Raw genomic sequence first — 57,671 nt, forward strand, 5'->3', positions numbered from 1 at the left:
ATTTTGGCGGATTATCTACGGCGAAAAGGCAGTGAGGTGATGAATATGTTGATTGCGGAATACAGTTATGAGAAAGATATTCAGGTGAAGCAGGAGGAAGCATTTCAGGTTGGGGAACGGATTGGAGAAACCAGGGGTGAAAAAAGGGGCAAAAGGATCGGTAAAAGAATCGGCAAAAAAGAAGGAATTATCTTATCCAGTAAGGTTTTTCAGGCAGTAAAAGAGAATCCGGATTTTACAGACAAGCAGATTGCAAGTAAGGTTGCCTGCACTGTTGAAAATGTAAAAGATGTACGGAAGATGTTTTCCATATAATATTTCAGAGATATACTGATATGCCCGCTGCAAAGAACAGATTCTTTACAGCGGGTATATTTTTTTTATGCCAGATATCCGTAACACGAAAATATCTGGATTTTCTCCTGTACTTCCCCTCAGCCATGTGCTACAATAGGAAAAAGCAGATTTTCTAAAGTTTCTTATATCGGAACGTCTGGTTTCGATATATCTGAGAACGTGACATTTCTATACATGGGCCTCTGTGTCCTGCCTTTCAGAAAATTCGTGCTTTGATCCACATAAAGCGGGAGGTTTTCTGAATTTGGCACCGGAAAATCTCCTGACAACAATTGAATATGAGGAGGTTTTCTATGAAACAAAAGAGAACGAGTAAGAAAAAAGTAAGCAGTACAAATGTGGCTGTTGCTTCTGCAGAACAGCTGAAAAGTGTTATTACAGTAGCCGATGCGGAAAAGGAGAACCGGGAGCACAAGGACAGTGTGTTTGTTGACTTGTTCTATGAGGATGAGACTGCGGAAAAGAATCTTCTGAGTCTCTACAACGCATTGCACGATACGCATTACCGGAATGTAAAGAATATCCGCAAAATCCGAGTCGAGAATGTCCTTTATAAAAACTTCAAGAATGATATTTCTTTTGAGTTGGATCAGAAGGTGATCGTATTCGGCGAACACCAATCAACTGTCAATAAAAACATGCCCATCCGGTGTCTCATGTATGCGGGCAGGGCTTATGAGCAGCTGGTTGATAGTGAGGATAGGTATCGGACTGCATTGGTGAAGATCCCTGCTCCGGAATTTTATACGTTTTACAATGGGAAAGCAGAGTTTCCTCTGGAACAGGAACTGTTCCTGTCCGATTCCTTCCTTGATTCCAATGGAAAAGCTTCATTGGAATTAATGGTTAAGGTCATCAATATCAATTCCAATAAGGCACATAGTATTCTTGACAAATGTGAGGTGTTAAAGGAGTACAGTCTGTTTATTGACACGGTTCGGAAGTATTCGAAGGAAGAGGATTCTATAAAGAAAGCGGTCCAGGAATGTATGGAACGCGGGATTCTGGCGGATTATCTACGGCGAAAAGGCAGTGAGGTGATGAATATGTTGATTGCGGAATATAGTTATGAGAAAGATATTCAGGTGAAACAGGAGGAAGCATTTCAGATTGGAGAATCCAGGGGCAAAAAAGAAGGAATCCTTTTATCCAGTAAAATCTTCCAGACTTTAAAAGAAAATCCTGATTATACGAACAGGCAGATTGCAGATATGGTTGCCTGTACTGTCAAGGATGTAAGGTCTGTTCGGAAGATGTTTTCCATATAGTATTTCAGAGATGTGAGGTGTTAAAGGAGTACAGTCTGTTTATTGACACGGTTCGGAAGTATTCGAAGGAAGAGGATTCTATAAAGAAAGCGGTCCAGGAATGTATGGAACGCGGGATTTTGGCGGATTATCTACGGCGAAAAGGCAGTGAGGTGATGAATATGTTGATTGCGGAATACAGTTATGAGAAAGATATTCAGGTGAAGCAGGAGGAAGCTCTGCAGCTTGGAGAAAAGAAAGGAATCATTTTGTCCAGCAAGGTCTTTCAGGCAGTAAAAGAGAATCCGGATTTTACAGACGAGCAGATTGCGGGCAAGGTTGCCTGTACTGTTGAAAATGTAAAGGATGTACGAAAGATGTTTTCCATATAATATTCAGAGATATGCTGATATGCCCGCTGCAGAGGACGGGTCCTCTGCAGCGGGGGAAGTGTCAGAATCTCTGGCACTTCCTATGATCCCGCAGCTTGAAATGATTAACAGTCTTTGAACAGCTTCCTCACTGCTGCCTCGTCATAATCCCGGATCCGCTTCAGGGGGATCCCGGCGGCTTTGAATGCCCGGTCTTTGAAGAGGTCCTTCTCCTTTGCTTTTTCCGTATCATGGGAGCTGTCGTCTAATTCCAGGGCAAAATACACCTGGAAATCATCATCGCAGATCACAAAATCCACATGCTTCTGTGAGATTTTTGCAAAATACCTCATATAATGCTTTTTGTCTGTGACCTCCATCAGATCCTTCAGCCCGATCTTGGGGCAGATCAGCAGTCCTTTTTTGTATGCTTCTTCCCGCAGGAGCAGATAAAACTTGTGCTCCCGCTTCGTAAGGAGCGGCCTTGCCCTGTAGGGGTAGGACTTTTTTTCGAAGTACCGGATCAGAAAGATGATAAACGCGGCGGTCAAAAGCACAACAGACAGGCACAGTCCCAGATTCAGATGTACTTGTTCCATCTCTTATCCCTTCTTTTGTATCCGTTTTTCAGTTCGTATCTTCTTCATAGATGAATATCTCCTCAATACGCATCCCAAAATATCGCGCGATCTTAAATGCAAGCTGAATGGAGGGGTTGTATCTTCCGTTTTCCAGGGATCCGATCGTCTGACGCGACACCTGTAATGCGGCAGCAAGCTCTTCCTGCTTGATACCCTGCGATTTCCGCAATTTTTCTAAGTGGTTTTTCATAATATTCGTTTACTTTCCATTTATATTTCCGGGATTCCGTGACCTACGGAACCTCTGTCGCTCAGTATCATTTCCATACCTACTTTTTGGGGCTTCAAGCCGCATTTTTCGTAGAACCGCATCGCCGTCTCATTGCAGGACCACACATTCAGCGTTACATTGTAGCAGCCCTGTGTTTTGGCAAATTCGAGCACATGCTCGTAGAGTTTTTTTCCGATATGCTGTCCTCGGATCGATTCGTCTACACAGAGGTCGTCAATGTACAGTGTCTTGATATCCGTCAGAATGTTGTCATTCAAATGCTGTTGAAAGATGCAGAAGGCATAACCCAGCACATACTCTGTTTCATCTACCGCGACAAATATGGGGCGCTGATTGTCATGTATGATCTCCCGGAGCTGGCTGTCCGTATATTTTCTGCTGCCGTTTCCCTTGAACAGGTCCGGGCGTCCTGTGTGGTGTACCATACATACCTGCCGCAGAAGCTCGTTGAACCTGTCCATGTCTTTTTCCTGTGCGTGCCTGATCTTCATCTTTCCCTCCGTTTCCACCCGCTCCGGATGTGTCCTTTTAATCAATAGAAGAAAACACCTTCCGAAGATTTTCTTCCGGTGCTTTCCTTTTATTCATTATATAGAATGTTTATCCGCATTTCAAGTGTACTTTTAGAATCACATTATCAGCTGAATATATCTTGTTACTGTGAGCACCCGGCCAGGGTGTGAACAGTAACAAGATCTTTTTTGTATCCTTTTGGGCATACTTATTTTCCAGCAACACAAAAGAGCCACCTGCAAGCCTGCATTGTTTTCATCCTTTTTTACGAAATTGAAGCCCAGCATATTTTTTACAAAATTACTAAATTGTCATCATGAAATGTATTGATTCCTTGTCCTCTATATGGTATTTTAAATCAGCATGAATATCATTTCAACTACACAGGAGGCCGTGCATCATGTCAATTGAAAGAGTCAGGGAATATTTTAGAACGAAGGGAGTCGAAGAGAGAATCCAGGAATTTGACAGCTCCAGCGCAACGGTCGCGCTTGCCGCACAGGCGCTGCATTGCGAAGAAAACCGAATTGCCAAAACCTTGTCTTTTCATGTGAAGGAAAAGGTTGTGCTCATTGTCATGGCCGGGGATGCCAAAATTGACAATCCGAAGTATAAGGCGCAATTTGGGACCAAGGCGAAAATGCTGTCTTTTGATGAGGCGGAGCCGCTGATCGGACATGCGGTGGGCGGAGTATGTCCCTTTGCGGTGAATCCGGGAGTGGAGGTCTATCTGGATGTATCCCTCAGGCGGTTTGCTACCGTGTTTCCCGCATGCGGCAGCTCCAACAGCGCGATCGAATTGAGTATGGAGGAGCTTGAGAAATATGCGGAACCCGTAAACTGGATTGATGTATCCAAACTGCCGGAAAGCTGAGGAATTTACGAATTCCCCAGCTTTTCCATTCCTTCTACTCCTGGATTGTATATGCTTCATCTGTAATTCAGGTGGAAAATTTTCCTCCCGCATCTTTTGCAACATTCCACTTTTTAATCCCCCCAGGATGTGATATATTATTAAGCGGGTGCCATCACCCGATGAGCAAAGAGAAAAAAGCGAGGTTACAAGAGATGAAATATGATTTTACAACCATTATGGACCGAAATGGAAAAGATGCGATCGCAGTGGACGTGATCCCTTATAAAGATATGCAGGTCAAAGAGGGGTTCAGCCGGATCCCGATGTGGGTTGCGGACATGAATTTTCAGACTGTCCCGACCATACCGGAGGCGATCATTGAACGCACCCGGCACACAGCATACGGATATTTTTTGCCCCGGGACGAATATTATGATTCCATCATCCGGTGGCAGGAAACGCGCCACAACGCGCAGGGGCTGACAAAGGAATGCATCGGTTATGAAAACGGCGTACTCGGCGGTGTGCTCAGCGCTCTGAATGTCTTTTGTTCCAAAGGCGACAAGGTCCTGCTGCATTCCCCCACTTATATCGGTTTCACGGAAGCGCTGGAAAATAACGGATATCACATGGTACTCAGTCCTCTCGTAAAGGACAAGGCGGGCTGCTGGAGAATGGATTTTGAGGATATGGAGCTTAAGCTGAAAGAAGAAAACATCCATGCGGCTATCTTCTGCTCTCCCCACAATCCGACCGGACGCGTCTGGGAACGTGAAGAGCTTATGCAGGCCATGGAGTTATTCCGGAAATACGATGTAATGGTAGCAGCGGATGAAATCTGGTCGGACATCATCCTGACCGGCTCCCGGCATATCCCGACTCAGATGGTTTCCGAGGATGCCCGGATGCGCACCGTTGCCTTTTATGCCCCGTCAAAGACGTTCAACCTGGCCGGTCTGATCGGCAGCTACCATATCATCTATAATCCCTGGATCAGGGACAGGATCCGGAAGGAGTCCTCCCTGTCACATTATAATTCCATGAATGTCCTCTCTATGCACGCGCTGATCGGAGCATATAAACCGGAAGGATATGAATGGGTTGACGAGCTGTGCCAGGTGCTGACGGAAAATGTGGAATATGCTTACCGGTTTATCCTGGAGCATTTCGACGGTGTATCCGTGTCGAAGCCGCAGGGGACATACATGCTGTTTCTGGATTGTGAAGACTGGTGCAAAAAGCACGGCCGGACCATTGATGAGCTGCAGCGCGCGGGAGTGGAGGCCGGGGTCATCTGGCAGGACGGAAGGCCGTTTCACGGCGAATACGGAATCCGCCTGAACGTGGCTCTTCCCAAGTCACTGCTGACAGAGGCCATGGAAAGATTAGATAAGATGGTGTTCTGAGAACGCTGCAAGGAGATCAAAATGGAACGAATACACAATACAAACACCCTTGGAACACATTTCAGCAGACAGGCGCTGCAGAACGGAATGCGGGACGGCGTCCCCATCGGACTGGGGTATTTTGCTGTTTCCTTTTCCCTCGGGATTGCCGCGAAGAACGCAGGGCTCACCCCATTCCAGGGCTTTCTGGCCAGCCTTTTGTGCAATGCTTCGGCCGGAGAATACGCAGGATTTACCCTGATCGCCGCAGGCGCCACCTACCTGGAGCTGGCCATCGTCACCCTGATCGCCAACGCCAGATATCTGCTCATGAGCTGTGCCATGAGCCAGCGTCTGGATCCGGCCATGCCCGGATTCCACCGTCCGCTCATGGCCTTCCACATTACGGACGAGTTGTTCGGCATCGCCATTGCGCGGCCCGGCTGTCTGAATCCATTTTACAGCTACGGCGCCGTACTGGTGGCCGCCCCCTGCTGGGCCGTCGGAACCGCCCTGGGCGCCATCGCCGGAGGACTGCTCCCGCTGCGCCTGGTGAGTGCGTTCAGCGTCGCTCTGTACGGCATGTTCCTGGCAGTCATCATTCCGGCCGCAAGAAATAGCAAGGTGATCGCCGGGCTCATTGCCATCTGCTTCGGGGCAAGTTATGGAGCGGCTCATCTGCCGGTCGTGTCCGAAGTATCCGGCGGCACGCGGACGATCTTTCTGACCGTAGTGCTTTCGGCCGCTGCCGCAGTCCTGTTTCCGAAAGATATGGGGGAGGAGGAAGATACCAATGCGTAATATGTATATTTATCTCCTGATCATGGCTGGTGTATCGTATGCGATCCGAGTGCTTCCTATGACCCTCATCCGTAAGCCGATCAAAAACAAGTTCATTCAGTCATTTTTATACTATGTTCCCTATGTGACCCTGGCTGTCATGACCTTTCCGGCCATCGTGGAAGCAACCCAGAGCCCCATATCCGGCTGCATTGCCCTGGCTGTAGGGCTGACTGCCGCATGGCTGGGAGCCGACCTGTTCAAAACGGCCGTGCTGTGCTGCGCCGCTGTACTTGCGGCGGAAATGTTTTTACTTTGAATCATTGCGTGGAAGAAATGGGTATGTTACAATCGTAATATAGCAACAATGCTTTTTAAGGTGGTGCAGTATGTCCAAAAAATTTCAAATAACCGGAACATGTATACCCGAAAAGCATTACATGGTCCATATGAAAAGCCAGATTCAAAAAATCGTTTCTGAATATATAGAAGAAGGTCAATATTTTTCTATAAACCGGGCACGGCAATATGGTAAAACCACGACCCTCTATCTATTAGAGCGATATTTAAAAAAAGAATATCTTGTGATCAGCTTAAGCTTTGAAGCAGCGGATGAATTATTTTACTCCTTATATATTTTTGCAAGCGGCTTAATTCGTAATATTGGTAAAGATTTAAAAATGCAGAACGTCTCGGAAGAGCTTCTGCAAAACTGGCTGAAACCGATATCCCCTGAGTTTCCGTTTCACGATCTGAGTGACAGAATTACGGATTTATGTTCGAACAGTCCCCGGAAAATCATTCTCATGATCGATGAGGTTGACAAAAGTTCCGAAAACCAGATTTTTTTATCCTTTCTCGGTCTTTTGCGTGAAAAATATCTCAAACAGCAGCAGAGTAAGGATGTTACTTTTCAATCTGTAATACTGGCCGGGGTTTATGACATCAAAAATCTAAAGTTAAAGCTTCACCCAGGAGAGGAAGCCAAGTACAACAGTCCTTGGAATATTGCGGCTGATTTTAATATAGATATGAGTTTTTCCCCATCTGATATCTGCGAGATGCTTTCCGAATACGAAGCAGACTGGCATACTGGTATGGATATCATCTATATTTCCAGGCTTATTTACGATTATACTTCCGGGTATCCCTATCTTGTCTCCGGCATCTGCAGGCTTATTGATGAAGCCATAGCCGCCCCCCCTGATCATTCCGGTATTGAACCCTGGTCGAGGGAAGGGGTTGCAGAGGCTGTACGGCTTATGCTCCGTCAGCCCAATACACTGTTTGATGACATGATCAAACATTTGTCAGAATATCCAGACCTGGCCGCCGTCACCCGGAATATCCTTTTTCACGGCACAGAATATTCCTTTAACCATTACAGTACGGCGCTAAACATTGGAGTGATGTTCGGATTTTTAAAAGAGCGCAGGGGAAAAACACAGATTGCAAACCGTATTTTTGAAATGCATCTGTATCAGTATTTTCTTTCTGAAGAATTGATAAAAACTGATATTCAGACTTTTCCTAACGCCCATGAAAATCAGTTTATAAAAGACGGCGCTTTGAACATGGATTTAGTGATAAAGAAGTTCGTGGAATATTATACGGATTTATATCAGGAGAAAGACGAAAGTTTTTTTGAAAAACAGGGCCGAAAAATGTTTCTCCTGTATCTTCGCCCTATCATCAACGGAACAGGAAATTTTTATGTGGAAGCAGAGACCAGAGATGAAACACAGACCGATGTAATTGTTGATTATCTCGGAAAGCAATATGTTATAGAATTAAAACTATGGAGAGGAAAAAAATATAACGAAGCCGGTGAAAAACAGCTTATTGATTATCTGAATCTCTATCATTTGGACAAAGGCTATATGCTGACATTTAGTTTTAACAAAAAGAAGCAGACCGGGATAAAAGAGATCACGATTCAGGGAAAGCGGATCCTCGAAGCGTTTGTATAAAAACAATGGAACTGCCTGGAAAATTCTGTTTTCCACGTAGTTCCATTGTTTATACCCAGGGCATCCCCTTATGGCCAGTTGGCCGTTTCACAAGGTTATACCCAAGGGCATCCCTTTATGGCCAGTCTTATTTTTCCGGATTCAGATACCGTCCCAGCACCGATATGAAGATATCCACATCAATCGGCTTCGCAATATGGGCAGTCATCCCGTTCTTCAATGCGGCCTCTTTATCTTCATCCATCGCATTGGCTGTCATGGCAATGATCGGCAGATGGCGCACATCCGCCCTGGGCATGGCCCGGATCGTTCGGGTTGCCTCATAGCCATCCATGATCGGCATCTGCACATCCATCAGGATGGCATCATAGTATCCCTCTTCCACCTTCTTCATCATCTCCACCGCATCCGAGCCGTCTGGAGCCGTATCCACGATGAAACCGGTCTCTTCCAGGATTTCCTCCGCAATCTCACGGTTGAGTTCGTTATCCTCTACGAGCAGAATACGCTTTCCGTCAAAATCAGCCTGCAACCATGTGGCCTCTTCCTCGTCCTTTTCAATCAATCGGTTTGCCACGAGCAGTACGGTCTTAAGATCGGACATAAAAAGCGGTTTTGCACAAAACGCGCTGATTCCCGCTTCCCTGGCATCCTCCTCAATATCTGACCAGTCATAGGCGGTCAGTATGATGATTGGAGCCTCACTTCCGACCGCGCTGCGGATCCTCCTGGCAGTCTCGATCCCGCTGGTCTCCGGCATCTGCCAGTCGATGATATAAGTATGGTAGGAATCTCCGTCTTCAAATGCGCTCTTTGCCCGATACGCCGCTTCTCTTCCTGAGGTTGTCCACTCCGCTCGCATCCCGATTTGCTGGAGCATCCTGCATACACTGGTGCAGGTATCAAAGTCATCATCCACCACAAGCGCGCGCTGTCCTACCAGCTCTTTAATCTTCTCCGCCTCTTTTTCCGTGTTCTGCAGCTTCAGACTGAGTTCTACCGTAAAGGTCGTGCCCTTGTTCTTTTCACTCTTGACACTGATCTTGCCGCCCATCATATCTACGATATTTTTCGTGATCGCCATACCCAGTCCGGTGCCCTGGATTCCGATCTTGGTGGTACTGGATTCCCGTTCAAAGGGTTCAAATATATGATCTACAAATTCCGGTGACATCCCGATACCATTGTCCTGGATAATAAAGACATACTCGCCGTATCCGCGCCGGTATGTGCCTTTCTGTATGATCCGGAAGTTGACCGTCCCCCCGGCCGGGGTGTACTTCACCGCATTGCTGATCAGGTTTACAAACATCTGGTTCAGCTTCAGCGAATCCGCAAATACGTCCTCGTTAGCAATGTCGTAGGTATCAATAAACAGTTCCAGCTGCTTTGCCTTGACCTGGGGCTGGATGATATTGACCAGATTGTGCATCAGCTCGGAAATATTGCACTCCTGCTCTTTGATCTGCACCTTGCCGCTCTCAATCCTGCTCATGTCCAGAATGTCATTGATCAGGCTGAGCAGATGATTGCTGGATGAAAGCACCTTCTGCAGACAGTCCTTCACCTGGTCCCTATTGTCGATGTGGCTCACGGCAATGGTCGTAAACCCAATGATCGCGTTCATCGGTGTACGGATGTCATGGGACATATTGGAAAGGAAGGTGGTCTTCGCATTGTTGGCATGCTGTGCCTCCAGCAAAGCATCCTGAAGAGCCTGCGTCTGTTCCATCTGCTTTTTCACCTGGCCCGTGATCTCCTTGGCCACAACCATGACCATGATATCTCCCGTATCATCATCCCATGTCATGATAAAGGACTGGCGTACACATATTTTTTCTCCGTCCAGGCTTTCGCTCCAGTATTCTACATTGATCTCTGCGTCGCCTTCTTCAAAGCATTTCTTTAAATATTCCAAATTGACCGTAGCGCAGTAATCCTCCATGGACTCCTCAGCCACAAACCGCTTCCACTTTTCAAACCATTCCGAGGCTCTGCAGGGCGCTTCCATTCCTACCCGCTCAAGCAGGGAAACAAGCCCGTCATCCTTCGTACAGACGATATCCCGGTCGATCATATCACGGGTCAGATTGAAGTCAAAGGTATAGATTGATTTTGACGTGATTGCGATCCGATACTGCCTTTCCTTACGGTTCGCAAGAGAGATCCGGGCCTGGATCTTTAGCTCACGCTCCTTTACATCCGTAATATTCTGCCGGATAAACAGGGCTTTTCTGGCCCTGCCGTTCTTCCGCTCCAGACAGATCACATTCATGTGCTCCCATTCCGCATTGCCGTGTCTCTGCACATGATACTCCAGGCGTACGTCTGTCTCATTTTCACCCAACATGTCCGCAAGTGCCTTGACATTGAACAGTTCCGCAAACTTCTCCCGGTCCTCCTCCTCAATCAGAAAGGTCGATAAATACTCGCACAGATCCTCCACTTTGCCGCTGGGGCCAATATCATCCCTCTCAGGCAGTGTTCCGGACAGATAATGATACGTCCCTTTCTCAAAATCAATCATGACAAAACGGGCAAACAGCGTGTTCACGCCTCCGATGACATAGCCCATCTCCCGGTTTTCCTCTTCCAGACGCTTCTTTTCCTTCCTGGTCCGAGCCAGCAGCGTTATAATATAGATGATGAACAATATGATCAGGATCAGCTCCAGGATGCTTCCTGTACGGTTCGCATTATTGATCATGGTCTGGGTTACGCTTTTCGGGAACATTTGCACAAGGACGTATTCGTTGTCCGGCAGGTTGACCACACAGATATTATCCGTCTTGCCGCCGTCAGGGCAGATATAAGCCCCTTCTCCGCCGAACTCGAATATATCTTCTATATGCTCCAATGTCTCCCTGGGCGCAATCTGTAATTCTTCCAGCAGCTCAAATATATTTTCCGAATCATCCTCACCGTCGGAGCTCGCAATCTTGGCCCCGTCCCGCATACAGAGGTACACATCCGCCTTTTCACCGAAATAGCTGGCGGAAAGCAGGTCGTTCAGATAGGAATTTGCTGAATAGATTCCTTCCAGTACGCCGATGATCTCTCCCTGAAAATGCAGGGGAGCGTAAAAGGTCACCACCGTTTCATCAAACAGGCCGGAATGCATTTCAACAGACATGCCGGTCTGCCCTCCCATGCCCAGAAGATAATACTCCTTGCTTGATGTGTCCAAAACCCTTCCGTCGGAAGTCACGCTGGTACCATTGGCATCCGTATAAATAAAGGAATCAAACAGAGAATTTCCTGTCATCCCCTTCAATGCTTCCACATTGACTGTTGGTTGGGACAGACCTTCCCCAAGAAAATACGCATACGTGCTGATCCGGTTGATCGCGTTCTCGAATTCCTTCGAGATGGAGCGCGCCGTCTGCTGTGCCGAATCCTCCGCATAATTCAGATTCTGCTTCTCAATACGCTTGCTGTTCTGCACCGTATACCACCAGAAGAGTATGATTATAGCCATCATAAGGAACAACACATAAACAAAACCCTGAAACGATCTCTTTTTTTGATTCATCAAGAAGTCCTCCGTAAATAAACCAACAATACGTATATATTTTATCATAAGTTTTATATTCTTTCAATAAAATTGAAGAGGATGCAGGTGAAAAAATGGCCGGCGCAGATATGTCTGCACCAGCCATTTTTTCATCTTGTTCCTGTACTTCATCTAAAACTCAAACACCGCTACTCCGTAGGGCGGCAGCGGATATGCGAAGGAATACTTCTGTCCGTCACATTCCTTTTTCACCGCCTTGTAGATCAGCGGCCGCGCCTCACCTTTTCCGCCGTATCTTTCGTCATCGCTGTTGAGGATCAGCTTATACTGCTTGCCCCTGGGCACGCCGACCCTGTAGTCCTCCCGCTCCATCGGAGTAAAGTTGCACACAAACAGGAGGTTCTTTTTCTTATCCCTGGAATACCTTACAAAGCTAAAAATACTCCGGAAGATATCGTCCTTGTTGATCCATGCAAAACCTTCTTCTTCCGTATCCATCTCATACAATGCCTTGTTCTTCCGATACAGATGCAGAAGCTCCTGCACCCAGTTCTGGATCTGCTGATGGGACTGCTCTGCCAGAAGATACCAGTCAAGCTCCCGCTCCTCGCTCCACTCCCTGAGCTGCGCGAAATCCTGTCCCATGAAGAGCAGCTTCTTGCCGGGATGTCCCATCATAAACGCATAGGCAACCTTCAGGTTCGCGAACTTGTCAAATCCAAGACCGGGCATCTTGTTCAGCATGGAACACTTCAGATGCACCACCTCATCATGGGAAAGTACAAGGATATAGTTCTCGCTGTACGCATATTCCATGGAAAATGTCATCATATAGTGCGCGTTCTTCCGAAACAGCGGATCCAGCTTCATATATTCCGTAAAATCATGCATCCAGCCCATGTTCCACTTGATGCTGAATCCCAGTCCGTCGTCCTCCGGCGCGCCGGTCACCTTCGGCCATGCCGTGGATTCCTCCGCGATCATCACTGCCCCGTGGTTGCGTCCCAGCACCACGGAATTCAGATGCTTGAAGAACTCGATCGCCTCCAGATTCTCATTGCCGCCGTATTTATTCGCAACCCACTGGCCGTCCTGCTTGCCGTAATCCAGATACAGCATGGAAGCTACCGCGTCCACACGCAGGCCGTCCACATGGTAATGTTCGATCCAGAATAACGCATTCGCGATCAGGAAGTTCTCCACCTCGCTCTTGCCCAGGTCAAAGATCTTGGTTCCCCAGTCCGGATGCTCTCCGCGTCTGGGATCCGCATACTCAAATGTAGGGGTTCCGTCAAAGTCCGCCAGGCCGTGCGCGTCTCTCGGGAAATGGGCCGGTACCCAGTCCAGGATGACGCCGATCTTGTTCTTATGCAGATAATTCACAAGGAACGCAAAGTCCTCCGGAGTGCCGTATCTTGACGTAGGCGCATAATATCCTGTCACCTGGTAACCCCAAGAGCCGTCAAAAGGATGTTCCGCGATGCCCATCAGTTCCACATGGGTATATCCCATCTTCTTGACATAGTCCGTAACGGATACCGCAAAATCACGGTACGTATAAAATCCTTCGTCCTCCCGGCAGGGATGCCGCATCCAGGATCCCATATGTACCTCATAGACTGACATCGGGTTCTTCGTATTGTCCCACTTTTTACGCGCTTCCATCCATGCCTCATCGGTCCAGTTAAAATGCGCGATGTCCGCCACCCGGGAAGCATTCCCCGGACGCAGCTCCGAATAATTGGCAAAAGGATCCGCCTTGAAGAGCTTTTCCCCCTCCATAGTCTCTATACAGAACTTATACATGTCCCCTTCCTTGGCTTCTGGAACAAAACGTGTATAGATGCCGGCCGGCTCCTGCCGCTCCATCTCATCCGCATCCACTTCCCAGTGATTGAACTCGCCAACTACGGACACCTTTTCCGCATGAGGCGCCCAAACCGCAAAATACACGCCCTCCACGCCGTCCACTGTCACCTTGTGCGCGCCCATCTTTTTATAGATCTCATAATGGGTACCGTGTCCGAACAGGTACTGGTCCAGTTCTCCGATCTCATAAGGCTGCGCTGCCTTTTTTGGCATTGCGCCTTTTGCTGTCTTGCTGTCTGCTTTTGTTTTACTGGTATCATTCTTTTTCATAAGCCCACCTCGTCATTGCTTGTTTTAATTCCGTGCATTACATGTGGATAGGCCTATCGGTATCTCAATCATTCACATCTCCCAGGCAAGCATGTGATACACGGAAATTTCATTAATCCCTATTATACTTTATATCTATCAAAATGAAAAGAGAAATATACCAGAAAATGCAATTCCCTTCACCCGGCAAAAATTCGACCGCCGCTCAAAAAAACGATGCCGTTTATACGATACCGAACTCTCTGAAAACTGCCCACACATAGGGCGCGCCAAATACGCCAAGGCTTTTTGGACCGGTAACCTCCCCCGGCCTGGCATGTATCTTGTCCCACGCTTTTTCGACCGTAGCCCGGGTGATGGACTTGGATCTTCTGTCTATAAACAGTTCCCCGCCGATCACCTGGTATCGGAATTCCAAGCCCTTTACCGTGTGAAATGTCTTTCCCTGATGTCTGATCAATTCCTCCCAAAGCTCTTCTCTCAGCATGCGCCACCCTGCCTCACTTTCTTGTTGCTTACAGCCCATGGCCGAACCGGCCGCGAACCACCGCTTATTTATCCTGTTTGCCTCTCCAGATCCACAGAGCGATCACGATTCCCGTTATATACAGGATATTCACCAGTACCGTAGGATTGTCCTTCAGTAAGGCCACGACCCCTACGATCGCCGACATGGAGATGGCAATCTGCAGTGTCGTAAATATCCTCTTTTCTTTGATCTCTTTTGCTTTTTGGAGTATCTCCGAATTCTTCTGCTCCATCCTGAGATATTCCATCAGATCTTCTTCGGGTATCCTGGACAGGATCCAGTCCTCCCTTGTAAAATCCTCCATATCCTTCCGCAGGCGGAAAAAATCATTGATCCGCTTCTTCGTCCGGTTCTGTCCGGATGCTTCCGTCTGCCCGCCGGACGATACTGCCTCAATGACCGGCTCCGCAGCCGGCGGGTCGTAAAATGCCGGTCCCCTGACTGCCTCTGCCGCAGGCTTTTGCGCCTCTTCCTGAATCTGAGGGCTCACAGCCCGTTCCGGCTCTGCTTCCGCTGTTCTGGCCTCCCCCTGACGCAACTGATTCTCTGCCGCCAGCTTGACGGATTCCATGGCGATCACCGTCCCCATCTGTTCCGCCGTCTTCACCGGCTCCGATGGTGTCTGCGTCCCTTCCTGCACACGAATTACTTCCTCTGCCACAATTTGTCCCTCCTATTAATTACACATGTAACGGTTCAGAACGTCAGACTGCAGTTTTCATGCTGCCGCCGTTCTGGATCGTTACTCACACATGTTATAATTCTCCTCGTTTATCATAACAAGTTTCGACAAAAAGTGCAAGGATTCTAGACAGTTCATTTCTTAAGGTTTTCTAATGGGTTACAGTTCGGACGGTCACTTCTGATCTTTAAAATGAAACCAGCCTTGTGAGCAGCGGGTTGCTCTCGTAGATCATCTCCAGAAGCACGCTGCTGTCGATCATATCGAAGCAGACCTTCCCGATCGGCAGGGAATAGCACACTGCGATCACCAGGAACAGCACCCATACGCACAAGAGGGCGCACATCGCGCCGATCACCGCGCCGCCCAGATAATTGAATACGCCTAATCCGGGCATCTCCCCCAGGATATCCACGGCGGCCATCAATGCCTTCAAGATCACAAACGCCAGAATGAAGGTTACCAGAAATGATACGACGTTGAGCATCATCCTGGATATATACGCGGCAATGTACTGCGGAAATGAGGTTACATCCAGTTCTTCGTAAATGGCGGTATTATTATTTTCCAGCAGAAGCTCCTTTAAAAATTCCGGCATTGCGGATTCTTCAATCTCCTTGATCTGCTGGTTCTTGGGAATATTCCCCAATATGCTGGCGAAATCACTTGTTGTAATACCCATACGCTTCCAGTCCAGACTGGTAAGCTTTTCGAAATCCTCCAGCGGGATGCCCTGAAGCGGGGTTCCGTTCAGGTCCTTGTCCTTTAACGTCTCCGCCGAGATCTCGGGCAGGAACGCCTGAACGATCTTTTCCTGGATCAGTTCATCCAGGGGCGTGTATTTGGCAAGCGCGCTCCCCACATGAGGGGATAAAAACGCAAATAACGCAGCAATGAGCACCGTGGATAAAAGGGAAATCCCGATCTTGAAAAAGCCGCGGACTGCCCCTGCCACGATGCCCACAAAAAATATAACACCTACTATGATCAATAACCAGTTCTCCATCACTTTTCTCCTATCCGGCCAAATAAATGACCCGTAATTCATCCGTACTCATCATCATGTACCGATTGATCCCTTCCATGGGGATCATCATCAGAATGTCGTCCTTGAGGTCACCGTCAAACCGCGGCATTCCCATGCTTGTATAGATGCTGCATCTGGAGCCTTCGTATAGTATGATTTCATTTCCTTCCATATATACATTGCTGAACTCCCCGGAAATTGCCCGGTTCATGATCTGCTTTCCCGATTTGCTGTACAGCCGTAGCTCATAACCGGATTTTTCCTCATTCAGCAGAACGAAGCCAATGTACCGGCTGGTATGAAATGTGCTTCGGATCTCGCGGAACAGTTCAACCTCTGTCGTCTTCTCCGGAATCCTGCTCCCCTTTGATATCGAAAACGAGTGATCCCCGACCGCGACGGATGTGACTGCATCCATGAAAAAAATCTCCGGTATCACAGAATCTTCGTATTCTTCCATACTGACCTGGTGGTTCTCCCGGTCCGTCCCTTCCTCCACAAAATTATAGCCTGCGACCCGGGACTTCAATGTACTGTTCTTCATGTCCAGGTATGAGACGAGCAGTACCTTTCCGTCAGGAGACATCTCCAGGGCAACTGGGTAACCCATGCTTCCGGTCACGACCTGATTCTCGACCAGGATGTTCCCGGTGGAATCATAGGTCACGATCATCGGTGAGTTTTCATTTTTCAGGATCGCGCTCACGATCCCCTGATTCGAAAGGGAAAACTTTTCAATCGGAAGATTGGTCTCGAACTCCCCTTTTAACCCCTTATCCGTAAAGATCTGTATGGAATTGCCCCCGGTATCCGCAACCGCAAAGGTCTGGTCGTTCACTTCCAGGGCCGGATTCTGAAACTGCCCCGGCTGGATCCAGAGCACTTCGTTCTGCCTGCTCAGAAACGTAACGCCGTTCCTGCCGTAACGGATGATCCCGTTTCGGAAGGAAGCATAGCGGTTGCTGTCCGAAGTCTCTCTTTTATAGGACGCGGTCTGAGATACCTTGTGGTACAGATGGTTTGTAAGCAGCAGATATGTCCCCAGCAATACCATGACCGCAAGAAATATGTTCGTCAAAAGTTTCCCCGGCCTGATCCGCCGGCGTCTTCGCTTTTTTTTCTTTGGTTTCTCCGGATCCGGCGGCTCCATCAGCTTTAAGTTTGGATTTTTCTTTTGCGTCATCTTAGTTTGAATCCCTCTTATTGCATAATCAGTTCCTCAACTGCGGTTTTCAGTCACCGTGTTATAGTATAACATCTTTTTATGGTAATAGCAATTTCTGACCAATATAAATTAAATTTCCGTCGGACAGCCCGTTCATCCTGGAGATCGCGTCCACATGAGAAATGTCTCCGTACAGCTTTTGACTGATGATCGCCAGAGTATCCCCCTGTTCCACAACGTAGATTCCGTCGCTTCCGTTATTTTCTCCGGCACCGGATCCGTCGCTCCCTTCCGGGGTTCCTGCGGCAGAAGCGCTTCCGCTGGTCTCTGCAGACGGCTCCTGAGGGGTTCCCCCTCCGGCATCTGCGGATGCGGTTTCTCCGGCCTGCACGTTTTCTCCGGGCTGTGTCTGTCCCGCAGCCGGGTCTTTGGCCTGGGCCTGTCCATCTGCCACTTCCTGGCTGCCCACCTGTCCGGCTGTTTCGTCCTGAACCCCGGCTTGTCCATCTGTCCCGCTCTGAGCTCCCGCCTGCCCCGCTTCCTGTATCTGGCCTCCCGCGTCAGGCATGCCTCCCGTCCGCGCCGCATTTTCTCCGGTGGAAGGATCACCCACAGAGGTTACCTTACCGTCCGTCTGCTGAACCTGTCCGTCATCTGACTTCGATACGCCGGACAGATTTTCCAGCGTGTTCTGGACTGATTTCATTTTATCAAAATTATTCATGGTCGCGACACCCATGATCACCACCAGAAGTACTAGGCAGGTGCTCAGCGCATACATCATGCGGTTGGACCGCTGCTTCATCATCAGCTCCTCCCGGGAACGCACGATGCTCCGAAAATCTTTGGCCGCCTGGTCTTCTACGGTTTCCGTAGGGCTTGCCCCGTTTTTCTTCCGGGTGGAGATCATGTAATTCTGCATGCATGGATTTTTTTCATAATATGTAAAATGCCCGCCGATCTCCATCAGATCATCCAGCTTATGCACAAAATAGGCTTCTTCCTTTTCCTCCGGATCCTTCATGATAAAGACCGTGTTCGTCTTGGGAAAGGATTTTTTATGGAGCTTGACCACTCTGTCCTCTGCCGTCAGAGGAACCCCCGCGTGAGCCACAAACCACCCCAGCATTTCCCCGTCCTCAAAATATTGCTTGCAGTCCTCATAGGCATGCTTCCAGGTGTCCTCGTCCAGTACATATTCCGTACCTGAGAGCTTCAGTTCATGCATCTGGATCGCTCCGTAGATGTAAACATATTCCTCTTCCTCCGTACTCTGTATATCCCCCACCAGAAATGCTCCTACCGGAGACTCTCCTGCTTTATCGCATAGCTGTGAGAAAAATGTATCTACATAATCCTCCACGTAGATCTTCGGAGTATCACTTACGTTGCCGATCTGGCGTACATTTTTGGGTATCTGTCTTTCCATCACACTCACCTCTGCTATTTTTTCCTAAAGCATAGCATAAGAAAAAAGCTGAATTTATCATTCCATGTCAGGTGAATTCGACAAAACGAACAGGATATCCGCAGATAGCGCGCAGGAGGGCAGACCCATTCCCTAATGAAAAAGCTGCCGCATTGTCTGCCGGCAGCTTTTTGTTTACTGTATTATTTGTATCCTGTATTATTTGTAGCGATTCAGATTTTCTATTTGGCTTCGATGCGAGGCAGATGCCTACCGGGCCGATTCCAGTTCTCCGAGTGTAACGTCAACTGATTTTTCGGTGTATTCCCCGTTATTCTCCGGAACCTGGATCGTCAGAGTCACCGTCTCCCCCACCGCGTAATAGGTCAGTTCCTTCTGCAGCGCGTCCTTGCCGTCCACACCGCTTCCGTTTACAGCCGTGATGATATTGCCCTTAGTGATTCCTGCCCGGTCCGCGGGGCCCCCTTCTACCGTCTCGTATACATAGACGCCTGTGGGCATATGGTATCTCTGTGCGTTTTCCACATCAAAGCATGTGATTCCCAGATACCCCTGGCTGCCTTCCGCAACCTTATATTTCGTCTTCTGGTTCATCAGGGTGTCAATAATATCGGACACGTCGCTGATCGGGATCGCGTATCCCATACCTTCCACCGTGCTTCCGGAAAGCTTCTCGGAATTGATGCCGATCACTTCCCCTTTAATATTAAGCAGCGCTCCGCCGCTGTTTCCCTGATTGATGGCCGCGTCTGTCTGGATCATACCGATTCCCTGTCCGACAGTCTCGCCGGTAGACTGATTTTTCGCAGCAGTCACACGGTCCAGGGCGCTGATCACGCCTGTCGTTACGGACTGTCCGTAGCCCAGCGCGTTCCCGATGGCGATGGCCGGTTCCCCCACCTTAAGCTGTGTGGAATCCCCCAGTGTAGCGACCGCGATATTCTCCATCGTTTCTGCCGGAATCTCATCCTTGCGTACCGCGATCACCGCCACGTCATGCTCCGGATTGCTGCCCTTGACATGAGCCTCAGCACTGTTTTCATCATTAAATGTAACGGTCAGTGTCTCGCTGCCCTGGATCACGTGGTTGTTGGTCACGATCAAAAGCTCTTCGTCTGTCTGGCTGATGATGATCCCTGTCCCCGCGCTCTGCGTTTCGTACTTCTCTGTTCCTCCGAAAAAGTTCTGTAGCTGCTGAATGCTCAGATTCGTAATTGATACGACCGACGGCATCACATTCTCTACAATAGAAGAAACGTCGGAGGTCACGACCGAGGTCGATTTGGAGAGGGAGTCAGTCACCGGGGTTGCCGTTCTTGCTTCACCCTTTGCTGAGGAAGTGTTCTCCAACCCCAGGATCTTGCTCCCCAAAATATTGGAAGTCAGGAAGGTAGCGCTTGATACAACGCCGAACAGTACTGCCAGACAGATCACCGCAACCGCCTTGGGCATCTTTTTTCTGTCTCTCTTTTCTCTGCCCGCATGTTCAGGCTGGCCGTAATTATGATAAGTATTCTGGGAATTTTCCGGATTGTAATAATTGTATTGATTGTCCATATCTCATCCTTCTTTCTCTTGTATATTTATTTTTGTTGTTTCATTGTTATATCGATATCATAGCCAGCCTTTGTGATAAAATTGTGTTCATTGTTTTAACAAAATTTGTTTTTTGCGACAGCAGCAGACGGGGTGGAAGCCTGCAGTTCCCCTGCCGCGGCTCTCATCAAAAAAACAGGCCGGGCAGTTTTCCTGTCCAAGCCTGTTTTTCATCCTTTTTTATGAATCCGTCTATCACATTTCAGATTTTATTTTTTCATATATGCTGTCCGCATCCAGTCCGTATTTTTTCACAAGCTCTACCGCTGGTCCGGACTCTCCGAAGGTATCGTTGATCCCGATCTTTAATACCTTCGTAGGCGCCTGCGCAGACAGTACGTCGCATACTGCGCTTCCCAGCCCGCCGATCACGGAATGCTCCTCTACGGTCACTACTTTGCCGGTTTCCTTCGCTGCCGCAACCACCAGCTCTTCATCCAGCGGCTTGATAGTATGGATGTTGATCACCTTCGCCTCAATCCCGTCTGCAGCCAGCTTCTCCGCCGCTTCCAGACAGTTTGCCACAGGAAGTCCGGTGGCAATGATGGTCAGGTCCTTGCCTTCCCGCAGAACTACGCCCTTGCCCAGCTCAAAATGATAATCCGGACGGTCGTTGATCACCGGCACGGCCAGTCTGCCGAAGCGCAGGTAAACCGGCCCCTGATGTTTATATGCCGCCTTTACTGCTGCCTTTGCCTCCACGTCGTCGGATGGATTGATGACCACCATCCCCGGGATCGTCCGCATGAGCGCGATATCCTCATTGCACTGGTGGCTGGCCCCGTCTTCCCCTACGGAGATTCCCGCATGGGTGGCGCCGATCTTCACGTTCAGCTTCGGATATCCTACGGAGTTGCGCACCTGCTCAAACGCGCGTCCTGCCGCAAACATCGCAAAGGAGCTTGCGAACGGAACCTTTCCGGTGGTGGAAAGTCCCGCTGCCACGCCGATCATGTTGCACTCTGCGATCCCGCAGTCAATGTGGCGCTCCGGAAATGCCTTTTTAAATACGCCTGTCTTGGTTGCTGCCGCCAGGTCTGCGTCCAGAACCACAACGTCCTCATGTTCTTTTCCCAACTCGGCCAAAGCATTGCCATAGCTTTCTCTTGTTGCGATCTTCTTTCCTTCTGACATTATGCTTCACCTGCCTTCCTCAAATCTTCCATTGCCACTGCGTACTGCTCATCGTTGGGAGCCGCGCCGTGCCAGCCCACCTGATTTTCCATGAAGGAAACGCCCTTGCCCTTCACAGTTTTCGCAACGATCGCGGTAGGCATTCCCTTTGTTGCGCGCGCCTCTTTGAACGCGGCGTCGATCTGGTCAAAATCATTTCCGTCGATATTGATCACATGGAAATTGAATGCCTCAAATTTCTTGTCAATGGGATATGGGGAATTGACTTCCGTGATCGGTCCGTCAATCTGCAGGTTATTGTTGTCTACGATCACAACCAGGTTGTCCAGCTTCCTGTGGCCTGCCAGCATGGCTGCCTCCCATACCTGTCCTTCCTGGATCTCGCCGTCTCCGAGAAGAGCATACACTCTGTAGGAGTCTCCGGAAAGCTTACCGCCGATCGCCATACCGACTGCCGCGGAGATTCCCTGTCCCAGAGAGCCGGAGGACATGTCCACGCCGGGGATGTGCTTCATATCCGGGTGTCCCTGAAGATAGGAACCGGTATGACGCAGTGTCTTTAAGTCTTCCACCGGAAAATATCCCCGGTTCGCCAGTGTGGAATATAAGCCCGGCGCCGTATGTCCCTTGGACAATACGAAACGATCGCGGTCTGCTTTTTTCGGATCCTTTGGATCAATGTTCATTTCTTCAAAAAATAAATAGGTATAGATATCCGCCGCAGATAAGGATCCGCCCGGATGTCCGGATTTTGCGCTATGTACCGCGGTCACGATCCCCTTGCGGATCTCGTTGGCAGTCTTCATTAATTCTTGCTTGTTCATCTGAAACTCTCCTTTACTCACCGAATACTGCCTTGTAGTCCGCCTGGAATTTTGCGATTCCCGCATCAGTCAGCGGATGATGTGTCATCTGCTCGATCACGCTGTAAGGAACGGTTGCGATGTCCGCGCCCGCAAGCGCGCAGTCGGTTACATGGATGGTGTTGCGCACGCTGGCTGCGATGATCTCTGTCTCGATCCCCGCAACATCAAACATCTGCGCGATCTCTGCGATCAGATCCGTGCCGCGTACAGAGATGTCGTCCAGTCTTCCCAGGAACGGAGATACATAAGTCGCGCCTGCGCGAGCCGCAAGCAGCGCCTGATTTGCCGTGAAAATCAGTGTCACATTGGTCTTGATCCCTTCGGAGGTCAGCACCTTGCATGCTTTCAGCCCTTCTGCCGTCATCGGGATCTTGACTACCATGTTGGGATGGATCTTGGCAATCTCTCTTCCTTCCCTGATCATTCCTTCCGCGTCAACTGTGGTGGCCTTGACCTCTCCGCTGATGGGTCCGTCAACGATGGAAGCGATCTCCGCAATGACCTCTTCGAATACCCGTCCTTCCTTTGCGATCAGGGATGGATTCGTAGTAACGCCGCAGATGACCCCCATGTCATTTGCCTTTTTGATATCCTCTACCTTGGCTGTGTCAATAAAAAGTTTCATGATCCGTTCCTCCTTGGAATTTGTATTTTTTTGCTGTGGTTGATATGTTTCATTTCCTGATATAGATTATAAACAACAAAAGAAAAACGGTCAATAGCAACCGTTTTTATAAATAATTCCAGTTATTAATAATTTGAATTTATTAATTGACATTTTTTAATAGAACAGAAAATATTTTTAGAATATTTTATTTTTTCTCTTGGTTTATCGCATTTTACGTCTGTTTATCAATAATAATCCGCCATGTTTATTATTAATATTTTTTGCGAGTTAATTTATTTTATTCACGGTTCACTGTCTCGGATAGGACGTTGTCCCCCGGATCACAAGCCTCGGCTCATATTCCACGTGGTAAATGCTGACCGGCTCCATATCCGAATATCTGCGGTCATGGGTCTTGATCTTTTTCATGATGATATCGCAGGCATCCCGCCCCTTGTATATGACAAAATGCTCGATGGTCGTCAGGGAGACCTTTTTCATCTTCGCGAACAAGGTATTGTCGCACCCCATCACGGACATGTCCCCCGGCACCTTATATTTCTCATCATGCAGGGCGTCCAGAATCCCGAACGCAATCATATCATTGAGCCCTACGATGGCGGTCAGCTCCTGATGCTCTGAGAGCAGTTCCCGGGTCAGGTCATATCCGATCCGGTATTCCGAATCAATGCCGGGAATATCCTTGTCAATGGATTCATTTGCCGCCTTGATCACCACATGGTCCCCCAGGCCCGCTTCCTGAAATTCCTTCTGAAATCCTTCCACCCGCTTGGAGCGCTGCTTCTGACGTACGGTCAGAGGCGGAGCGATATAAGCCACATCCCGGTGCCCGAGATCCAGCAGATGCCTCGCCATGATCCGTCCCAGCTTGGAATTGTCCAGCTCCACCGCGTCCACGTCCAGCTTTTCATTCTGGTTGTTGATTACCGCAAAGGGGATCTTCCGGGACAGCTCTTCCACCATTTCCATATAGCACCTGCTCGGGTTGCAGGTATAGACTACGCCCTGAGGGTTCAGGGACAGAAGCATTTTCAGATAACGTTCCTCCAACTCCAGGCTGCGCTGCGTATTACACACGAACAGGCCGTATCCCTGCTCCGTGGCCCGGGACTCAATCCCCTGCAGGAGCATGACATAATACGGGTTGGTCAGCGTGGGGCAGAACACCACCAGCAGCTTTTCTCTTCTACCCTCCTTGCGGGTCCTCCGTTTCGGAAGCTCATACCCCAGCTCCTGGGCCGCTTCCTCCACCTTCCGGATGACCTCTCTGGAAAAGGATACGTTATATTTTTTATTTAGAACCATTGAAACTGTGGCCTGCGACACTCCGGCCCGCCTGGCCACATCGGAAGAGGTTGCCTTTTTCCTGCTCATAGCTCCGTCCGTCCTTCCAACGCCCGCAAAAGCGTCACCTCATCGATATATTCCAGATCGCCGCCTACCGGAACACCGCTGGCGATCCTGCTCACCCTGATGCCCACAGGTTTGATCAGCTTGCTGATATACATCGCCGTCGTCTCCCCTTCCAGGCTGGAGTTGGTTGCGATGATGACCTCATCCACGTCCCCCCGCAGCCGTTCCATCAGTTCTTTTAACCGGATATCTCCCGGCCCGATGCCGAGCATGGGGGAGATGGCCCCGTGCAGGACATGATAGACCCCCTCGTATTTCCCGGTCTTTTCGTAAGCCGCCAGATCCCGGGGCGTCTCCACGACCATGATGGTCTTCTGGTCCCGGGAGGGGTTCTTGCAGATCGGGCAGACCTCCTGGTCTGTCAGGGTGCAGCACTGGGCGCAGTAGCAGACATTCTGCCGGGCGTCCACCATCGTCTTTGCCAGATTTTTTACCTGCTCCTCCGGCATATTGATCACATGAAACGCCAGCCGCTGGGCGGATTTTGTCCCGATGCCCGGCAGGCTGGAAAATGCCTGGATCAGCTGGTTGATTTGCTTGCTATAATATTCCATAAATCTTCATCTGCCTGTAAACAGCATCCTTCCTCTTAGAATCCTACGCAGTCCGCTGTTCCTCAGAACATCCCCGGGATGCCCCCGCCCATGCCGCCTGTGAGCTTTGACATAGCCGCGCCGGACTCTTCCTCTACCTTACGCAGCGCTTCATTGACCGCCGCCACGATCAGATCCTCCAGCATCTCGATATCGTCTGGATCTACAACCTCTTCGTCCAGCTTCACTTTCAGCACTTCCCGTTTTCCGGAAATGGTCACTTCCACCGCGCCGCCTCCGGCCGTTGCCGTAAATTCCTTGGACTCCATTTCCTTAGCCTGTTCTTCCATCTGACGCTGCATCTTCTGTGCCTGCTTCATCAGGTTCGCCATGTTGCCAGGCATGCCTCCGCCTGGAAATCCTCCTCTTTTCGCCATATCTAATTATCCTCCACTATGATATCCATATTGATTTTCTCTTTGAGCTTTTCCAGATCGATAAAGGTATCTTCGAAACGGCGTCCCTCTTCAATCTCCCGGACTTCCACCTCGACTTTTTTTCCGATCCGCTGTTCGATCTTCTCTTCCAGCTCTTTTTTATGCTCCTCTGTTCCCACAATGGACGCGCCCAGACCGTCGGGAAGCACCACCATCAATCGGTTCTCCCCGCCCAGGCTCAATCGTGCTTTTTTGAGATAGGTGCTGACCGGAGCCGATACTTCCTCCGCAATGGAACGGAAATTTTTCACCACCTCCTGTACGTCTTCCGGGATTGCCAGAGGGATCTCCTGCTTCGCAGCCGCACCCGTTTTGCTTCCCGGACCAGCCGGATAACCGCCTGGATAACTGCCCTCCGGATAACCTCCCGGACCGCCTGGATAGCCACCCTCCGGACTGCCTCCCGGATACATTCCCTCCGGATAGCCGCCCGGGCCGCCGGGATACATCCCGGCCGGAACTGCCGTCTGCGCGGCAGCCAGCCCTTTCTCCAGCTTCTCCTCCAATGCGCGGATCCGGTCCAGCAAGCTGTCCGTCTTTACTTCCATGGCGGGCATACACAGCTTGATCAGCGTCACCTCCAGAAGCACCCTCTTCTGCGTCGCGTACCGGAGCTGCTCCGTCAGCTCCGAGAAGATCCGGATATACCGCAGCAGCACATCCGCCTCGATCATCTCCGCCTCTTCCTTCAGCCGCGCCAGATTTTCCGTGGATACGTCCAGAACGTCCTCCGGCATATCGGAAGTCTTGACCAGGAGAAGATTTCTCAGATACCAGGTAAAATCCACGGAAAGCTGCAAGAGTTCCCGGCCCTGCATCACCAGCTCCTCCACCGTGTCCAGCACGGCCGGAACATTTCTGCGGATGATATTGCGCAGAAGCCTGCTGAACACGTCAGTATCCACCGCCCCCAGCACCTCCAGCACGTTATCATAGGTCAGCTTCTGCCCCAGATAGAACGCGATGCACTGGTCCAGAAGGCTCAAGGCGTCACGCATGGAACCGTCCGCTGCCTTGGCGATATAGCGGATGGCCTTGTCTTCCACCTCTACCCGCTCCGCTTCCATCAGCTCGTTCAAACGGTCCGAGATCGTATTGATGGAAATTCTTCTGAAATCGTAATGCTGGCACCGGGACATGATGGTCACCGGGATCTTGTGGACCTCCGTCGTCGCCAGGATAAAGATCACATACTCCGGCGGCTCCTCCAACGTTTTCAAAAGCGCGTTGAAGGCTCCCGAAGACAGCATATGCACCTCGTCGATAATGTAGACCTTGTACCGCCCTTCGGTGGGCCGATAGGTCACCTCTTCCTTGATCTCCCGGATATTGTCCACGCCGTTGTTGGACGCCGCGTCGATCTCAATCACGTTCATGGATGTGCCCGCCGCGATGGACCGGCACATCGCACACTCTCCGCAGGGGCTTCCGTCCACCGGATGCTCGCAGTTCACCGCCCTGGCAAATATCTTCGCCGCCGTGGTCTTTCCCGTCCCGCGGGTCCCGCAGAACAGATATGCATGTCCGATACGGTTTGCCTTGATCTGGTTCTGTAATGTAGTAACAATATGCTCCTGACCCTTTACATCTCCAAATTCGGAAGGCCGGAATTTCCTGTATAGTGCCGTATATGACATGACTTACACCTCATCTGCAGCTTTAAGATCTGTGTGAAAATAACTGACACACCTTGCGCAATCTGTATCACTCATTTTTCTACAGCTCCTTATTTTTCTTTCTTTGATTTTTTGCTTTTCTCTTTTTTGTCCTTCTTGGCTTTCTTCTCTTTTTTCTCTTTCTTTGTGTCCGCCTCTGCTGCCCGGACATCCTCCGCAGCCGCGATTTCCTCAGCAGGCTCGTCCCCTTCTCTGTCTCCGAAGCTGATGCCCACCATCCTTGCTTCTTTGATCAGGCTGCATTTGGGATCTACGAACTTGAGCTTGCCTGCTACTTCCTCCAGCGGAACCGCCACAGTCTCGCCGTTTTTCATACCTACCATATAGCCGTACTGGCTGTTCAGGATCATATCCGCCGCCTTGGCGCCGACTCTGGAAGAGAATACCCGGTCATAGGGAACCGGTGAGCCGCCCCGCTGGGTATGGCCCGGAACCGTGATACGCACTTCTTTTCCGGTGGCCTTCTCGATCTGCTCCGCCAGCTCATAGGCGATGGAAGGATATTTCCGTTTTGCCAGCTTTTCCTTGTATTCCTTCTTGGACAGCTTCGCGTCCTCCCTGGAGATCGCGCCTTCCGCCACTGCCAGTATGGTAAATGACTTTCCGGCCGCAGACCTTCCCTGGATCACGTCCGCGATCACGTCAATGTCATAAGGGATCTCCGGGATCAGTACGATATCTGCCCCGCCTGCGATTCCGGCGTGGAGAGTAACATGTCCCACCTTATGTCCCATGACTTCAATGATAAATACCCGGCTGTGTGAGGTCGCTGTGGTGTGGATCCTGTCAATGGTATCTGTCGCTACGTCCACCGCGCTCTGGAATCCAAAGGTCATCTCGGTCCCCCACAGATCGTTGTCAATGGTCTTAGGCAGCGTGATCACGTTCAGGCCTTCCTCCCGCAGCATATTGGCGGTCTTGTGGGTGCCGTTTCCGCCCAGGATCACCAGGCAGTCCAGGCTCAGCTTATGGTACGTATGCTTCATAGCCTCCACCTTGTCCAGTCCGTTCTCATCCGGCACGCGCATCATCTTGAACGGCTGTCTGGAGGTTCCCAGAATCGTGCCTCCCCGTGTCAGGATCCCGGAGAAATCCCTGGAAGTGAGCATTTTAAAATCGGAATAGATCAACCCTCTGTAGCCATCCTGGAATCCGTAGATCTCTACATCATCCCTTGCGGAAAAGATTCCCTTTACCACGCCCCGCATTGCCGCGTTCAATGCCTGGCAGTCTCCGCCGCTTGTCAACATACCAATCCGTAACATATCCTTTTTCTCCTCCTTGATCTGTAATGATATCTGGCTGCTGTGAACAGCAGTGAATCCGGCCAAGCCGCTTTACGGCAAGAGGCCGGATCCAATACTGTCTCCGGCATTTCCTGTATAGTATCATAACACAAACGGCAAAAAAATCAAATAACCGAATCGTGAAAAGTTGGAGTTCACTCCGCGCCTTACAGGATGCTCATATTTTCTTTAAAAATCAATAATTTATCCCCCGCCTTGATCTTATCGCTCTCCAATCCATTCATTTCCTGGATGCTCTCCTCCGTGGTCATATATTTTTTCGCAAGGTCCCACAGGTCGTCGCCGTTCTTGACAATATAGCCCACGATTCCCGGCCGTTTCTCCATTTCCTCCATGGATAAAGGCTCCGGCTCCACACCGGTGATCACCTGCATGAACACCGGCTTGCGCATAAAGGTGTCAAACGCCAGCACAGCCTTCACTTCCACGGCCTCGCTGCCCGCCAGGTTCACCGAGAGCTGCTCCACATGGTAGGCCAGATTATAGCGCGCGTCCTTCGTGATGCCCGGGCATTCCAGCAGCCAGCTGAACGGCACCATGCCCTGCCAGCTTCCGAAGGGCATCTCATCGTCCGCCCGCAGATACAGGAAAGAGAGATGCAGGATCCCTTCGATCTGGATCCCTTCCTCGATCTGTTCCATGTGTTCCATCTGCACCGTACCTTCGCTGTGGCAAATCTGCAGTACATCGTCCTTGAGCTCCGGCAGGGAAAGCCGCTCTGATACCTTGCATTTGGAATGGTTCTGGATCAGAAGCTCTTCGTAGACCGCCTCCCGGGTGTCGAACCGGCAGTTCTGCTCCAGGGAATACAGGTCCTCCAAAAGCTCTAATTCCTCTTCCTGGTAAATATTCATCCGCAGGACCAGTGTTCCCTCAATTCCCAGAATCCGCATCTCCCCGTCCTCATCCAGGCGGACATCCATCAATGTATCGTCCAGTGAATTCTGCACGTGGTAGTACATTTCCTCGGTCACTCCGGTACATTCGATCCGCCCTTCATACGGAACGCTGGCCTCCAGCCAGTCTGTTTTTCCTTCATCGGAAAGGTACATGCAGAATACCAGCAGTTCCCCGCTCAGCCGCAGTTCATCCTGGCCCATGCGGATCTCCAGCTTCCGGCTGCTGATATTGCTGAGCAGGACCTGGCCCACACTCTCCTTGGTGCCCGGCAGGGTGATCTCCTCTTTGATACGGTATGTATCCTTTTTCGTGGTATGGAGCTCCAGCAGGTTGACCCGGCGTTTTTTCCTGTACACCTGGATCGGCGCCTCTACGTCGATGACCGTGGCCTCATCCTCCAGCTTCTCCCTGCCGATCTCCATTTCCACCATAGCGCGGATGCTCAGCTTCCTGGAATGTACCAGGGTGGAGGTAAATTCCACCCGGATATTCTGGATGAAATACTCCGTCATCTCCCCGCTGTCCATGTAGACCATCTCCTCAAAGGGAAGTTTCCCTTCCAGCGCCGCAGGCCGCGTCTCTGCTGAGTCCGTCATATATAAGATCTGATAATACAGCTTTCCGGAGATCCGCAGATAGTTCTCGGTGAGCCGGATCTCCTCCACCTTCGCCGACGCGGTCCCCTGGATGATCTGCTTCACATCGTCCTTTGTATCCGGAACATTTAAGTCCTCGTCCAGGTAGAACTGGTCAAAGGTTCGTTTGCCCTCCTGCGTATAATGTACCTGTTTCTGAATCAATTCCATATTGCTTCCCCTCCGCCTTTCGTTATTGTCTTGTTTTCGATTGTTTTCGGATATCCGCCTTTTTGCGCCTCCCGTCCTTTCCGATCAGCTGTCAAATACCACGGTCTTATCAATCGCGTCCAGCATCACGACCACATAAGGAAATGTCGTGACCTCCTTTGTCTCTTCTCCTTTTTCCGGCCCCAGCAGGTTGGTATGGAAGTAAATGGCGTTAGAGGTTTCGTAAAGTCCCTCCACCTCCACGCTATAGCCTGTTTTCAGCTGCGCGCCGTATCCCTCCGCAATATAGAGCCTCCCCTGGTCGGTATAAGTCAGCCTGAACGGCAGATCCTGATGCTGCAGGATCTGCTCCTGAAATTCCTCCGGCACATCCTCCTTACTCATCACGGTAAACTCCAGATCCCGCAGCTTTTCTGTTTTCTGCGGCCTCGACACGCAGCCTGTGAGCATGAAAATCAATAAGAAGCCTGCCGCCAGGCAGCCCAGGAGGATCCCCCGCTTATGCTCCATAATACAGCCCCCGCATCTATTCTCTCTATAAGCATATTGGCAAAAGCTTCTGTTTATTCTCCATCTTATGAAAATTCGTTACAATTCCATTGTCTGCACCTGCAGTTTTTGTTATAATATAGAAACGGCAGTGTTGAAAAACTGCCGCTGACCGCCGTTTTTACGGCGGAAGAGATTCCAGCTGTACGGATGAATGCTCCGGAGAGCCTCCAATCCACTAATCCAGTTGGAAAAGATTTTGAATATGAAAGAGGTTATGCCTATGATCCGTTTTATCTGTCTTGCCGTATTTCTAATCTTATTCCTGATCCTTTCCATTCCTGTCTTTTTTCTCGAATGGCTGATCGGAAAGTTTGACCGTGAAAAGCGAGACTACAGTTCCCTGCGTATTGTCCAGTGGGGCTTTAAGGTCATTCTGTGGATCACCGGAGTTCAAGCCACGGTCATTGGGGAGGAGAATATCCCGGATGAGCCGGTTCTGTTCGTAGCCAACCACCGCAGCTTTTTCGACATCCTGCTGACCTATTCCCGATGTCGGCGGCTGACCGGCTATGTGGCGAAGAAGGAGATGGAAAAGATCCCGCTGCTCTCCACATGGATGCGTTTTGTATACTGCCTGTTCCTGGACAGGGAAAATCCGCAAGAAGGCTTAAAGACGATCCTGCAGGCCATAGAGCAGATCCAGAACGGTATCTCCATCTGTATCTTCCCGGAAGGGACGCGCAACAGCGGGGAGGAACTAAGCATGCTGCCTTTCAAGGACGGCGCGTTTAAGATCGCCACCAGGACCAACTGCGCCATCGTCCCCATTTCCATGAACAACACCAGCGCCATCTTCGAGAACCAGCTTCCGAAGATCAAGAAGGCGCATGTGGTGATCGAGTACGGGAAGCCCATCTATCCGAATGATCTGGAAAAGGACCAGAAGCGGCATATCGGGCCGTATGTACAGGAGATCATCCAGTCCACGATCCGTAAAAACGCGGAACTGGTATAAAAACGGCCCCCTGTGGTATGACAGGCCGCGCGTGCTTCCGCGCGCCGCAGAAGTTTTTATCAATCCGAAAAAAGGAGATTATGTATGAGAACACAAAATCTGACCCTGCTCACCGATCTGTATGAGCTGACCATGATGCAGGGCTATTATGAGACACAGGAAAATGAAACCGTTGTATTCGACGTATTTTTCCGGGAAAATCCGGATAAAGGCGGTTATTCCGTCATGGCAGGCTTAGAGCAGGTCATCGAATATATCAAGAACCTGAATTTTTCTTATGATGATGTGGATTATTTCCGGAAGCTGGGCATTTTCAGCGAGGATTTCCTGCAGTACTTAAGCGGCTTTCATTTCAGCGGGAGCATCTATGCCATCCCCGAGGGTACGGTCATTTTCCCGAAGGAGCCGCTGCTCAAGGTCATCGCGCCGATCATGGAGGCTCAGCTTGTGGAGACAGCGATCCTCAATATCATCAACCACCAGAGCCTGATCGCCACCAAGGCGTCCCGTGTCGTTTACGCGGCTCAGGGGGACGGCATCATGGAATTCGGCCTGCGCAGGGCCCAGGGGCCGGACGCCGGGCTTTACGGCGCAAGGGCGGCTGTCATCGGCGGCTGTGTGGGCACCTCCAACGTGCTGGCCGGGCAGATGTTCGACGTTCCGATCATGGGGACACACGCCCATAGCTGGATCATGAGCTTCAAGGATGAATACACGGCATTCAAGGAATACGCAAAATTGTATCCGGATGCCTGTACTCTGCTGGTAGATACCTACGACACGCTGAAATCCGGCGTTCCCAATGCCATCCGGGTATTCCGGGAGATGCGGGAGCAGGGAATCCATCCCAAGTCTTACGGCATCCGCCTGGACAGCGGCGACCTGGCTTATCTGTCCAAGCAGGCCCGTAAGATGCTGGATGACGCAGGATTTCCCGATGCGGTCATCGCGGCTTCTAACGACCTGGATGAGATGTTGATCCATGACCTGAAGATGCAGGGAGCGAAGATTACCTCCTGGGGTGTTGGGACCAATCTGATCACCTCCAAGGGCTGTCCCTCCTTCGGCGGTGTATACAAGCTGGCGGCCATCCAGGGGGCGGACGGGGAATTTGCCCCCAAGATCAAAATTTCCGAAAATACGGAAAAGATCACCAATCCAGGCAACAAAACTATTTTCCGTGTATATGATAAAGAGACCGGAAAGATCCGCGCGGATCTGATCTGTTTTGCTGACGAGACCTTTGACACGGATCAGGACCTGCTGCTCTTTGACCCCAACGCGACCTGGAAAAAGACCCGTCTGCCGGGCGGAAGCTATCGGATGACAGAGATCTTAAAGCCTATCTTCATCAACGGCGAGTGCGTATACCAGTCGCCCTCCGTCATGGAGATCGCGGCGTACTGCCGTCAGGAGAAGGAAACGCTGTGGGATGAGACGAAGCGTCTGTTCTTCCCCCACCGGGTATATGTGGACCTGTCGCAGAAATTATACGACACGAAGGAAAAGCTGTTGAATGAGATGAGTAAATAACATATGACCAGACGTGCCGCACGAAACATGCGGCACATGAACTGTTTATCAATCAAAGAGAGGTATCATTTATGAAAATTATTGTACTGGCCGGCGGCTTATGCCCCGAGCGTGATGTTTCCCTTGTATCAGGCGCGGGGATCTGCCGCACACTACTGGAGAAGGGCCACGATGCATTTCTTCTGGATGTGTTCATGGGACTCCCCTATGAAAAGGATCGTCTGGAGGAGGTGTTCACCCTCCCGGATCATGGCCTGCATATCGCGGACCGAATCCGCACCGAAGCCCCGGACCTGACGGCTGTCAGGGCTTCCCGCCCGGATCAGTCGGCCTCCTTTTTAGGCCCCAACGTGATCGAACTGTGCCGCATGGCGGACATGACGTTCTTAGGGCTCCACGGCGGCGAGGGAGAAAACGGAAAACTGCAGGCCACCTTTGACCTGCTGGGCATCCGGTATACCGGGCCGGATTCTCTGGGATGCGCGATCGCCATGGATAAGGGGATCACGAAACACATTTTCCAGGAGACCGGGGTCAGTACCCCGAAGGGCGTCTGCATCCATAAGAATAAGAACAAGAAGGCACTTCCGGACCTGGGGCTGTCCCTCCCCGTGGTCGTCAAGCCCTGCTCCGGCGGTTCCAGCATCGGCGTCTATATCACCCATACCCAAGAGGAATACGACCATGCCCTGGCGGCTTCCTTTGAGATGGAGGACGAGGTGGTCATTGAGGAATACATCAAAGGGCGGGAATTTGCCTGCGGGATCCTGGACGGAAAGGCGCTGCCGCCGATCGAGATCATTCCGAAGACGGGGTTTTTCGACTATGCCAATAAGTACCAGGCCGGCGCGACCGAGGAGATCTGCCCTGCCGATCTCAGTGATGAGATCACCCGTCGCATGCAGGCGCTGGCCGTACGCGCCTTCCATGTCCTGAAGCTGAATGTCTACAGCCGTGCGGATTTTCTGCTGGATGAGGAGGGAAGGCTATACTGTCTGGAGGTCAACACCCTGCCAGGCATGACCGAGGCAAGCCTCCTGCCCAAGGAAGCCAAAGCCGCGGGCATGGAGTACGGCGACCTGTGTGAATGGATCATCAAAAAATCCATGGAAGAGCGGTACGCGGGGGAAAGGACGGGCACCCTATGAAGCATATGACGTTGACCGAGATTGCAAAAGCCTGCGGAGGAGTCCTTCACGGGGGCGGCAGTTCTGCCGCAAAGGAGGTTTCCTCTGTCACCATCGACAGCCGGAAGGTACAGAAAGACAGCCTGTTCATTGCCATCAAGGGGGCCCGGGTGGACGGGCATGACCTGATCCCTCAGACCATCGAAGCCGGAGCCTTATGCGCCCTTTCGGAAAGGGATCTGGGTGACGTGTCTTTTCCATATATCCGCGTGGAATCCTGCCGCCAGGCGCTGAAAGACCTGGCGGAGCACTACCGCCGTTCCCTGGACATCCGGGTGGTGGGCATCTCCGGCAGTGTGGGAAAGACCAGTACAAAGGAAATGATCGCTTCCGTGCTGTCGCAGAAGTACTGTGTGCTGAAAACGGAAGGGAACTTTAACAATGAGGTAGGCCTGCCGCTGACCGTATTCAATCTGCGGGAGGAGCACGAAGTCGCGGTCTTGGAAATGGGAATCAGCGATTTTGGGGAGATGACGCGTCTTGCCAGGATCGCAAGGCCGGATATCTGCGTCATTACCAATATCGGCTGCGCGCATCTGGAACAGCTGAAAGACAGGGACGGCATCCTAAAAGCCAAGACAGAGATGCTTGCCTTCATGAACCCGGAGGGACACATTGTATTCAACGGGGATGACGACAAGCTGAGTACATTTATCCCGGAAAACGGACTGTCCCCGGTTTATTTCGGCCTGGGTGAGTACTGCCGCTTCCGGGCGGAGCATGTGACGGACCGGGGGCTGCGGGGAACCGACGCGGAATTTATCACGCCGGATTCCCGTTTTACGGCCCATATCTCCATCCCTGGAAGCCATATGGTGCATAACGCCATGGCGGGCACTGCGGTGGGACGCATCCTGGGACTGACGGATGAGGAGATCCGAGTCGGAATCGAAGCCCTGGTTCCCCTTGCGGGACGCAACCATCTGATCGAGACTGAACACTTCACCATCATCGACGACTGTTATAACGCCAATCCCGCGTCCATGAAGGCATCCCTGGACGTACTGGCGAAGGCAGATACCAGGACCGTCGCAGTCCTGGGGGACATGGGGGAGCTGGGTGAGAATTGGAAGTCCCTTCACCAGGAGGTCGGCCGGTATGCCGCAGAGCTTGGAATCCATGTCCTGGTCTGTATCGGGGAAATGGCGGAAGAGATTGCGGAGGGTGCCCGGACCGTCGGCAAGGCGCAGGCGTCCGTCGGCAAAGATTTTGTATCGGAATCTACCGCAGCTTCCGATACCGGGAGCACTGCCGTCTTTCATTATCAGTCAAAGGCTGATTTTCTTGCAGACGCAGGCGCCTTACTAAAGGCCGGGGATTCCATACTAGTCAAGGCTTCCCATATGATGGAATTTCCGGAGATTGTAGAGTTTCTGGAGAAAAATTGAACGATCATCTGAGCCGCCTTTTTTGTGACGGGCGATCTGATCCTCATATTATAGTAAAAACAGCCTTCAGCAGTTTTTTCTGCTTCGGCTGTTTTTCTGTTACTTTATTTTACGGCTGGCTTTTTTTGCTTTTGCGGAAGCTGGGCCAGTATGATCGCGGTAAATACCAAGACACACCCCAGCAGTTCCTTCAGAGAGAGACGCTCGTTCAGGACCAGCCATCCGGTCAGCACCGCAAAGACAGATTCCAGGCTCATCAGCAGGGAGGCTACGGTGGGATTCAGATGCTTCTGCGTCACGATCTGCAGAGTATACGCCACCCCGCTGGAAAGGACTCCCGCATAGGCCAGCGGCTGCCATGCCCGAATAATCTGAGAGATCTCCGGATGCTCCCACACCAGCATGGGAACTGCGCTGATACATCCGCAGACAAAAAACTGGATACAGGAAAGCCGGATGCCGTCCACCCTAGGCGAGAAATAGTCTACAGCCAGGATATGCAGGGAAAAGACTAGCGCGCACAGAAGCACCATGAAGTCTCCATAGGAAATGGAGAAGCCTTCCTTGATGCAGAGCAGGTACATCCCCGCCACTGCCAGAGCCACGCCGAGCCAGGTCTTGTTCCCCACCTTTTTGCCGAGGATCAGCCCCAGAAGCGGCACGATCAGGATATAAAGCGCAGTAATAAATCCTGCTTTTCCTGCGGTTGTATACTTGATACCGATCTGCTGCAGAGAGGTGGACAAGGTCAGGATTACACCGCAGCATAAGCCGCCGGAGAGCAGTACTTTCTTGTTCTGTTCCCTTGTCCCTTCTTCCGTCTTCTGCCCATCGTGTTCTGCTGTCTCCTTTTTCTGCCGGTCCATGAACCAGATCACGGGAAGCAGCACCAGGCTTCCCATGAAGCTTCGCACACAGTTAAAGGAAAAGGGGCCCAGGTAGTCCATTCCCACACTCTGAGCAACAAATGCGCTTCCCCAGATCAGAGCTGCCAGCATCAGCAGAAAATTATATTTCAAGTTATGATTCATCTTACATTTCCTCCCAAATCCGGGCATGCCGGATGATCGTATTTTTTGTTTTCGCTCACCGGTTAACCAGCGGCCTGTAGATCAGGAATATTTTCTCAGTTCTCGATCAGCTTTTTCCGCTTCCAGTTCCCCGTCCGATACCACAGGAATGAGATCGCAAAGTTTACAAACCATCCCAACGGCACCGCATACCAGACAAACTGAATCCCGAACAGAGGGGAACAGAGCTGTGCCACCGACACCCGCAGCCCCAGGTTGACCAGGTTTGCGATCATGTATACCTTCACATCCCCGGCTCCACGTAAAATCCCATCCGTTATCGCTTTAAAACCAAGGAAGCAGAAAAACCATCCGGTAAACCTCAGATATGCCGTCCCGGTTGAAAATGCGACCGGAGATTCCGCTGCCTTTACAAACATGGAAACGATCGGGCCGTAAAACAGCTGTGAGAGCAGGATGATCCCCGCGCCGAAGCCAATTACGATCTGAAATGCCGCGCGGTAGCCTTCCTCCACCCGGTCCTGATTCCCCGCGCCCAGGTTCTGTGCGGTAAAGGTGGACATGGCATTCCCGGTCGCGATCATGGGCACCACACACACCGATTCCAGACGCATTCCGGCTGAATACCCAGCTACTGCTGAAGATCCGAACTGGTTCACCGCGGACTGGGTCAGCAGCATTCCAATGCTGACGATAGACTGCTGTATGATGGAAGGAACCGCAATCCGAACCCCGCTGGAAAACATGGCGGAGTCAAACTTTTCCACCTTGCCTTCCGTCTCATATTGCTTTAGAAGCCGCATCAGGATACCGAAGGAGATCACGGAAGAGATGCCCTGCGCGATCACGGTCGCAATGGCGACTCCCGCCACCCCCAGCTTCAGTACCGCCACCATCCACAGATCCAGCACTACATTTAAGATCGAGGAAAAGATCAAAAGCATCAGCGGGATCTGAGACTTTCCCAGGGCGTTGAAGTTTGCGGATAGTATATTGTACATAAACATGAACGGCAGCCCCGCAAAATAGATCTGCAGATACAGAACCGCGTCTCCAAATATATTTTCCGGAGTCTTCAAGGCATGCAGGATCGCCGGATTCACGAAAAAGCCCAGCAATGCCATCAGCACACTGAAAATGCCGAACGCAATCAGAAACGTGTAGATCGATGTCTTCATCTCCCGATATTTTTTTGCCCCCAGATATTGGCTTGCAAGGACCGAAGCACCCATTCCGCTGCCGATCGCCACCATGATGAACACTGTCGTAAAGGAATACGACGCCCCTACGGCCGCCAGCGCGTCCTCCCCCACAAGATTTCCGACGATCACAGAGTCCGCCATGTTATAGAACTGCTGAAACAGATTTCCAATGATCATCGGCAGCGCAAAAAGCAGCATGGAGCGCCCCGGCTTCCCATTGATCAAATCCAGCTTCATCTGATCTTCCCCTTTCCTGATTCATTTTTATATATCCAGCCCATTATATAATTTTTTTATCAACGTGTAAATTGTTTTTTATTGTTTTCTGCAAAACTGTCTCTTTGACAGATTTTCTATATCTTCTGGTGTATTGATAAGAAGTTTTATCTGAGCATAGGCTTGTTGGTTCACTGATTTTTCCGTATAAAAAGGGAATGTCCGCGCCGAAGCATTAGACATTCCCTTATGTACCTTATCATTATACTGCCGCTTATACGGCTATACGGAAAAGCAGCTCATGCTCTACAGTGTATCTTCCCGGCGTACATATCCCGGTTTTTCAGGCGGCGCAATCACTTCTTTTGCACGTATGATCTTGGCACGCTTATCCACAACCTGGTTCTCAATGTGAGCGTTTTCTCCGATTAGCGCCCCCGGAAGGATCACGCTGTTTTTCACAACCGCTCCCTTCTTGATCACGCATCCGCGTCCGATCACGGAATTTTCCACGGTTCCTTCGATCAGGCATCCGTTGGAGACAACCGAATACTTCACGCTGCTGTCCTCAAAGTACTGTGTCGGGCTGGAATCGTTGGTGCGCGTGTAGATCGGCCAGTCCTCGTCAAACAGGCTGGCTGCCGTCTTGCCGTCGATCAGGGACAGGTTTGCGTCATAGTAGCTCTTGAAATCTGTGATCGTCGCGAAGTATCCGCGATGCGCAACTCCCCGGATGTCCAGCTCTTCGCATTCCTTGTTTACAATCTGCGCCAGCGTATACATGGAGGAAATCTTTCTTGCCTTTTTAATCAGCTCTACAAACAGGTCCTTCTTCATCACATAGGTATCCATGGAAATGTTCCTGTTCTTTGCGGTTCCCCGGTTCTTCTCGATAGACAGCACGCCCTTCTGCTTGTTCAGGTTCAGCAAGTCGCAGTTCAGATACATCTCCTTCGCATTGTCTACGGAATGATACAGCATCGTAATGTCTGCTTCGGATTCGATATGTGTCTGAAGCAGGGTATCAAAATTCTGTGTGAACACCATAAAGTTCGGCGTGATGATCACATACTGCTCATGCATTCTCTCAATGCAGTCAATGTTCTCATAAAATGCCGCAATATCCGTATTGTAGATGTCATTCTCAGAACTGTTCTGTGAAAACAATACCTGCAGCTTGCCCCGCTTGGAATTGATGCTGTAATGACGTCCTGTTCCAAGATGGTCGATCAGAGAGCGCGGTTTTCTCCTGACAAAAACCTTGATCTGCTCAATGTCGCTGTTACTGAAATTGGAAATCGGGAAATCAATCACACGATATCTTCCCAGGAAAGAGAACGCCCCGATCGTACGGTGGCTCTCAAGTCCCTCAACCCATATATGATTACCGGATGTATTCACAATACCAAATGCTTTAGCCATATTATTCAACCCCCTTTACACGCTTCGCAACCAGCTCGATATGTTCGCTGTCCGCGCTTCCCACGACAGCCTCTTTTCCAATCTTCACTCCGTCCGCAACCAGGGCGCGGGTAACCACTGCGCCTTCTTCCACTGATACGCCCGGCATGAGTACGCTGTCGATGATCTTTGCTCCGGCGCCTACTTTCGCGCCGGTAAACAATACGGAATTCTTCACTTCACCCTCGATCACACAGCCCTGTGTGATAAAGGCGCGCTTGATGTCCGCTTCTGCTCCTACATAATGAGGCAGGGTTGTAACATCTTCTGTATAAATTTTCCAGGTAGGGTCACTTAAGTCGAGTTCATTCTTTTTATCCAGAAGATCCATATTGGCTTCCCAAAGGGAATCAATAGTTCCTACGTCCTTCCAATAGCCCTTGAACTTGTACGCAAGCAGTCTCTTGCCGTCGTTCAAAAGCGTGGGGATGATGTCCTTGCCGAAATCGTGGTTCGAATCCGGGTTCTTCATATCCGCGACCAGCAGCTTGCGGAGCTGCTTCCAGTCAAAGATATAGATCCCCATGGAAGCAAGATTGCTCTTCGGCTTCTCCGGCTTCTCTTCAAATTCGTAGATCACGCCGTCTTCATTGGCGTTCATGATACCGAACCGGCTTGCTTCGCGCATGGGAACTTCGATCACGGCGATGGTGGCATCCGCCTTGTTTTCCTTATGGTAATCCAGCATCTTGGAATAATTCATCTTGTAGATATGGTCTCCGGAAAGTACAAGAAGGTATTCCGGATTATATGTATCTATAAAATCAATATTCTGTGAGATCGCATCCGCAGTTCCGCGGTATACGTCCAGATTCGCGTCAGCCTTCTCACGCGGCGGCAGAACATAAACCCCGCTGCCCTTCGCGTCCAGCCCCCAGCGGCGGCCCATGGACACGTAGCTGTTCAGCAATACCGACTCATACTGGGTCAATACTCCGACAACGTCAATCCCGCTGTTTGCGCAATTGCTCAGCGGAAAATCCACGATACGGTATTTTCCGCCGTATGAAACGGCAGGCTTGGCAACTTTATTGGTCAGATCGTGCAGCCGCGACCCTCGGCCGCCGGCTAAAATCATTGCTACCATATTATTTTGCTTCATAGTGAACCCTCTCTTTCATAGATAAATAGTAACTGCTTTCTATTATACAATCAATTCGACATTTTTTCTACAATTTCATGCAAAAAACACCTTAAAATATAGAAAATTTTGGTTCTTCTGCTTGCAGGATGCTAAAGGCACTGATATTCTTTATTACAGACAGCCGTTTTTTTCATGAATTTGTAAAATATATCTGTAAACACTATACTATTGCCCCCCAATTTTATTGGATCTTATCAATCAGATACTTTTATGAGAAAAGGAGATTTTTATTATGATCAGAAATTTCAGAATGTCCCCTTCTTTTCCGTACCGCATTCAAACCTTTTTCCGGATCTGCGGTATGCTGATGCTTTTTTCCGAGATCTGGAAGCAGGCCTGCCTGACTTTTTTTCTGAATCATGGCTCCTATGACTGGAGATATTTTCCGTTCCAGCTCTGCAGTGTTCCCATGTATGTTCTGCTGGTTCTTCCGTATGCGAAAAGCCCCTTTTTGCGCCGTACCTTGCTGACCTTCCTCATGACCTTCGGATTGCTGGGAGGGATCGCCGTCTTTGCGGATACCAGCGGGCTCCATTACCCGATCCCCGCACTGACATTTCATTCTTACGCATGGCATGTGCTTCTGATCTGGATCGGGATCCTGGCTGCTTTCGCTTATGAATTGGAAGGATACGCCTCCCTTTCGAATGTTGATCGGAAGGAGCCGTCTGTTCCTCCATACCCGCAGGATTTTAAACGCGCCGCCCTTTTCTATCTGGCCTGCTGCGCCGTTGCAGCCGGGATCAACCACATTTGCGGCCGCTTCGGAATCATCAACATGTTTTATATCAATCCGGCATACCGAATGGAACAGATCATATTTTATGATCTGGTTCCTCTGCTCGGCAACCTTACCGTGATCTTTCTCTACATCGGCATGACCATCCTGGGAGCCGGACTTCTGTTTCTTCTGTGGAAGCTGCTCCTGCCCCGGTATGCTGCTATATGCCGCTCTCATCCTTCCGGAACAGGTCGTCCCGTGTGATATTGTTGAGCCACTTTCCGCCGCGGTAATGCCGGAGTACCCATGGCCATTTTACAAATTCATCGGTACACAGCAGAAAATAAACCCACATCACAGGGAGCTTGAACACAAACGCCGCCAGGAATCCGAGCGGAACCCCATAGCACCACATGACGATCGTATCACAGATAAATCCGAACCGGCTGTCGCCCCCTGCCCGAAAGGCCCCCGCGATCAGCGTGGTATTGACCGCCACTCCCATGATGTAATATGTATTGATCCACAGCATGCATTTCAGATAATGCATGGCCTGCGGGCTTAAGGAGGAGGATGCGTATGTCAGTACGATCGGCATTGCCGCAACCACGATCAGCCCTCCGATGGCTCCGGAGATCACCGTCAGCTTCATCAGCTTCTTCGCGCCGTCCCGCGCTTCTTCGATCTTATTTTCCCCGATCACATTTCCAAGCAGGATCCCCCCTGCATTTGCCATTCCAAAGCAAAGTATGGTTCCGAAATTGCGGACCACAACGACAAAGGAATTGGCGGCCACCGCATCCGTCCCCATATGTCCCATGACCACCGAGTACATGGCAAACGCAACGCTCCATACAATGTCATTTCCCAGCGCAGGCAGGGACAGTCTCACAAAATCCTGGAACAGCGGCCTGTTGCTCACAAACAGATATCTGAGGTTCAGCTTAATGGTACTTTTGAAGTAGGATACCGCAAAGCAGGCGACCAGCTCCACCAGTCTGGAGATAGACGTGGCAAGTCCCACTCCTGCCGCTCCAAGCCTGGGAGCGCCGAGCAGTCCGAAGATAAAGACTGCATTCAGGATGATATTGAGTGAAAACGCCAGGATATTGAGCGCCGTACTGATCACGACCTGCTCCACACTGCGCAGGATTGCAAGATATACCTCCGCAATACCGCAGCAAAGATAGCTGATGCTCATGAAACGCAGGTAGGAGGCCCCCACCGCGATCAGCTCCGCGTCATTGGTAAACAGCTTCATCATCATCTCCGGAATGAAAAGCGCGATTCCGCAGAACAGCATGGATATCGCCAGTGAAAAGCGCAGAGCGATCCCCTCTACAACCTGGATTGCTTCCAGATTCCCCTTGCCGTAGTACTGCGCGCACAATATGGTAGCTCCTGTACCCAGCCCGTAAAATACCATAAAGAGGATATTGGCGTACTGGGATGCCAGTGATACGGCGGATATGGCTGACTGGCCCACATAATTCAGCATGATCACATCTGCCGAGCTGACGGCGGAACTCAGAAGGTTCTGGATAATGATCGGCAGCACCAGCTTAAAGATCCGTCCGTAAAAGGTTCTTTTTTCCGTTATGTTGTTCTGCAGCATTTTTTATCTCCTGTCCTGTATATCAATTTTTCCATCTGTACCGTACAAATGAAAATTTTTTCTTATATTTCCAAATCTTTCCTAAGTATAACTGATTATATGTACCTGTACAAGACCATCCTCATTGATTTTTGATCACAACTCTACGCAGCATCCACAGGCAGAGCAGATTTGGCAGAGCCATAAACGAATTGAACAGGTCGGACAGCGTCCATACAAGGTCCAGCGACAGGACCGCCCCCAGGTATACGGCTAAAATATACAGCACATGATACTGCCTCAATCCTTTTTCTCCCCACAAATATCTGACTGCACATTCCCCGTAAAAATTCCAGCCGATGATCGTAGCAAACGCAAATAATACCAGTGCCGCCGAAAGCACCAGGCTGCCGTCCACGGAAAGACTGCCCGGTATTCGAAGGGCCGAAAAGACATCCCGGAACACACCGTCTAACTGAGAAAACGCAAGGAAACAGAGCTGGTCGGGCGAGGCCGTCTTAAAAATCTCCGGACTCTTCAGCATACTGCTGACTACCGCTATCCCTGTGATCGCACACATGACTACCGTATCCCAGAACGTTCCGGTCATAGATACCAGCCCCTGCTGCCTGGGGGAATCGGTCCGGGCAGCAGCCGCGGCCATTGGGATCGATCCCAGTCCTGCCTCATTGGTAAACAGCCCCCGGGAGATCCCGGCCCGTATCCCGGTCATGACCGCCGTTCCTGCCGCCCCGCCGATGACCGAACGGGAGGAGAACGCAGATTGAAGTATGGCCAGCAGCGTCTCCGGCAGGACTCCCCGGTTCAACCAGATCAGAAGAAAGCAGCCTCCCAGATAAAAGATGCTCATAAAGGGAACAAGCCATGTACAGATCTTAGCGATCTGCCCTGCCCCGCCCACGATCACAATCCCTGTAAGAGCCGCTGCCGCAAGACCGATCAGCTGCGGCGAAACTGCTTTCTGCTCCAGGACCGCGGCCGCAATGGAATGGGACTGCACGCTGCTTCCCATCCCCAGCGATACCAGGATCACCGAAAATGCAAACAATACCGCAGCGCTTTTCTGATGCAGCACATGTTCCATCACATACATAGGACCACCCCGAAATGTACCGTCCTCTTGTTTCATGCGGAAACGTACGGAAAGATAGCATTCGGCGTAGCAAGTCGCAATGCCCAGTACGCCGGTGATCCAGCACCAGAAAACAGCTCCCGGGCCTCCGATGGCAACTGCCGTGGATATCCCGACAATATTTCCCGTTCCGATGGTGGCCGCAAGAGATGTGGCAAGCGCAGAAAAGGGCGATACATTCCCTTCCCGTCCTGCCTTTTCCCCTTTTCGGCTGCCGGCCTCCTCCCGGTCGGAAATGCTGAGCCGGATCCCCTGGGGAATCTTTCTCTGGATCACATGCAGGCGTACCGTAAAATAAATATGCGTGCCCAGCAGGATCACAAGCATGGGCAGGCTCCACAGAAACTTCTGCAGAGACTGGATAATATCAATGATGCAGGACATGAACGAACCTTCCGTGGGGCCTATTGCTTCTATGTATATGAATCCTGCCGGCCGGATATGAATGCCAGTTTTTCCAGAAGGATATTCACGTCAATGGGCTTCGAAAGGAAATCATTCATTCCGCTTTCCATTGCCCTGTCCCGGTCTTCCTTGAATGTATTGGCGGTGCAGGCGAAGATCGGAATGGTTTTTGCATCCGGCCTGTCCAGCTTCCGTATTTCTTTTGATGCACCGCAGCCATCCATGACCGGCATCTGCATATCCATCAGTATGATGTCAAATTCCCCGGGCGCGGATTCCTTGAATTTTTGGACTGCTTCCTGTCCGTTCTCCGCATGCACGACCTGGAATTCCCTTTCTGTCAGGATTTCCAGCAGGATTTCCGAATTCAGCTCGTTATCCTCCGCCAGCAGGATTCGGATCGTTTTCCCACTGCCAGGTTTCTTTTTTGTCTCCGGGCAGACACCGTTCTGTGACATTCGATTCCCGTAATCCGGCGCTGCTTCCGCAATTGCGGATGGAATGACTACGGTAAATGTGCTCCCCCGGCCAACCTTGCTTTCCACATGGATCTTCCCGCCCATAGACTCTACGATCAGGCGGCTTAGCGGCATGCCGAGACCGGTCCCCTTTACCCCCTGGGATGCAGGATTCTTTTCCTGGCTGAACAGTTCGAAAATCTTTTCCACAAATTCTTCGCTCATCCCGATCCCGGTGTCCTCACAGCGATACTGCATTTCCACACGGGTTTTGTCTATTCTTCTCTGACTTACCAACAGGGTGATCCGTCCTCCCGCGGGTGTAAATTTAGCCGCATTGCCGATGATATTCATCAACACCTGTTTGATCCGTGTTCCATCGGTTTCGATACAGGGAATGGAAATCTCTTTTTCAATCCTAAACTCCACGCCCCGGTTTACAATATTGTCATGCTGCATGGACCAGACGGCATCCAGCATGGTTTCCAGCATGACCGGTTCCATGGTCAGGTCCACTTTGCCGGCCTGGAGCTTGGATACGTCCAGAACGTCATTTACAAGAGAGAGCAGATAGCTCGCCGTGCCGTAGGATTTTTGAATCCAGTCCTTCACCTGTTCCTTCTGCTGCTCCTGCTCCACCTTGTCGATATTGAGCATCATCATATGGTTCAGTCCGATCAGGCCGTTGAGTGGGGTTCGTATCTCATGGCTCATATTGGATAAAAATTCGCTCTGCGCTTTTGCTTTTTCCGCCGCAATCCTCGAATTTTGATGGGATATCATCATGGCCGGCAATATCAGAAAAACGGACAGCATAATGAACACCGGCATGCTTGACGCCGTCTTATAGAGCTGCCAGATATAGACTCCCGCCGCAATACTGAAGCTTGTCACACTGAGGCCGAACAGGATCATACGTATCACTTTACTTTCTTTATTCATGACCTCCACCTTCTATTCCATATTTTCTGTCTCAGCAGAAACGCACCCCCGGCCATTGCAAAACACAGCATAAGCCATAGGACTGCCGGGCTTTTTTCCTGTTCTGTATCCTGGAGCCGCGTTCCTCTGGCGGGCGCCCGGTCCACATTTCTGAAGATCCTGGTGATCGGTTTCAAAACGCCCCCCGACAGTTGCTTTTCTTCCTCGATCCGGAATGTCACCTGCTCCTGTTCCTGGTTTCCCGCCAGATCCTCTGCCCGGACCAGGATCTGATAGTCTCCCGGCTCCTGAAACGACCGGGTAAAAATCTGGCAGTCCGCCTCCAGCTTCATTTTTTCGGAGTTTACCATGATTTCCTTCAGATATTCCCCTTTCCCGTCCACGGAAATGCTGACGGCGGCCATGTCCTCGTACGAACCGCCGTCCTCCACATCATAGACCCGGATCCTGGGCGGTGTATGGTCGATCAGGAACACCGCCTCCGCTGTAGATTCATTTCCTGCGGCATCCACAGCCCTGACCTGCAGCATCCTCACTCCTTCCTTTGTTATTTTTTTCCCTGTGGTGTAGAATGCTCCGTCCAGAAAAATGTCATAGGAATAGTCCGTCTCATCCTGTACCACCTCTTCTTTTCCGTAATTCCATTGAAAATACGGTACATATACCCCCTGCATCTGATCCACATAGCGGATCACCGGGTTGCTCTGATCCACAATGACCCGGCTGTCCTGCCTGCTCTCATGGCCCGCCCTGTCCTTTGCGGTCATCCGGATATCATACATCCCGTCCTCTTCCAGAGCAATGTCCCATTCGATGTCCTGAGCGCCGGAAAAAGGCTCCGGCTCTTTCTTCTTTTCCTCGACCAGTTCTTTCTTTTTATCAGAAGTGACTTTCCAGACCTTCATGCCGGCAGACGCAAGGTCGTTTTCTTCCCGGATCCGCATCTTGCCTTTTACAGGTTCTCCCGCGATCATGCGGTCATGAATGCCTTCACTCTGAATCACCGGAGCTGCCTTGTCGATATAAACCTGTGTGCTGTCCGATTGAAAATTGCCAGCCCAATCCAGCGCTTCAACAACCACCGGGATTCCTTTTCCGCCTTCTGACGGAATATCCACCGTAAATCCGTCCTCCATGGATGTAATCCCCGTTTGAGCTTCATTTTCCCGGTGAACCGCGATCTCACCTCCGGCATAGCATTTCAGACACTGGATTCCGGCACTCAAACCCGGATCAGTTACCTTTACGTTCACTCTCAGCGGGTTTGAACGCCAGGCATCCGGACTCCCCTCAATTTCAATCAGAATCTCGGGAGACTGGTTTTCACAGAGAAGCATTACCGACAGCTCCGGTTCCGATTGATTTCCGGCTTTATCCACAGCGTATGCCTCTATCTGTCCGCGAAACCCCGGATTCAACACAATGCTTCCGCTGTCTCCTGTCAGCACTCCTGATGTTCCGTCTCCTGTCTTATAGCAGATGGCTTCCATGCCGCTGCCCTCATCCGAGCTTTTCAATGTCAGCTCTACAGGCTCGTTTGTCAGGATGGAACCGTCTAGGATTGCCCTGTTGTATGAAAAATGAACCTTTTGAGGCTTCTTTGTGTCAATCCGAAAGCAGATTTCTTTTTCAAACACGATCTCCGGATCCGGATTTTCCGGATTTTTTCCTTCTGTTCCTTGTTCTCCGGACCCATTTTCGCCTGAACTGTGTTCTCCTGGCTCGTGTTTTCCTGTTCCGTCTTCTTCGCTTCCGCTTCCTTTCTTTCCATCTTCTTCGCTTCCGCTTCCTTCCGGTACATTTCCTTCGCTTCCGCTTCCCTCTGTTCCATCTCCTTCAGTTCTGGTTCCTTCCGATCCTTCTCCCCCGGTTCCGTTTTCTTCTGATCCTTCTCCCCCGGTTCCGTTTCCTTCCGATCCTTCTCCCCCGGCTCCGTTTTCTTCCAATCCTTCTCCCCCGGTTCCGTTTCCTTCCGATCCTTCTCCTCCGGTTCCGCTTCCTTCCGATCCTTCTCCTCCGGTTTCGGTTCCTTCTGTTCCATCCTCTCCTATTTCTCCTTCATTGGGCTCATTGGGATATTTTTCCATCCATACGTGAAGGACGTTTTCTCCGTCCTCGAAAATATCTTCCGGCAGATATACGCTTTCTTCGTCCTGACCGTCCATCAGCTCCAGGCTTCCCGTCTTTTTAGCATGATCTGCCGACAAAAATTCATATTTTGTGACCGCGCCGGTCTGCCGATGTACGATACGGATTTCCGGGACTGATTTATAATAGTCCCGACCGCCTTCCGGCTCCTCATACCGGATCTCCGGCATGGTGAGATCCTCTCCTTTGCTCTTCTGTTCCCTGATTCCCTGGCCTGCATAGGCCGTAACCGCATATACCGAGAGCAGCACCGCAGTGCCCGTTCCCAGCAGATGCATTTTTATCCTCATCTGCAATACCTCCTTTTTTGTCGTAATCCGTCTGCGTAGCAGATACGATACCGAGCGGCAGATTTATCCGGCGCCGGTATAAATACAGCGATTCCTGTTACGATCTGCATTGCCGTAAACCGCAGCCTGCAGCGCATTATTTCGCTTCGCTCTCCGGATCATGTACCTCCTTTGCCCTGAAATAATTTTCCAGGCTTCTCAGCTCCGGGTAAAAACCCTCCAGGATCTCGATCTCTTCCAGAAATTCTTCTTTTTTCATGGCTTCCATCCCTGCCAGAACATCCAGTGACTTTTCCGCCAGCTGCTTCGAATTGGGAATACGTGACAGCGCCTCCCTGGCTGTGGCAAGCGCAATGTCCCCGTTCTGCTCCAGCTCCAGCGCGATCCGCCTGAGATATGCGGATTCCAGCAGCTCCTCCTGAATCTCTGATCCGCATAATTCCTGATAGGCATCCAAAGCCTGCTCCTTCAGATCTTCCCGGTCATACGCAGCAGCCAGGTAGCGGAACAGCTCTCTTTTCAGCGATTCTCCCTGTTCAATGATCTCCCGGTTGTCCGCTGTCGTATTCCGGAATACATATTCCTGCAGGGCGTCCACATTTTCTTCCAGTTCTTTCATTCCGTCCTGGGGATACTCCCGGCTTTCCTTTTCTTCTGTCCTCTGATTTTTGATTTCCTGTTTTACCGTTCCTTCCGTGTCATCTGCATCCTGTATCTCCCTTTTTGTTTCCGAAATTTCTTCCTCAAGCTCTTCCTGTGCCTCTAACAGCGTCTCGCCCCAGCTCTCTGTCTGTTCCAGAAACCTCCGGGCCTGTTCCTCTGATTTCCTTTTTTTGATATACCCCGGTAAAAATACCGCAAGTATCCCTGCCGCTGCTACGAACAGAAGCAGCCATTTTTTCCATTCCTTCTTCCATCCTCTTTTTCCTGGTTCCCGGCTGCGTACAGTCGGAAGATCTCTCTGGATCTGTTTTAAATCTTCATATTGCTTTTTCGAATTTTTACAAAGACATTTGTCAATGATCTTTTCTAACCGGTTTTCCTCCCGGCTTGTTAATGAAGGCTCAACGTGTACGTTAGCCAGTATGAATTGTATGGTCTTGGCATAACCATAAAGATCCAGGGAAATTTTTGTATTCTCCCTGATTTGAACGATCGGTTTTACAAAATGATCCCGCATGGCGCGCTTCTGCATGTTCCGCAGAACAAACTCATTGCTCTCCGCGTCCAGATCCAGCAGCAGCAGTTTTTCCTCCGCTGTTACCAGTACGCTGTAAGGGTTCATATAGCGGTAACCCTTATTGCTGAAGCATCTGTGGAACTGTTCGAGCTGATGGAGCAATTCCTTCATCCACTCAAACAAGAGCGCTTTTTCCATCTCTTTACTGTGCTTCAGCCTGTAGATCAGCAGTTCACCCTGCACATAATCCATTGCAGGCCGGCAGCGTCCTCCATGCTCTATAAACTTTAAAACGTCATAATGATTTACAATTGGTGCATCCACTCCTTTCTGCGATATCGGCAGTCACTTTTCACTGAAGATTGAAAATTCATTGAAAACTTGGAACCAGAACTGATCTTGATTAAATAGATAATCATATGATTTGGAATCAGAGTAATAGTATGATACTTTATTTTTGAAGAAATTGCAAGCACTTTTTATTTTTTCTTTACAAAACACAAAAAATACACTAAACTAGTAATTGTAGTTTTTGCAGAGCGGAGGATACTCTGCAGGTCTGATCATCCTTTGGCAGAAGTATGGTCAGCTTTATCAAATCATACGGAGGTACTATATCATGAAGGGAAATGTAATCGTCGGTCAGTCAGGCGGACCGACCGCCGCTATTAATTCAAGTCTCGCGGGCGTATACCGCACCGCTAAGGATCGCGGAGCCGGCAAGGTCTATGGTATGCTGCACGGGATCCAGGGACTGCTACAAGAAAGATATATAGATTTATCAGACTATATCACCACAGAATTGGATGCGGAGCTTTTGAAGAGAACGCCTGCTGCTTTTCTTGGTTCATGCCGTTATAAGCTGCCGGAGATCCACGAAGACAGAGATGTCTATGACAAGATTTTCGAGATCCTGGAAAAGCTGAATATTGAAGCCTTTATCTATATCGGCGGCAATGACTCCATGGATACCATCAAGAAGTTATCTGACTATGCCATCATTACCGGATTCAAGACACGTTTCATCGGCTGTCCGAAGACCATCGACAACGACTTGGCTCTGACAGACCATACGCCGGGATACGGAAGCGCTGCCAAGTATATCGGCACATCCGTAAAGGAGATCATCCGCGACAGCTTCTGTCTGGAATACTCCAAGGGACTGGTTTCCATCATCGAGATCATGGGACGTAACGCGGGATGGCTGACCGGAGCCGCCGCTCTTGCAAAGGGCGAGGATTGCTTCGGACCGGATCTGATCTATCTGCCGGAGGTTCCGTTTGATATCCAGAAGTTCGGCGACAAGGTCAGACAGATCCTGACCAAGAAGTCTTCTGCTGTAATCGCGGTTTCCGAGGGAATCCGTCTGGACGACGGGCGCTATGTATGCGAGCTGGGACAGAGCATCGACTTCGTAGACGCATTCGGCCACAAGCAGCTGTCCGGTACCGCAAACTATCTGGCAAGCTATATTGCCGGAGATATCGGATGTAAGTCCCGTGCTATTGAACTGAGCACTCTGCAGAGGTCTGCTTCCCACTGTGCTTCCCGTGTGGACATTCTGGAGGCATATCAGGTGGGCGGTGCCGCGGTGAAGGCTGCAGACGAGGGCGACAGCGGCAAGATGGTTGTCATCCAGCGTCTGTCCGATGATCCGTATCAGAGCGGAACCGAGGTGAAGGATGTTCATAAGATCGCCAATGACGAGAAGCTTGTTCCGAGAGAATGGATGAATGAAGACGCGGATTATGTAACCGATGAGTTCGTAAACTATGTACGTCCTCTGATCCAGGGCGATGTATCACCTGTCATGGTAGACGGAATCCCGAGACATCTGTTCCCGAATCCGATGACAGACGGAAAATAAATTTTCAAAAAAACTTGACAAAGCCGTTCCTATATTATATACTAACATATGTTGTGAACGGCTTTATCAGATATGTGCGATTAGCTCAGCTGGATAGAGCGTCTGGCTACGGACCAGAAGGTCGGGGGTTCGAATCCTCTATCGCACGTTTTTAAAAAATCAAGGATTTATGTCCTTGATTTTTTATTTACGGAAATAAGGGGCTGTACAGCCCCTTTCATCTGGAAATTTATTCGTTTTCTTTTGCCCTTGCAATTGTATCAAGAAGCTTTAAAGCTTCTGAAACCGCTCCGCCTGGCTGCTGATCAGTTCCGCGTCGTCAAAGTAATTGATCTTCATGGCCGCCTTCACATCCTGCAATGTCTCCGCAGCTCTTCTTTCCGCCTTTTCACTGCCCTTTCTGAGAATCTCATAAACGTACGGAATATCCTTCTGGTATTCCTTTCTCCGGTTTCTGATGGGTTCTAATTCCGCCTGTAGGACTGCGTTGAGGAAACGCTTTACCTTCATATCGCCGAGACCGCCCCGTTTATAGTGAGCCTTGAGCTCATCCAGGCTGGTATAATCCGGCAGAAATTCCGGGAAATACTCCGGCCTGCAGAACGCGTCCAGATACGTGAATACCGTGTTGCCCTCCAGCTTGCCCGGGTCCTCGATACGAATATGAGTGGGATCTGTAAACATGCTGAACACCTTCTGCTTGATCTCATCCGGTTCCTCGGAAAGATAGATACAGTTATTCAGCGACTTGCTCATCTTTGCCTTGCCGTCGATTCCCGGGAGGCGCATGCACGCCTGATTGTCCGGAAGCAGGATCTCCGGCTCTGACAGAGTATCCCCATAGACAGAGTTGAACTTTCTCACGATCTCCTTTGTCTGTTCCAGCATGGGAAGCTGGTCTTCCCCTACCGGCACCGTGGTTGCCTTAAACGCAGTGATATCCGCCGCCTGGCTGATGGGGTACGTAAAGAAGCCCACCGGAATGCTTGCCTCGAAATTGCGCATCTGGATCTCGGACTTTACAGTCGGGTTCCTCTGCAGTCTGGACACGGTCACCAGGTTCATATAATAAAATGACAGCTCGCACAGCTCCGGCACCTGGGACTGGATGAACAGCGTGGACTTCTCCGGATCCAGGCCGCATGCCAGATAATCCAGCGCCACCTCAATGATATTCTGGCGTACCTTTTCCGGATTGTCCGCATTATCCGTCAGCGCCTGGGCATCCGCGATCATAATAAATATATCGTCAAATCCGCCGGACTCCTGCAGCTCCACCCTTCTTCTCAATGAACCGACATAGTGGCCTACGTGTAATTTTCCGGTCGGTCGGTCTCCTGTCAGCATAATCTTTCCCATTGTTCCTTTTTCCTCCTCATTATCCTGTCTGCATTATATATACTCACACTTTTCATTCTGCGGTCACATCATTTATTCTGCAGCATTGCCGTCTGCGACAGCCTTCTCTCTGCATACCGCCGCCCGTCCGGTACATAGAAAAACTGGTACAGCATATGCGCCATCACGGCCGCCGACGCCACGTCGATCACGGAATGCTGCTTCAAAAACATCGTTGCCATAATGATCAGCGCCGCAAGTGCATAAGCCCCTGTACAGACCGCCCTGTGCTTCTGCAGCGCGCGGCTCTGGCTGATGGCGATACAAGCAGCCAGAGAATTATATACATGGATGCTGGGCATCACATTGGTCGGCGTATCCGCCCGGTACAAAAGCTTTACCATATCTACGAAAATATTATCCCGCTCGAACGCATAGGGCCTGATATTCAGACCGTTGGGAACCAGCGTGGATACAATCAGAAAAATGGTCATTCCCGCGAACATCAGCTTCGCAAGCCTGTAAAATCCTTCTACATCCGTAAAAAAGAAGTACAGCATCACCGCCGCGATAAATACAAACCACAGTAAATACGGCACAATGAAATATTCGATAAACGGGATCTCATCATCAATCGCCGAATGGATGACATGATAATTCTTTGTCACATGCTTCTCCAGATATAAAAACCACGGCATATAGACCAGAAAATAGCTGAATACCCATCCATGCTTATATTTTTTCAGCAATTCTGCCGTCCTTTCCCTCCATGTCATATGAAACGCTCCCTCTGATATAGATTAAAGTCTACATATCCCCCTGTACTTTTTTCAAGAGTACTTTTCATTCTCCCGATTATATCACGATTCCATCACAACAACAAGGATGTTTACAAAACATTCATAGAAATCTTTTTTATCAAATCTTTTTAACCCGCGGCGCGATCACCCGGATCTGTTCCGGCTCCAGAGCAGCCCGGATCGTCTGCCCCCGGGCGATCGGTTCTCCATCCGCATGGATTGGAAGCTCTTTGCCCATTTTCACTTCAATCTCCCTGCATCGGTAAATCGATATTCCTTGAAAGTTCACGTGTTTTCCCCAAAATGCGGTGGGGAGCAGAAGGAGGATCTTCCATTTCGGCAGCTCGGAAACCACGATCACATCCAGCATCCCGTCTCCGATCTGAGCCTCCGGGCAGAAAAAGAAGCCCCCTCCCTCATAGGGATGGTTCATGACCGCCGCAAAATATGTATGCTCAAAATGCCTTGCTCTCTCTCCGTCGATCCGAATCTCCGCAGACATGGGCTGTTCACGGAGGATCCATTTCAATGCGATCGCCAGGTAGGTCAGCTTTCCAAGACCCAATTTGTTTAAGACCGTCTTAATCGGCGAGACAGCGGCCCGATGGCACACCGCGGCGTCAAAGCCAATCCCGGCGCTGACCGCAAACCGGCATGTCTGTTCCCCGCAGTTCACCCTGCCCACATCCATGGGAACCTTCCTGCCGCTTTCGAAAATATTTTCCAGGGCCGCATGAACCTCGGCGGGCAGGTGGAGCGCCCTGGTAAAGTCGTTGCCGGAGCCGGTCGGGATATATCCAAGAGTGACCCTGGAGCAGTCGCGGATCCCGTTTACCACCTCGTCTACCGTGCCGTCGCCGCCAACCACCACCAGCGTATGCTCCTGTCCGTCGGCTGTGATCTCATCCGTGATCCGAACCGCGTGGCGCGCGTATTCCGTGTAAAATACTTCATAGTCAATTCTTCTTTTTTTCAATTCCGGTTCTGTCAGCTTCCAGATCATCCCGCCGCGCCCGGAACGGGATTTCGGATTTACGATAAATGTATATTTCAAACCATACCTCCATCTTCGGTACGAAATCTCAGCAGATCGTACTGTCCAGATATTTTCCAAGGGAACGTCTCATATTTCCCTCAAAGTCTGTTTCTCCGCTGCGCAGACACCACTCGAATACATTGCCGATGACGATCATCCGGATGTCTGTGGTAAATGCCTCAATCTCTACATTCAGATGGATGATCCCGGCCAGAGCCGCTTTTTCTACATATTCCTGCACGGTCACGATCGGATAGGGCCTCTCGGTCCGTATGGCAGCGTTCAGCGCCTGGTTCTTCGGATTGTAGTACCCGGACATGAACTCCACGCCCAGCTCCCTGCAGTAGCTCACATAGTTCAGATAAACCCGGATGATCGCGATCTTCGCCTCACCCGCATCACGCGGGAGCTCCAGAAGCGCCGGATTGATGCTTGGCTGTTCCTCTATATAATAAGAAAGCAGATCATCCTTTGTCTTAAAGTGATGATAAAAGCTGCCGTTGGAAACTCCGGCCTCCTCACAGATATTCTTGATGGAAAGCTCCTCATAGCCCTTCTTTTTCAGGATCTGTTTGGCCGCCCGGAAAATCCGTTCCTTTGTTTCCTTTGATTTCTGCTGCTGTCTGGATAACTCCATACTTTCCTTCATGTCTGTTACCCCTCCCCTTCAAATACACTTTATTTTCAAATTCGTCCCAGATTCATATAGCTTTCAAATGCGGACGGAATTGAGTACACCGTCTCCAATTCTTCTTTTTTTGCAAAGATCATCTCCGCGCCGCAGCTCTTCTCCAGCTCATCCACCAGCATCTCATATCCGATCATATGCCACTCCACATGGCTGAAAATATGATTCGCTTCCTCCAGCTTCCGTACCCGGACCGGCATCAGGCCGATGGACTTTCCATAGTCAGCCGCTTGTCTGCCGGTCAGGTGCCCTTCCACATTGGGCAGCTCATACAGGCCGGCAAGCAGCCCCCTGGACGGGCGCTTGCGAATCGCGACGCCCCGGGCGTCCCGAAAGATCAGGACCGTCCGCTTCTCGATCCTTCTGGCCTTTGCCTTTGCCTTCACAGGCAGCCGGGTCTGTATTCCTTTTTCTCTGGCAAGGCAGAGCCCGGCCGCAGGGCATTCCCGGCACCTGGGATCTCCGTTTGGAACGCATATGAGAGCTCCCAGCTCGATCAGCCCCTGGTTGAAGTCTGACGCGTTCTGCTCCGGAATGACCTCCTCCACCGCGCGTTCCATCCAGGAACGGACACAGGCTTTCATAATGTCCTCTTCGCTGGCCAGGATCCGCGAAAGGACCCGCAGCACATTGCCGTCCACCGCCGGCTTGGGAATCCCGAAGGCAAAGGAGCTGACCGCCCCTGCCGTATAATTTCCGATTCCGGCGAGAGACCGGATTGTATCATATGTATGAGGAAATTCGCCCTGATATTCCTCCATCACCTGTCTGGCCGCCTTCTGCATGTTCCGCGCCCGGTTATAGTAGCCCAGCCCTTCCCACAGCTTCATCAGCCGGTCCTCCGGCACCTCTGCCAGCTCCTTCACCGTAGGAAGCTCTGACAAAAAACGTTCGTAATAGCGTTTTACGGCCTCCACTCTGGTCTGCTGAAGCATGATCTCCGACACCCAGATCCGATACGGGTCCCTGGTATTCCGCCACGGCAGGTCCCTGTGATTCTCCCGATACCACTGAATGACAGGCTCCACCGCTTCCCTGAGCCTGGGACTTTCCAGCACCACAGGCACGGGATCCGCAATCTCGATCCGGTCGCCGCTGACCCGGCAGTCATAGGCCAGTATGTTCACCCCCGCCGCCTTTGCCGACTTCAAGGCTTCGCAGAAGGCAGGATGGGTATCCATGTTGGGGGTAAAATACCGTACTCCCTTCATCTGGATCACAAAGAATACATAAGCCTCATATCCTTCCCTGACCGCCTTTTCCAGCTCCTGAAGATGCTTCACCGCACGGTCGCTGGGGGCATCCGGAAAACGGACCACCCCCTCTTCCTCCAGGGTTACTCCCTTGACTTCTATGAAAATCCTGCTGCTCCCAGTCTCTACATATAGGTCAAAACGGGAATTACCATATGCAGTCTCCGGTCTGACCATCCGGATATCCGAGGTCAAATGCCCCGATTCGATCCATTCCTTCACGACCAGATTAGGTACCTGGGAATCCATATTGATCATCCGGCTGCCCTTCTCCACACCGATCAGATCCCACTTTGTCTTTCGTGCGGGATTATCGCTCTCCTGCACGTAAATGGACGCTCCCGGTATCAGAAGCTCCGCGCACCTGCCGGTATTTTTTACATGGATGACCTCCGTTTTCCCGGCCAGCTCCGCATAGGCGATGAACCTGTTGGGCCGTTCCAGAAAGGTTCCTTTTGAGATACGTTCATATTTCATATGTAATATTCCTTTTATACAGTCTTTCTCTGATGATCCAATGACATGGATTTTACTACTTTTCCCTGACGATTTCAATAATATTGGAATGGAAAGTTTCGGTATTATACAAAACGGCAGACCACAGACCCATCTGCTGCCAGTTCTGCATCATTAATAAAAAATCTTACCGACTTTAAAATTCTGAAAAGCCAGTAAGATTTCTTTCATTCTTTATATGGCGGCAACAGCGCCTGCTACAGAATCTTTGACAAAAATTCCTGCAGCCTCGGATCTTTCGGATTGCCGAAAAATTCCTCCGGCGTGCCCTGCTCCTTCACCTGTCCCTGATCCATGAACAGTACACGGGTGGCAACCTCTTTTGCAAATCCCATCTCGTGGGTGACTACCACCATCGTCATGCCGTCATGGGCCAGCTGCTTCATCAGCTCCAGTACCTCCCCGACCATCTCCGGATCC

At 50.5% G+C, this 57,671-nt stretch carries 50 protein-coding genes, 1 tRNA gene and 1 pseudogene (1 of these 52 running past the window's edge); 15 read left to right on the forward strand and 37 right to left on the reverse strand.

Translation table 11 applies throughout. The annotated features are described in order from the left end of the window. The 3 genes and pseudogenes from ACTOY7_RS05700 to ACTOY7_RS05710 all read left to right on the forward strand — a co-directional run. Positions 1 to 315 (forward strand): annotated as a pseudogene (locus tag ACTOY7_RS05700) (hypothetical protein); the annotation flags it as partial. A gap of 335 nt (positions 316 to 650) precedes the next feature. Beyond that, entirely contained in the window at positions 651 to 1,625 is a 975-nt protein-coding gene (locus ACTOY7_RS05705) for an RpnC/YadD family protein (protein WP_482672424.1), read from the forward strand. Positions 1,626 to 1,642: 17 nt separating this feature from the next. Continuing rightward, on the forward strand, positions 1,643 to 1,996 hold the full coding sequence (locus ACTOY7_RS05710; protein ID WP_482670592.1) for a hypothetical protein: 354 nt from the start codon (positions 1,643 to 1,645) through the stop codon (positions 1,994 to 1,996). Positions 1,997 to 2,100: 104 nt separating this feature from the next. Here ACTOY7_RS05710 and ACTOY7_RS05715 read toward each other — a convergent pair whose 3' ends face one another. From ACTOY7_RS05715 to ACTOY7_RS05725, 3 genes are read right to left on the reverse strand one after another with little or no spacing between them, the layout of a single operon-like run. Next, on the reverse strand, positions 2,101 to 2,574 hold the full coding sequence (locus ACTOY7_RS05715) for a DUF2726 domain-containing protein (protein WP_482670591.1): 474 nt from the start codon (positions 2,572 to 2,574) through the stop codon (positions 2,101 to 2,103). A gap of 28 nt (positions 2,575 to 2,602) precedes the next feature. Beyond that, a complete protein-coding gene (locus ACTOY7_RS05720) occupies positions 2,603 to 2,806 on the reverse strand; it encodes a helix-turn-helix transcriptional regulator (protein WP_300884310.1) in 204 nt (67 codons plus the stop codon). Between the two features lie 20 nt (positions 2,807 to 2,826). Then, the gene (locus ACTOY7_RS05725) at positions 2,827 to 3,339 is read right to left on the reverse strand and encodes a GNAT family N-acetyltransferase (RefSeq protein WP_482670595.1); all 513 of its coding nucleotides are present in this window, start codon (positions 3,337 to 3,339) and stop codon (positions 2,827 to 2,829) included. A 422-nt stretch (positions 3,340 to 3,761) separates the two neighbouring features. Here ACTOY7_RS05725 and ACTOY7_RS05730 point away from each other — a divergent pair, with 422 nt between their 5' ends. From ACTOY7_RS05730 to ACTOY7_RS05750, 5 genes are all read left to right on the forward strand, one after another. After that, entirely contained in the window at positions 3,762 to 4,235 is a 474-nt protein-coding gene (locus tag ACTOY7_RS05730) for a YbaK/EbsC family protein (protein ID WP_394684662.1), read from the forward strand. A 194-nt stretch (positions 4,236 to 4,429) separates the two neighbouring features. Continuing rightward, on the forward strand, positions 4,430 to 5,623 hold the full coding sequence (locus tag ACTOY7_RS05735; protein ID WP_160283126.1) for a MalY/PatB family protein: 1,194 nt from the start codon (positions 4,430 to 4,432) through the stop codon (positions 5,621 to 5,623). Between the two features lie 21 nt (positions 5,624 to 5,644). Beyond that, entirely contained in the window at positions 5,645 to 6,403 is a 759-nt protein-coding gene (locus ACTOY7_RS05740; RefSeq protein WP_160283091.1) for an AzlC family ABC transporter permease, read from the forward strand. Beyond that, a complete protein-coding gene (locus ACTOY7_RS05745) occupies positions 6,396 to 6,701 on the forward strand; it encodes an AzlD domain-containing protein (RefSeq protein ID WP_160283092.1) in 306 nt (101 codons plus the stop codon). The genes ACTOY7_RS05740 and ACTOY7_RS05745 overlap by 8 nt, the downstream gene beginning before the upstream one ends. Before the next feature lie 70 nt (positions 6,702 to 6,771). Continuing rightward, positions 6,772 to 8,352, forward strand: coding sequence for an ATP-binding protein (locus tag ACTOY7_RS05750; protein ID WP_482670590.1), 1,581 nt, complete (start codon positions 6,772 to 6,774; stop codon positions 8,350 to 8,352). Positions 8,353 to 8,479: 127 nt separating this feature from the next. Here the strand turns inward: ACTOY7_RS05750 and ACTOY7_RS05755 are convergent, their stop codons facing one another. From ACTOY7_RS05755 to ACTOY7_RS05845, 19 genes are all read right to left on the reverse strand, one after another. Continuing rightward, positions 8,480 to 11,833: a response regulator gene (locus ACTOY7_RS05755; protein WP_482670589.1), complete on the reverse strand. Its 3,354-nt coding sequence runs from the start codon at positions 11,831 to 11,833 to the stop codon at positions 8,480 to 8,482. Continuing rightward, positions 11,775 to 12,011 (reverse strand): hypothetical protein, encoded by a 237-nt coding sequence (locus ACTOY7_RS05760; RefSeq protein WP_300884334.1) that lies wholly within the window; start codon positions 12,009 to 12,011, stop codon positions 11,775 to 11,777. The genes ACTOY7_RS05755 and ACTOY7_RS05760 overlap by 59 nt, the downstream gene beginning before the upstream one ends. Before the next feature lie 26 nt (positions 12,012 to 12,037). Continuing rightward, on the reverse strand, positions 12,038 to 13,948 hold the full coding sequence (gene glgB / locus ACTOY7_RS05765) for a 1,4-alpha-glucan branching protein GlgB (protein ID WP_300884333.1): 1,911 nt from the start codon (positions 13,946 to 13,948) through the stop codon (positions 12,038 to 12,040). Positions 13,949 to 14,228: 280 nt separating this feature from the next. Next, positions 14,229 to 14,492 (reverse strand): hypothetical protein, encoded by a 264-nt coding sequence (locus ACTOY7_RS05770; RefSeq protein WP_160283096.1) that lies wholly within the window; start codon positions 14,490 to 14,492, stop codon positions 14,229 to 14,231. A gap of 64 nt (positions 14,493 to 14,556) precedes the next feature. Beyond that, positions 14,557 to 15,195, reverse strand: a complete 639-nt coding sequence (locus tag ACTOY7_RS05775; protein ID WP_160283097.1) for a hypothetical protein — start codon at positions 15,193 to 15,195, stop codon at positions 14,557 to 14,559. Between the two features lie 208 nt (positions 15,196 to 15,403). Next, positions 15,404 to 16,222 carry a CvpA family protein gene (locus ACTOY7_RS05780; protein WP_482670588.1) on the reverse strand — a complete coding sequence of 273 codons (819 nt, stop codon included), beginning with the start codon at positions 16,220 to 16,222 and terminating at the stop codon, positions 15,404 to 15,406. Positions 16,223 to 16,232: 10 nt separating this feature from the next. Further along, complete coding sequence (locus ACTOY7_RS05785) at positions 16,233 to 17,426, reverse strand: DUF5711 family protein (RefSeq protein ID WP_300884318.1); 1,194 nt, start codon at positions 17,424 to 17,426, stop codon at positions 16,233 to 16,235. 79 nt (positions 17,427 to 17,505) lie between these two features. Further along, complete coding sequence (locus ACTOY7_RS05790) at positions 17,506 to 18,837, reverse strand: LysM peptidoglycan-binding domain-containing protein (RefSeq protein ID WP_482670587.1); 1,332 nt, start codon at positions 18,835 to 18,837, stop codon at positions 17,506 to 17,508. A 249-nt stretch (positions 18,838 to 19,086) separates the two neighbouring features. Next, entirely contained in the window at positions 19,087 to 20,394 is a 1,308-nt protein-coding gene (locus ACTOY7_RS05795) for a S1C family serine protease (RefSeq protein WP_482670586.1), read from the reverse strand. A gap of 234 nt (positions 20,395 to 20,628) precedes the next feature. Continuing rightward, positions 20,629 to 21,567 carry a transketolase family protein gene (locus tag ACTOY7_RS05800; RefSeq protein WP_394684670.1) on the reverse strand — a complete coding sequence of 313 codons (939 nt, stop codon included), beginning with the start codon at positions 21,565 to 21,567 and terminating at the stop codon, positions 20,629 to 20,631. Further along, a complete protein-coding gene (locus ACTOY7_RS05805; RefSeq protein WP_160283103.1) occupies positions 21,567 to 22,391 on the reverse strand; it encodes a transketolase in 825 nt (274 codons plus the stop codon). Before ACTOY7_RS05805 ends, ACTOY7_RS05800 begins: the two co-directional genes overlap by 1 nt. A 13-nt stretch (positions 22,392 to 22,404) precedes the next feature. Next, complete coding sequence (gene fsa / locus ACTOY7_RS05810; RefSeq protein ID WP_160283104.1) at positions 22,405 to 23,058, reverse strand: fructose-6-phosphate aldolase; 654 nt, start codon at positions 23,056 to 23,058, stop codon at positions 22,405 to 22,407. A 291-nt stretch (positions 23,059 to 23,349) separates the two neighbouring features. Then, positions 23,350 to 24,435, reverse strand: coding sequence for a LacI family DNA-binding transcriptional regulator (locus tag ACTOY7_RS05815; RefSeq protein ID WP_160283105.1), 1,086 nt, complete (start codon positions 24,433 to 24,435; stop codon positions 23,350 to 23,352). After that, positions 24,432 to 25,028: a recombination mediator RecR gene (recR, locus tag ACTOY7_RS05820; RefSeq protein WP_016297694.1), complete on the reverse strand. Its 597-nt coding sequence runs from the start codon at positions 25,026 to 25,028 to the stop codon at positions 24,432 to 24,434. Before recR ends, ACTOY7_RS05815 begins: the two co-directional genes overlap by 4 nt. Before the next feature lie 62 nt (positions 25,029 to 25,090). Further along, a complete protein-coding gene (locus ACTOY7_RS05825; RefSeq protein WP_160283106.1) occupies positions 25,091 to 25,444 on the reverse strand; it encodes a YbaB/EbfC family nucleoid-associated protein in 354 nt (117 codons plus the stop codon). 2 nt (positions 25,445 to 25,446) lie between these two features. Next, the gene (gene dnaX, locus ACTOY7_RS05830; protein WP_160283107.1) at positions 25,447 to 27,141 is read right to left on the reverse strand and encodes a DNA polymerase III subunit gamma/tau; all 1,695 of its coding nucleotides are present in this window, start codon (positions 27,139 to 27,141) and stop codon (positions 25,447 to 25,449) included. Between the two features lie 89 nt (positions 27,142 to 27,230). Further along, positions 27,231 to 28,445, reverse strand: a complete 1,215-nt coding sequence (locus tag ACTOY7_RS05835; RefSeq protein WP_160283108.1) for a 6-phosphofructokinase — start codon at positions 28,443 to 28,445, stop codon at positions 27,231 to 27,233. Between the two features lie 188 nt (positions 28,446 to 28,633). Beyond that, a complete protein-coding gene (locus tag ACTOY7_RS05840; RefSeq protein ID WP_160283109.1) occupies positions 28,634 to 30,193 on the reverse strand; it encodes a DUF3794 and LysM peptidoglycan-binding domain-containing protein in 1,560 nt (519 codons plus the stop codon). 84 nt (positions 30,194 to 30,277) lie between these two features. Then, positions 30,278 to 30,703 carry a protease complex subunit PrcB family protein gene (locus ACTOY7_RS05845; protein ID WP_160283110.1) on the reverse strand — a complete coding sequence of 142 codons (426 nt, stop codon included), beginning with the start codon at positions 30,701 to 30,703 and terminating at the stop codon, positions 30,278 to 30,280. A 262-nt stretch (positions 30,704 to 30,965) separates the two neighbouring features. Here ACTOY7_RS05845 and ACTOY7_RS05850 point away from each other — a divergent pair, with 262 nt between their 5' ends. The 4 genes from ACTOY7_RS05850 to ACTOY7_RS05865 all read left to right on the forward strand — a co-directional run bounded on the left by ACTOY7_RS05850 (position 30,966) and on the right by ACTOY7_RS05865 (position 35,808). Next, positions 30,966 to 31,700 (forward strand): lysophospholipid acyltransferase family protein, encoded by a 735-nt coding sequence (locus ACTOY7_RS05850; RefSeq protein ID WP_482670585.1) that lies wholly within the window; start codon positions 30,966 to 30,968, stop codon positions 31,698 to 31,700. Between the two features lie 84 nt (positions 31,701 to 31,784). Continuing rightward, complete coding sequence (locus ACTOY7_RS05855) at positions 31,785 to 33,233, forward strand: nicotinate phosphoribosyltransferase (protein ID WP_160283112.1); 1,449 nt, start codon at positions 31,785 to 31,787, stop codon at positions 33,231 to 33,233. 71 nt (positions 33,234 to 33,304) lie between these two features. After that, positions 33,305 to 34,381: a D-alanine--D-alanine ligase gene (locus tag ACTOY7_RS05860; protein ID WP_160283113.1), complete on the forward strand. Its 1,077-nt coding sequence runs from the start codon at positions 33,305 to 33,307 to the stop codon at positions 34,379 to 34,381. Next, on the forward strand, positions 34,378 to 35,808 hold the full coding sequence (locus tag ACTOY7_RS05865) for a UDP-N-acetylmuramoyl-tripeptide--D-alanyl-D-alanine ligase (protein WP_482670584.1): 1,431 nt from the start codon (positions 34,378 to 34,380) through the stop codon (positions 35,806 to 35,808). Before ACTOY7_RS05860 ends, ACTOY7_RS05865 begins: the two co-directional genes overlap by 4 nt. A 104-nt stretch (positions 35,809 to 35,912) precedes the next feature. Here ACTOY7_RS05865 and ACTOY7_RS05870 read toward each other — a convergent pair whose 3' ends face one another. The 4 genes from ACTOY7_RS05870 to ACTOY7_RS05885 form a co-directional block, all read right to left on the reverse strand. Continuing rightward, on the reverse strand, positions 35,913 to 36,839 hold the full coding sequence (locus ACTOY7_RS05870) for a DMT family transporter (RefSeq protein ID WP_160283115.1): 927 nt from the start codon (positions 36,837 to 36,839) through the stop codon (positions 35,913 to 35,915). 95 nt (positions 36,840 to 36,934) lie between these two features. After that, entirely contained in the window at positions 36,935 to 38,278 is a 1,344-nt protein-coding gene (locus ACTOY7_RS05875; protein ID WP_160283116.1) for an MATE family efflux transporter, read from the reverse strand. A gap of 285 nt (positions 38,279 to 38,563) precedes the next feature. Continuing rightward, a complete protein-coding gene (gene glgD / locus ACTOY7_RS05880) occupies positions 38,564 to 39,679 on the reverse strand; it encodes a glucose-1-phosphate adenylyltransferase subunit GlgD (protein ID WP_160283117.1) in 1,116 nt (371 codons plus the stop codon). A gap of 1 nt (position 39,680) precedes the next feature. Then, a complete protein-coding gene (locus tag ACTOY7_RS05885) occupies positions 39,681 to 40,820 on the reverse strand; it encodes a glucose-1-phosphate adenylyltransferase (RefSeq protein ID WP_160283118.1) in 1,140 nt (379 codons plus the stop codon). Between the two features lie 274 nt (positions 40,821 to 41,094). On the opposite strand from ACTOY7_RS05885, the gene ACTOY7_RS05890 reads away from it, so the two are divergent. Then, positions 41,095 to 41,847 carry a TMEM164 family acyltransferase gene (locus ACTOY7_RS05890; RefSeq protein ID WP_160283119.1) on the forward strand — a complete coding sequence of 251 codons (753 nt, stop codon included), beginning with the start codon at positions 41,095 to 41,097 and terminating at the stop codon, positions 41,845 to 41,847. On the opposite strand, the gene ACTOY7_RS05895 is transcribed toward ACTOY7_RS05890, so the two are convergent. The 5 genes from ACTOY7_RS05895 to ACTOY7_RS05915 all read right to left on the reverse strand — a co-directional run bounded on the left by ACTOY7_RS05895 (position 41,804) and on the right by ACTOY7_RS05915 (position 50,005). Then, entirely contained in the window at positions 41,804 to 43,198 is a 1,395-nt protein-coding gene (locus ACTOY7_RS05895) for an MATE family efflux transporter (protein WP_160283120.1), read from the reverse strand. The genes ACTOY7_RS05890 and ACTOY7_RS05895 overlap by 44 nt on opposite strands. Before the next feature lie 121 nt (positions 43,199 to 43,319). Then, positions 43,320 to 44,714 (reverse strand): alanine/glycine:cation symporter family protein, encoded by a 1,395-nt coding sequence (locus ACTOY7_RS05900; protein ID WP_160283121.1) that lies wholly within the window; start codon positions 44,712 to 44,714, stop codon positions 43,320 to 43,322. A gap of 29 nt (positions 44,715 to 44,743) precedes the next feature. Further along, a complete protein-coding gene (locus ACTOY7_RS05905; protein ID WP_482670583.1) occupies positions 44,744 to 46,135 on the reverse strand; it encodes a hybrid sensor histidine kinase/response regulator in 1,392 nt (463 codons plus the stop codon). After that, positions 46,132 to 48,573, reverse strand: coding sequence for a hypothetical protein (locus ACTOY7_RS05910; RefSeq protein WP_482670582.1), 2,442 nt, complete (start codon positions 48,571 to 48,573; stop codon positions 46,132 to 46,134). The genes ACTOY7_RS05905 and ACTOY7_RS05910 overlap by 4 nt, the downstream gene beginning before the upstream one ends. Positions 48,574 to 48,709: 136 nt before the next feature. Further along, the gene (locus ACTOY7_RS05915; RefSeq protein ID WP_482670581.1) at positions 48,710 to 50,005 is read right to left on the reverse strand and encodes a hypothetical protein; all 1,296 of its coding nucleotides are present in this window, start codon (positions 50,003 to 50,005) and stop codon (positions 48,710 to 48,712) included. 367 nt (positions 50,006 to 50,372) lie between these two features. Between ACTOY7_RS05915 and ACTOY7_RS05920 the strand changes: the two genes are divergently transcribed. Together ACTOY7_RS05920 and ACTOY7_RS05925 are read left to right on the forward strand one after the other, a co-directional pair. Then, a complete protein-coding gene (locus ACTOY7_RS05920; RefSeq protein ID WP_160283124.1) occupies positions 50,373 to 51,620 on the forward strand; it encodes a 6-phosphofructokinase in 1,248 nt (415 codons plus the stop codon). Positions 51,621 to 51,694: 74 nt separating this feature from the next. Then, a tRNA-Arg gene (locus tag ACTOY7_RS05925) sits at positions 51,695 to 51,768 on the forward strand. Between the two features lie 122 nt (positions 51,769 to 51,890). Here ACTOY7_RS05925 and trpS read toward each other — a convergent pair. The 6 genes from trpS to ACTOY7_RS05955 all read right to left on the reverse strand — a co-directional run. Next, complete coding sequence (trpS, locus tag ACTOY7_RS05930; protein WP_482670580.1) at positions 51,891 to 52,979, reverse strand: tryptophan--tRNA ligase; 1,089 nt, start codon at positions 52,977 to 52,979, stop codon at positions 51,891 to 51,893. Between the two features lie 68 nt (positions 52,980 to 53,047). After that, a complete protein-coding gene (locus ACTOY7_RS05935; protein ID WP_160283622.1) occupies positions 53,048 to 53,734 on the reverse strand; it encodes a phosphatase PAP2 family protein in 687 nt (228 codons plus the stop codon). A 142-nt stretch (positions 53,735 to 53,876) separates the two neighbouring features. After that, positions 53,877 to 54,812: a diacylglycerol/lipid kinase family protein gene (locus ACTOY7_RS05940; RefSeq protein WP_160283621.1), complete on the reverse strand. Its 936-nt coding sequence runs from the start codon at positions 54,810 to 54,812 to the stop codon at positions 53,877 to 53,879. Between the two features lie 28 nt (positions 54,813 to 54,840). After that, entirely contained in the window at positions 54,841 to 55,443 is a 603-nt protein-coding gene (locus ACTOY7_RS05945) for a TetR/AcrR family transcriptional regulator (protein ID WP_160283620.1), read from the reverse strand. 35 nt (positions 55,444 to 55,478) lie between these two features. Continuing rightward, positions 55,479 to 57,212, reverse strand: coding sequence for an A/G-specific adenine glycosylase (gene mutY / locus ACTOY7_RS05950; protein ID WP_482670579.1), 1,734 nt, complete (start codon positions 57,210 to 57,212; stop codon positions 55,479 to 55,481). Between the two features lie 236 nt (positions 57,213 to 57,448). Next, positions 57,449 to 57,671 carry the final stretch of an amino acid ABC transporter ATP-binding protein gene (locus ACTOY7_RS05955; protein WP_300822790.1) on the reverse strand. 524 nt of this gene lie beyond the right edge of the window, so the window shows 223 of its 747 coding nt (coding positions 525-747); the start codon falls outside the window, past its right edge — the gene reads right to left on this strand; the stop codon is at positions 57,449 to 57,451.

Source organism: Schaedlerella sp. (assembly GCF_056796775.1).

Bases quoted from the DNA above. Each gene is read 5' to 3' on its own strand.
- ACTOY7_RS05705 (WP_482672424.1), top strand. From the start codon at position 651: ATGAAACAAAAGAGAACGAGTAAGAAAAAAGTAAGCAGTACAAATGTG.
- ACTOY7_RS05715 (WP_482670591.1), bottom strand. From the start codon at position 2,574: ATGGAACAAGTACATCTGAATCTGGGACTGTGCCTGTCTGTTGTGCTT.
- ACTOY7_RS05720 (WP_300884310.1), bottom strand. From the start codon at position 2,806: ATGAAAAACCACTTAGAAAAATTGCGGAAATCGCAGGGTATCAAGCAG.
- ACTOY7_RS05725 (WP_482670595.1), bottom strand. From the start codon at position 3,339: ATGAAGATCAGGCACGCACAGGAAAAAGACATGGACAGGTTCAACGAG.
- ACTOY7_RS05730 (WP_394684662.1), top strand. From the start codon at position 3,762: ATGTCAATTGAAAGAGTCAGGGAATATTTTAGAACGAAGGGAGTCGAA.
- ACTOY7_RS05735 (WP_160283126.1), top strand. From the start codon at position 4,430: ATGAAATATGATTTTACAACCATTATGGACCGAAATGGAAAAGATGCG.
- ACTOY7_RS05740 (WP_160283091.1), top strand. From the start codon at position 5,645: ATGGAACGAATACACAATACAAACACCCTTGGAACACATTTCAGCAGA.
- ACTOY7_RS05745 (WP_160283092.1), top strand. From the start codon at position 6,396: ATGCGTAATATGTATATTTATCTCCTGATCATGGCTGGTGTATCGTAT.
- ACTOY7_RS05750 (WP_482670590.1), top strand. From the start codon at position 6,772: ATGTCCAAAAAATTTCAAATAACCGGAACATGTATACCCGAAAAGCAT.
- ACTOY7_RS05755 (WP_482670589.1), bottom strand. From the start codon at position 11,833: ATGATGGCTATAATCATACTCTTCTGGTGGTATACGGTGCAGAACAGC.
- ACTOY7_RS05760 (WP_300884334.1), bottom strand. From the start codon at position 12,011: ATGGCTGGTGCAGACATATCTGCGCCGGCCATTTTTTCACCTGCATCC.
- glgB (WP_300884333.1), bottom strand. From the start codon at position 13,948: ATGCCAAAAAAGGCAGCGCAGCCTTATGAGATCGGAGAACTGGACCAG.
- ACTOY7_RS05770 (WP_160283096.1), bottom strand. From the start codon at position 14,492: ATGCTGAGAGAAGAGCTTTGGGAGGAATTGATCAGACATCAGGGAAAG.
- ACTOY7_RS05780 (WP_482670588.1), bottom strand. From the start codon at position 16,222: ATGGAGAACTGGTTATTGATCATAGTAGGTGTTATATTTTTTGTGGGC.
- ACTOY7_RS05785 (WP_300884318.1), bottom strand. From the start codon at position 17,426: ATGACGCAAAAGAAAAATCCAAACTTAAAGCTGATGGAGCCGCCGGAT.
- ACTOY7_RS05790 (WP_482670587.1), bottom strand. From the start codon at position 18,837: ATGGAAAGACAGATACCCAAAAATGTACGCCAGATCGGCAACGTAAGT.
- ACTOY7_RS05795 (WP_482670586.1), bottom strand. From the start codon at position 20,394: ATGGACAATCAATACAATTATTACAATCCGGAAAATTCCCAGAATACT.
- ACTOY7_RS05800 (WP_394684670.1), bottom strand. From the start codon at position 21,567: ATGTCAGAAGGAAAGAAGATCGCAACAAGAGAAAGCTATGGCAATGCT.
- ACTOY7_RS05805 (WP_160283103.1), bottom strand. From the start codon at position 22,391: ATGAACAAGCAAGAATTAATGAAGACTGCCAACGAGATCCGCAAGGGG.
- fsa (WP_160283104.1), bottom strand. From the start codon at position 23,058: ATGAAACTTTTTATTGACACAGCCAAGGTAGAGGATATCAAAAAGGCA.
- ACTOY7_RS05815 (WP_160283105.1), bottom strand. From the start codon at position 24,435: ATGAGCAGGAAAAAGGCAACCTCTTCCGATGTGGCCAGGCGGGCCGGA.
- recR (WP_016297694.1), bottom strand. From the start codon at position 25,028: ATGGAATATTATAGCAAGCAAATCAACCAGCTGATCCAGGCATTTTCC.
- ACTOY7_RS05825 (WP_160283106.1), bottom strand. From the start codon at position 25,444: ATGGCGAAAAGAGGAGGATTTCCAGGCGGAGGCATGCCTGGCAACATG.
- dnaX (WP_160283107.1), bottom strand. From the start codon at position 27,141: ATGTCATATACGGCACTATACAGGAAATTCCGGCCTTCCGAATTTGGA.
- ACTOY7_RS05835 (WP_160283108.1), bottom strand. From the start codon at position 28,445: ATGTTACGGATTGGTATGTTGACAAGCGGCGGAGACTGCCAGGCATTG.
- ACTOY7_RS05840 (WP_160283109.1), bottom strand. From the start codon at position 30,193: ATGGAATTGATTCAGAAACAGGTACATTATACGCAGGAGGGCAAACGA.
- ACTOY7_RS05845 (WP_160283110.1), bottom strand. From the start codon at position 30,703: ATGGAGCATAAGCGGGGGATCCTCCTGGGCTGCCTGGCGGCAGGCTTC.
- ACTOY7_RS05850 (WP_482670585.1), top strand. From the start codon at position 30,966: ATGATCCGTTTTATCTGTCTTGCCGTATTTCTAATCTTATTCCTGATC.
- ACTOY7_RS05855 (WP_160283112.1), top strand. From the start codon at position 31,785: ATGAGAACACAAAATCTGACCCTGCTCACCGATCTGTATGAGCTGACC.
- ACTOY7_RS05860 (WP_160283113.1), top strand. From the start codon at position 33,305: ATGAAAATTATTGTACTGGCCGGCGGCTTATGCCCCGAGCGTGATGTT.
- ACTOY7_RS05865 (WP_482670584.1), top strand. From the start codon at position 34,378: ATGAAGCATATGACGTTGACCGAGATTGCAAAAGCCTGCGGAGGAGTC.
- ACTOY7_RS05870 (WP_160283115.1), bottom strand. From the start codon at position 36,839: ATGAATCATAACTTGAAATATAATTTTCTGCTGATGCTGGCAGCTCTG.
- ACTOY7_RS05875 (WP_160283116.1), bottom strand. From the start codon at position 38,278: ATGAAGCTGGATTTGATCAATGGGAAGCCGGGGCGCTCCATGCTGCTT.
- glgD (WP_160283117.1), bottom strand. From the start codon at position 39,679: ATGGCTAAAGCATTTGGTATTGTGAATACATCCGGTAATCATATATGG.
- ACTOY7_RS05885 (WP_160283118.1), bottom strand. From the start codon at position 40,820: ATGAAGCAAAATAATATGGTAGCAATGATTTTAGCCGGCGGCCGAGGG.
- ACTOY7_RS05890 (WP_160283119.1), top strand. From the start codon at position 41,095: ATGATCAGAAATTTCAGAATGTCCCCTTCTTTTCCGTACCGCATTCAA.
- ACTOY7_RS05895 (WP_160283120.1), bottom strand. From the start codon at position 43,198: ATGCTGCAGAACAACATAACGGAAAAAAGAACCTTTTACGGACGGATC.
- ACTOY7_RS05900 (WP_160283121.1), bottom strand. From the start codon at position 44,714: ATGTCCTGCATCATTGATATTATCCAGTCTCTGCAGAAGTTTCTGTGG.
- ACTOY7_RS05905 (WP_482670583.1), bottom strand. From the start codon at position 46,135: ATGAATAAAGAAAGTAAAGTGATACGTATGATCCTGTTCGGCCTCAGT.
- ACTOY7_RS05910 (WP_482670582.1), bottom strand. From the start codon at position 48,573: ATGAGGATAAAAATGCATCTGCTGGGAACGGGCACTGCGGTGCTGCTC.
- ACTOY7_RS05915 (WP_482670581.1), bottom strand. From the start codon at position 50,005: ATGGATTATGTGCAGGGTGAACTGCTGATCTACAGGCTGAAGCACAGT.
- ACTOY7_RS05920 (WP_160283124.1), top strand. From the start codon at position 50,373: ATGAAGGGAAATGTAATCGTCGGTCAGTCAGGCGGACCGACCGCCGCT.
- trpS (WP_482670580.1), bottom strand. From the start codon at position 52,979: ATGGGAAAGATTATGCTGACAGGAGACCGACCGACCGGAAAATTACAC.
- ACTOY7_RS05935 (WP_160283622.1), bottom strand. From the start codon at position 53,734: ATGACATGGAGGGAAAGGACGGCAGAATTGCTGAAAAAATATAAGCAT.
- ACTOY7_RS05945 (WP_160283620.1), bottom strand. From the start codon at position 55,443: ATGAAGGAAAGTATGGAGTTATCCAGACAGCAGCAGAAATCAAAGGAA.
- mutY (WP_482670579.1), bottom strand. From the start codon at position 57,212: ATGAAATATGAACGTATCTCAAAAGGAACCTTTCTGGAACGGCCCAAC.